General features: G+C 66.7%; 46 protein-coding genes and 4 pseudogenes. 26 read left to right on the top strand and 24 right to left on the bottom strand.

Features of this window, described 5'->3' with window-relative positions:
• Nucleotides 1–915: 915 nt before the first annotated feature.
• The 7 genes from galU (at nucleotide 916) to ACIP1U_RS20555 (ending at nucleotide 7,221) form a co-directional block, all read left to right on the top strand.
• On the top strand, nucleotides 916–1,812 hold the full coding sequence (gene galU, locus ACIP1U_RS20585) for a UTP--glucose-1-phosphate uridylyltransferase GalU (RefSeq protein WP_400318587.1): 897 nt from the start codon (nucleotides 916–918) through the stop codon (nucleotides 1,810–1,812).
• Between the two features lie 72 nt (nucleotides 1,813–1,884).
• Nucleotides 1,885–2,235 (top strand): hypothetical protein, encoded by a 351-nt coding sequence (locus tag ACIP1U_RS20580; protein WP_400318584.1) that lies wholly within the window; start codon nucleotides 1,885–1,887, stop codon nucleotides 2,233–2,235.
• 177 nt (nucleotides 2,236–2,412) lie between these two features.
• Entirely contained in the window at nucleotides 2,413–3,228 is an 816-nt protein-coding gene (locus ACIP1U_RS20575; protein WP_400318583.1) for an undecaprenyl-diphosphate phosphatase, read from the top strand.
• Nucleotides 3,229–3,694: 466 nt separating this feature from the next.
• On the top strand, nucleotides 3,695–4,288 hold the full coding sequence (locus ACIP1U_RS20570) for a tetratricopeptide repeat protein (protein WP_400318581.1): 594 nt from the start codon (nucleotides 3,695–3,697) through the stop codon (nucleotides 4,286–4,288).
• Between the two features lie 59 nt (nucleotides 4,289–4,347).
• Nucleotides 4,348–5,175 carry a hypothetical protein gene (locus ACIP1U_RS20565; protein ID WP_400318579.1) on the top strand — a complete coding sequence of 276 codons (828 nt, stop codon included), beginning with the start codon at nucleotides 4,348–4,350 and terminating at the stop codon, nucleotides 5,173–5,175.
• Between the two features lie 334 nt (nucleotides 5,176–5,509).
• Entirely contained in the window at nucleotides 5,510–5,890 is a 381-nt protein-coding gene (locus ACIP1U_RS20560) for a helix-turn-helix domain-containing protein (RefSeq protein ID WP_400318863.1), read from the top strand.
• Nucleotides 5,891–5,892: 2 nt separating this feature from the next.
• Entirely contained in the window at nucleotides 5,893–7,221 is a 1,329-nt protein-coding gene (locus tag ACIP1U_RS20555) for a type II toxin-antitoxin system HipA family toxin (RefSeq protein ID WP_400318577.1), read from the top strand.
• 26 nt (nucleotides 7,222–7,247) lie between these two features.
• On the opposite strand, the gene ACIP1U_RS20550 is transcribed toward ACIP1U_RS20555, so the two are convergent.
• Nucleotides 7,248–7,661, bottom strand: a complete 414-nt coding sequence (locus tag ACIP1U_RS20550) for a DUF1801 domain-containing protein (RefSeq protein WP_400318575.1) — start codon at nucleotides 7,659–7,661, stop codon at nucleotides 7,248–7,250.
• Nucleotides 7,662–7,866: 205 nt separating this feature from the next.
• Between ACIP1U_RS20550 and ACIP1U_RS20545 the strand changes: the two genes are divergently transcribed.
• A complete protein-coding gene (locus tag ACIP1U_RS20545) occupies nucleotides 7,867–11,382 on the top strand; it encodes an adenylate/guanylate cyclase domain-containing protein (protein ID WP_400318572.1) in 3,516 nt (1,171 codons plus the stop codon).
• Nucleotides 11,379–12,032 (top strand): hypothetical protein, encoded by a 654-nt coding sequence (locus ACIP1U_RS20540; protein WP_400318569.1) that lies wholly within the window; start codon nucleotides 11,379–11,381, stop codon nucleotides 12,030–12,032. Before ACIP1U_RS20545 ends, ACIP1U_RS20540 begins: the two co-directional genes overlap by 4 nt.
• Here ACIP1U_RS20540 and ACIP1U_RS20535 read toward each other — a convergent pair.
• The 3 genes from ACIP1U_RS20535 to ACIP1U_RS20525 all read right to left on the bottom strand — a co-directional run bounded on the left by ACIP1U_RS20535 (nucleotide 12,013) and on the right by ACIP1U_RS20525 (nucleotide 14,413).
• On the bottom strand, nucleotides 12,013–13,044 hold the full coding sequence (locus ACIP1U_RS20535; RefSeq protein WP_400318566.1) for a patatin-like phospholipase family protein: 1,032 nt from the start codon (nucleotides 13,042–13,044) through the stop codon (nucleotides 12,013–12,015). The two genes, ACIP1U_RS20540 and ACIP1U_RS20535, sit on opposite strands and share 20 nt — an antisense overlap.
• A gap of 168 nt (nucleotides 13,045–13,212) precedes the next feature.
• Complete coding sequence (locus ACIP1U_RS20530) at nucleotides 13,213–14,061, bottom strand: class I SAM-dependent methyltransferase (protein WP_400318564.1); 849 nt, start codon at nucleotides 14,059–14,061, stop codon at nucleotides 13,213–13,215.
• A 106-nt stretch (nucleotides 14,062–14,167) separates the two neighbouring features.
• The gene (locus ACIP1U_RS20525; RefSeq protein WP_400318561.1) at nucleotides 14,168–14,413 is read right to left on the bottom strand and encodes a hypothetical protein; all 246 of its coding nucleotides are present in this window, start codon (nucleotides 14,411–14,413) and stop codon (nucleotides 14,168–14,170) included.
• 91 nt (nucleotides 14,414–14,504) lie between these two features.
• Here ACIP1U_RS20525 and ACIP1U_RS20520 point away from each other — a divergent pair, with 91 nt between their 5' ends.
• The gene (locus ACIP1U_RS20520) at nucleotides 14,505–15,374 is read left to right on the top strand and encodes a DUF72 domain-containing protein (protein WP_400318558.1); all 870 of its coding nucleotides are present in this window, start codon (nucleotides 14,505–14,507) and stop codon (nucleotides 15,372–15,374) included.
• 25 nt (nucleotides 15,375–15,399) lie between these two features.
• On the opposite strand, the gene ACIP1U_RS20515 is transcribed toward ACIP1U_RS20520, so the two are convergent.
• Genes ACIP1U_RS20515 through ACIP1U_RS20485 form a run of 7 tightly spaced genes read right to left on the bottom strand, consistent with a single transcriptional unit; the run spans nucleotide 15,400 to nucleotide 21,702 of the window.
• Entirely contained in the window at nucleotides 15,400–15,744 is a 345-nt protein-coding gene (locus tag ACIP1U_RS20515) for a Na+/H+ antiporter subunit G (RefSeq protein ID WP_400318555.1), read from the bottom strand.
• 12 nt (nucleotides 15,745–15,756) lie between these two features.
• Complete coding sequence (locus ACIP1U_RS20510; protein WP_400318553.1) at nucleotides 15,757–16,029, bottom strand: K+/H+ antiporter subunit F; 273 nt, start codon at nucleotides 16,027–16,029, stop codon at nucleotides 15,757–15,759.
• The gene (locus ACIP1U_RS20505) at nucleotides 16,014–16,517 is read right to left on the bottom strand and encodes a Na+/H+ antiporter subunit E (RefSeq protein WP_400318550.1); all 504 of its coding nucleotides are present in this window, start codon (nucleotides 16,515–16,517) and stop codon (nucleotides 16,014–16,016) included. The genes ACIP1U_RS20510 and ACIP1U_RS20505 overlap by 16 nt, the downstream gene beginning before the upstream one ends.
• A gap of 2 nt (nucleotides 16,518–16,519) precedes the next feature.
• Complete coding sequence (locus ACIP1U_RS20500; protein ID WP_400318547.1) at nucleotides 16,520–18,058, bottom strand: monovalent cation/H+ antiporter subunit D; 1,539 nt, start codon at nucleotides 18,056–18,058, stop codon at nucleotides 16,520–16,522.
• Entirely contained in the window at nucleotides 18,055–18,444 is a 390-nt protein-coding gene (locus ACIP1U_RS20495; protein ID WP_400318544.1) for a Na+/H+ antiporter subunit C, read from the bottom strand. The genes ACIP1U_RS20500 and ACIP1U_RS20495 overlap by 4 nt, the downstream gene beginning before the upstream one ends.
• The gene (locus ACIP1U_RS20490) at nucleotides 18,444–21,248 is read right to left on the bottom strand and encodes a monovalent cation/H+ antiporter subunit A (RefSeq protein WP_400318542.1); all 2,805 of its coding nucleotides are present in this window, start codon (nucleotides 21,246–21,248) and stop codon (nucleotides 18,444–18,446) included. The genes ACIP1U_RS20495 and ACIP1U_RS20490 overlap by 1 nt, the downstream gene beginning before the upstream one ends.
• Nucleotides 21,249–21,258: 10 nt before the next feature.
• Nucleotides 21,259–21,702, bottom strand: coding sequence for a universal stress protein (locus tag ACIP1U_RS20485; RefSeq protein WP_400318540.1), 444 nt, complete (start codon nucleotides 21,700–21,702; stop codon nucleotides 21,259–21,261).
• Nucleotides 21,703–21,942: 240 nt separating this feature from the next.
• Between ACIP1U_RS20485 and ACIP1U_RS20480 the strand changes: the two genes are divergently transcribed.
• Nucleotides 21,943–23,517 carry an EAL domain-containing protein gene (locus ACIP1U_RS20480; protein WP_400318537.1) on the top strand — a complete coding sequence of 525 codons (1,575 nt, stop codon included), beginning with the start codon at nucleotides 21,943–21,945 and terminating at the stop codon, nucleotides 23,515–23,517.
• A 220-nt stretch (nucleotides 23,518–23,737) separates the two neighbouring features.
• Nucleotides 23,738–24,535, top strand: a complete 798-nt coding sequence (locus tag ACIP1U_RS20475; protein WP_400318534.1) for a crotonase/enoyl-CoA hydratase family protein — start codon at nucleotides 23,738–23,740, stop codon at nucleotides 24,533–24,535.
• Between the two features lie 34 nt (nucleotides 24,536–24,569).
• Here the strand turns inward: ACIP1U_RS20475 and ACIP1U_RS20470 are convergent, their stop codons facing one another.
• The 3 genes from ACIP1U_RS20470 to ACIP1U_RS20460 all read right to left on the bottom strand — a co-directional run bounded on the left by ACIP1U_RS20470 (nucleotide 24,570) and on the right by ACIP1U_RS20460 (nucleotide 28,260).
• Nucleotides 24,570–26,057 carry an acyl-CoA-binding protein gene (locus ACIP1U_RS20470; RefSeq protein ID WP_400318531.1) on the bottom strand — a complete coding sequence of 496 codons (1,488 nt, stop codon included), beginning with the start codon at nucleotides 26,055–26,057 and terminating at the stop codon, nucleotides 24,570–24,572.
• Entirely contained in the window at nucleotides 26,050–27,324 is a 1,275-nt protein-coding gene (locus ACIP1U_RS20465; protein WP_400318528.1) for an MASE1 domain-containing protein, read from the bottom strand. Before ACIP1U_RS20465 ends, ACIP1U_RS20470 begins: the two co-directional genes overlap by 8 nt.
• A 120-nt stretch (nucleotides 27,325–27,444) precedes the next feature.
• Nucleotides 27,445–28,260: an IclR family transcriptional regulator gene (locus ACIP1U_RS20460; protein ID WP_400318525.1), complete on the bottom strand. Its 816-nt coding sequence runs from the start codon at nucleotides 28,258–28,260 to the stop codon at nucleotides 27,445–27,447.
• Nucleotides 28,261–28,473: 213 nt separating this feature from the next.
• Between ACIP1U_RS20460 and ACIP1U_RS20455 the strand changes: the two genes are divergently transcribed.
• From ACIP1U_RS20455 to ACIP1U_RS20430, 6 genes are all read left to right on the top strand, one after another.
• On the top strand, nucleotides 28,474–29,652 hold the full coding sequence (locus ACIP1U_RS20455) for a thiolase family protein (protein WP_400318522.1): 1,179 nt from the start codon (nucleotides 28,474–28,476) through the stop codon (nucleotides 29,650–29,652).
• Nucleotides 29,653–29,725: 73 nt separating this feature from the next.
• Complete coding sequence (locus ACIP1U_RS20450) at nucleotides 29,726–30,490, top strand: SDR family NAD(P)-dependent oxidoreductase (protein ID WP_400318519.1); 765 nt, start codon at nucleotides 29,726–29,728, stop codon at nucleotides 30,488–30,490.
• Between the two features lie 43 nt (nucleotides 30,491–30,533).
• Nucleotides 30,534–31,298, top strand: coding sequence for a crotonase/enoyl-CoA hydratase family protein (locus ACIP1U_RS20445; protein WP_400318517.1), 765 nt, complete (start codon nucleotides 30,534–30,536; stop codon nucleotides 31,296–31,298).
• Between the two features lie 134 nt (nucleotides 31,299–31,432).
• Nucleotides 31,433–32,449 (top strand): Bug family tripartite tricarboxylate transporter substrate binding protein, encoded by a 1,017-nt coding sequence (locus tag ACIP1U_RS20440; RefSeq protein WP_400318514.1) that lies wholly within the window; start codon nucleotides 31,433–31,435, stop codon nucleotides 32,447–32,449.
• A gap of 180 nt (nucleotides 32,450–32,629) precedes the next feature.
• Nucleotides 32,630–33,874 carry an MFS transporter gene (locus ACIP1U_RS20435; RefSeq protein WP_400318512.1) on the top strand — a complete coding sequence of 415 codons (1,245 nt, stop codon included), beginning with the start codon at nucleotides 32,630–32,632 and terminating at the stop codon, nucleotides 33,872–33,874.
• Between the two features lie 295 nt (nucleotides 33,875–34,169).
• Nucleotides 34,170–34,502: a YnfA family protein gene (locus ACIP1U_RS20430; RefSeq protein WP_400318510.1), complete on the top strand. Its 333-nt coding sequence runs from the start codon at nucleotides 34,170–34,172 to the stop codon at nucleotides 34,500–34,502.
• A 71-nt stretch (nucleotides 34,503–34,573) separates the two neighbouring features.
• Here the strand turns inward: ACIP1U_RS20430 and ACIP1U_RS20425 are convergent, their stop codons facing one another.
• The gene (locus tag ACIP1U_RS20425) at nucleotides 34,574–35,587 is read right to left on the bottom strand and encodes a hypothetical protein (RefSeq protein WP_400318507.1); all 1,014 of its coding nucleotides are present in this window, start codon (nucleotides 35,585–35,587) and stop codon (nucleotides 34,574–34,576) included.
• A 369-nt stretch (nucleotides 35,588–35,956) separates the two neighbouring features.
• Nucleotides 35,957–36,937 carry an SDR family oxidoreductase gene (locus ACIP1U_RS20420; protein ID WP_400318504.1) on the bottom strand — a complete coding sequence of 327 codons (981 nt, stop codon included), beginning with the start codon at nucleotides 36,935–36,937 and terminating at the stop codon, nucleotides 35,957–35,959.
• Nucleotides 36,938–37,143: 206 nt separating this feature from the next.
• Between ACIP1U_RS20420 and ACIP1U_RS20415 the strand changes: the two genes are divergently transcribed.
• A complete protein-coding gene (locus tag ACIP1U_RS20415) occupies nucleotides 37,144–37,623 on the top strand; it encodes a hypothetical protein (protein ID WP_400318501.1) in 480 nt (159 codons plus the stop codon).
• 71 nt (nucleotides 37,624–37,694) lie between these two features.
• A complete protein-coding gene (gene purT, locus ACIP1U_RS20410; RefSeq protein WP_400318498.1) occupies nucleotides 37,695–38,900 on the top strand; it encodes a formate-dependent phosphoribosylglycinamide formyltransferase in 1,206 nt (401 codons plus the stop codon).
• Between the two features lie 12 nt (nucleotides 38,901–38,912).
• Here the strand turns inward: purT and ACIP1U_RS20405 are convergent, their stop codons facing one another.
• Nucleotides 38,913–40,250 (bottom strand): mechanosensitive ion channel family protein, encoded by a 1,338-nt coding sequence (locus ACIP1U_RS20405; protein WP_400318495.1) that lies wholly within the window; start codon nucleotides 40,248–40,250, stop codon nucleotides 38,913–38,915.
• 106 nt (nucleotides 40,251–40,356) lie between these two features.
• Nucleotides 40,357–40,674: a multidrug efflux SMR transporter gene (locus tag ACIP1U_RS20400; protein ID WP_029045934.1), complete on the bottom strand. Its 318-nt coding sequence runs from the start codon at nucleotides 40,672–40,674 to the stop codon at nucleotides 40,357–40,359.
• Nucleotides 40,675–40,790: 116 nt separating this feature from the next.
• Here ACIP1U_RS20400 and ACIP1U_RS20395 point away from each other — a divergent pair, with 116 nt between their 5' ends.
• Nucleotides 40,791–41,699: a LysR family transcriptional regulator gene (locus ACIP1U_RS20395; protein WP_400318493.1), complete on the top strand. Its 909-nt coding sequence runs from the start codon at nucleotides 40,791–40,793 to the stop codon at nucleotides 41,697–41,699.
• A 217-nt stretch (nucleotides 41,700–41,916) separates the two neighbouring features.
• On the opposite strand, the pseudogene ACIP1U_RS20390 reads toward ACIP1U_RS20395, so the two are convergent.
• Nucleotides 41,917–42,003 (bottom strand): annotated as a pseudogene (locus tag ACIP1U_RS20390) (LysR family transcriptional regulator); the annotation flags it as partial.
• Nucleotides 42,004–42,173: 170 nt separating this feature from the next.
• Here ACIP1U_RS20390 and ACIP1U_RS20385 point away from each other — a divergent pair.
• From ACIP1U_RS20385 to ACIP1U_RS20365, 5 genes and pseudogenes are all read left to right on the top strand, one after another.
• Nucleotides 42,174–42,607: pseudogene (locus tag ACIP1U_RS20385) on the top strand (VOC family protein).
• A gap of 109 nt (nucleotides 42,608–42,716) precedes the next feature.
• A pseudogene (locus ACIP1U_RS20380) lies at nucleotides 42,717–43,769 on the top strand (biotin carboxylase N-terminal domain-containing protein); the annotation flags it as partial.
• A gap of 80 nt (nucleotides 43,770–43,849) precedes the next feature.
• Nucleotides 43,850–44,008: a hypothetical protein gene (locus ACIP1U_RS20375; RefSeq protein ID WP_400318490.1), complete on the top strand. Its 159-nt coding sequence runs from the start codon at nucleotides 43,850–43,852 to the stop codon at nucleotides 44,006–44,008.
• Nucleotides 44,009–44,010: 2 nt separating this feature from the next.
• On the top strand, nucleotides 44,011–45,519 hold the full coding sequence (locus ACIP1U_RS20370) for an MFS transporter (RefSeq protein WP_400318487.1): 1,509 nt from the start codon (nucleotides 44,011–44,013) through the stop codon (nucleotides 45,517–45,519).
• Nucleotides 45,411–46,201, top strand: a pseudogene (locus ACIP1U_RS20365) (putative hydro-lyase). Before ACIP1U_RS20370 ends, ACIP1U_RS20365 begins: the two are co-directional and overlap by 109 nt.
• 60 nt (nucleotides 46,202–46,261) lie before the next feature.
• On the opposite strand, the gene ACIP1U_RS20360 reads toward ACIP1U_RS20365, so the two are convergent.
• From ACIP1U_RS20360 to ACIP1U_RS20340, 5 genes are all read right to left on the bottom strand, one after another.
• Complete coding sequence (locus tag ACIP1U_RS20360; RefSeq protein ID WP_400318484.1) at nucleotides 46,262–46,717, bottom strand: toxin-activating lysine-acyltransferase; 456 nt, start codon at nucleotides 46,715–46,717, stop codon at nucleotides 46,262–46,264.
• Complete coding sequence (locus ACIP1U_RS20355) at nucleotides 46,714–48,132, bottom strand: TolC family outer membrane protein (RefSeq protein ID WP_400318482.1); 1,419 nt, start codon at nucleotides 48,130–48,132, stop codon at nucleotides 46,714–46,716. The genes ACIP1U_RS20360 and ACIP1U_RS20355 overlap by 4 nt, the downstream gene beginning before the upstream one ends.
• On the bottom strand, nucleotides 48,132–49,409 hold the full coding sequence (locus tag ACIP1U_RS20350; protein WP_400318861.1) for an HlyD family type I secretion periplasmic adaptor subunit: 1,278 nt from the start codon (nucleotides 49,407–49,409) through the stop codon (nucleotides 48,132–48,134). The genes ACIP1U_RS20355 and ACIP1U_RS20350 overlap by 1 nt, the downstream gene beginning before the upstream one ends.
• A gap of 49 nt (nucleotides 49,410–49,458) precedes the next feature.
• Nucleotides 49,459–51,651 carry a peptidase domain-containing ABC transporter gene (locus ACIP1U_RS20345; protein ID WP_400318479.1) on the bottom strand — a complete coding sequence of 731 codons (2,193 nt, stop codon included), beginning with the start codon at nucleotides 51,649–51,651 and terminating at the stop codon, nucleotides 49,459–49,461.
• Between the two features lie 143 nt (nucleotides 51,652–51,794).
• Entirely contained in the window at nucleotides 51,795–56,102 is a 4,308-nt protein-coding gene (locus ACIP1U_RS20340) for a tandem-95 repeat protein (RefSeq protein ID WP_400318477.1), read from the bottom strand.
• Between the last annotated feature and the right edge of the window lie 27 nt (nucleotides 56,103–56,129).

Here is a 56,129-nt window from a genome sequence, read left to right as displayed (position 1 = left end):
TCCTGCGGACTTGAACCTGGCGGCGTTGGCTTCGTATGCCCGGCGCGAAGGCGCGCTCTTTTCTGCACTGCATCATTTCGCAAATGACCGGCGAAGTTTATGGCTCGTGGGACTAGATCTTCAAGGCGGAACCGGCGTTTTTCCCAAGTTTCCTATCCCCCCATCAGAGTGGAAACGAAAATGGAAGGGACACTACGGACGCTGTATCGGCTTGATACGAGCGCGTCGGCGACCGTGTGAAGGTTCCTCACTCGCGGCCTCGACTCATATACCGGAACAGCCTGCTCAACTGCGCGATCCGGGGCATGCGCCTACCCTGCAAGGGCCGACATATGGCGGGTCTCTGCATTCGTGGCGTGTTTCCCGCAGTTTGCGAAAAAAAATGAGGGTGTAGACGCTGGAAACGTCTACACCCTTACGGGAGCGGCAAGGGGTCGGTGCTTGCCGGCCTTGATTATTGATGGGGAGCAGACCGCGTCTTACCCCGCTTCGGTGGGCCCCAAACTTAGGTGGGGAAACGATTTGAAGCTCAGGCCGGCCGGAGAATCCCTGTCGTCGTAACCACGACTTTGCCTTCATCCAGTCCCAACGCGTGGGGGGTACCGCAGATGCTGCGACGCAGCACAATCCCCGTTGGCACCCCGTTGCCGACTTAAGGGTGTAGGCGATTGATTCCCTGTTGCGCCTACACCCTCTTTCTTTGCTGTCAGACGAACGTCTGCCGCCGCCGGGATGCGACAGACGAAGAATTTGCGTCAGCCAGTATCGAACCAGTTTTAACGCCGTAAATCTGAACGGCTCGAAAGGGGAAATCCCTCGACGTCGAAACCAGGAATGTGCGCCCGCACTGCCGGGGTACTTCATCGTTTCACGGCCGTCTCAGCTTTATCAGACCTTTAGAAGGGAGCAACTGAAATGACGAGTCGCGTTAGCAAAGCCGTCTTCCCGGTAGCGGGCCTGGGAACCCGCTTCCTGCCCGCCACCAAAGCCAGCCCCAAGGAAATGCTGCCGGTGGTGGACAAGCCGCTGATCCAGTACGCCGTGGAAGAAGCCATGGCCGCCGGCATTACCGAGATGATCTTCGTCACCGGCCGCTCCAAGCGCGCCATCGAAGACCATTTCGACAAGGCCTTCGAACTGGAGGTGGAACTCGAAGCCAAGAACAAGCGGGCACTGCTGGACGTGGTGCGCTCGATCAAGCCGTCCAACGTGGAGTGCTACTACGTGCGCCAGCCCGAGGCGCTCGGTCTGGGTCACGCTGTACTGTGCGCGGCCAAGCTGGTCGGTGACGCGCCGTTCGCGATCATGCTGGCCGATGACCTCATCGACGGCACCCCCCCGGTAATGCAGCAGATGGTGGACACCTACAACCACTACAACTGCTCGGTGCTTGGGGTCGAGCAGATCGCGCCGGAGCAAAGCCGCTCCTACGGCGTGATCGATGGCCGCGAGTGGGGCGAAGGCGTAATCCAGGTGTCTGGCATTGTCGAGAAGCCTGCGCCGGAAGAGGCCCCGTCCAACCTGGGCGTGGTCGGCCGCTACATCCTGACGCCGCGTATCTTCGACCACCTGCGCGCACTCAAGCCCGGCGCCGGCGGCGAATTCCAGCTGACCGACGCGATCCAGTCGCTGCTGGGCCAGGAACAGGTACTGGCCTATCGTTACCAGGGCACGCGCTACGACTGCGGCAGCAAGCTCGGCTACCTGAAGGCAACTGTCGAGTATGCGCTCAAGCACCAGGAAACCGGCGCAAACTTCCGCAGCTACCTGGAGCAGCGTGGCCATCATCTGCCTGACAGCGTGATTGCCTGAAACAGCTGCCTGCGAATTTGCATAGCAAAGAGCCACCGGCTCTCTACGGTACGAGGTTGCAGAGCGGATACGATGACCCTCGCGCCGCTCGCGCATACTGGAGACACCTGGATGTCGGCACAATGTGAGATTGCCAAAGCGCTTAGACCATGGCTCATTCATCAATCCTGGTTCAGCGCGCACCCTGTCGACGAGGGCAGGTTCTACCGCGCGATGGCCGAGGTCATTGCCCACGCTGGTACGGTGTGGACCGATTCTGAGTTCAAGGAAGCCATCTACGATGTGATCGGCAGAGACCGAAAGGCGGTGTACGAAGAATGCGTCTATGAATACACCAGCATCGCGATGCGCATTCGGGACTACGAGACGGTTCGGCCTGATCAATTGCTTGGGGGCGTTAATGTCGCATACGCCCGCTCGTAATCTCGATTCTCGTTGAGGACCGCTCTGGCGCCGCGTCGAGGAGCCGCTGTATCAGGTCCGTGCCGCGGGAGATCGGGTGCGTCTCGCTGGCATGAGCCAACCCGGCCTCCGCTCACAAGAACTCCGACCACGCCCCCCCCTTTCCGACCGCAAGGCAACCAAAGAGGTAGCAGCGACATGATTGACTGGATCCACCTGGGCAAGGCCTTCTTTCTCGGCATCCTCGAGGGCCTGACGGAGTTCCTGCCCATATCAAGCACAGGGCACCTGATTCTGATCGGAAGTTGGATCGACTTTACGTCCCATGAGGCACGCGTATTCGACGTGGTGATCCAGCTCGGCGCAATCGTGGCTGTCTGCTGGCTCTATCGTGCCAAGATCACGCACCTGTGTGAGGGAGTCGTCCGGCGGGATCCCGACGCGCTGCGCTTTGCCACTGCGGTAGTGGTCGCCTTTCTGCCCGCGGCAATCATCGGTGCGCTGTTCATCGGGCCCATCAAGCACCGGCTCTTTGATCCCGCCGTCGTCGCAATTGCATTGATCGTGGGCGGCCTGATTATTCTCTGGGTAGAACGGCGCAGGGCCGTGCCGCGCATTCACACCATCGAAGATTTTGGCTGGAAGCAAGCCATTGGTATCGGCTTTGCGCAGTGCGTAGCCATGATTCCCGGCACGTCTCGATCGGGAGCCACCATCATCGGAGGGATGCTGTCTGGCGTATCACGGCAAGCCGCGACCGAATTTTCTTTTTTCCTGGCAATTCCCACCATGCTGGGTGCTGCCACCTACGACGCCATGCGGCACTACCACTTGCTCACCATGGAGGATCTCTGGGCAATTGCCGCCGGCTTCACTGCGGCCTTCATCTCGGCTCTGTTTGTTGTCAACGCGATGATTCGCCTTGTCGCGCGACATTCGCTGCGAGTGTTTGCCTGGTATCGCATCGCACTTGGTCTGCTGATTGGAATCGTGACTGCCGTCCCCTCACTTTGATCGCGCGCTGGACTGCTGCATGCCGCAGCAAGAGTGAAAATCACTTGGCGGCTTTCCCCCCGCCGCCCGCCCTGCCCGGAATGGCTTGCTTCTGGCGTCTCTTTCATACATTGAGACCGCCGCGGACGACATAGCGCACGCCGGCACCGTCGACCAACACCTCGCGCGTGGTGCGGATGACTTGCGCGAAACAAACAGGGCGCGAATGGTAAACCAGGCGGCAGATCCTCGTTGCCTGGCATAGCCAGCAGAACAGCATCGGTTCAAGGACTGGGCGAAGACGTGGCGGGATGCGGGACTGAGAACCGCGGTTGCCGCAGAACAATGGGAAGTTGTCGCCGATTCCGAGGCAATGTCGGCCCAATTGACAATATCTCCCTAGATAGTAAAAATACCGGCTCGGGAAAATGTTACATTCCCGCACAATTTCTTACAAAACGAAAAAATATAGCCGGGGTGGTCGTCTATGCGTCTTCTTGTTCCTTCGCTATTTGTGACAGCTCTTGGCCTGGCAGGATGCGCCGCGCAGACGCCGGAAGATCAATTGGCACCCCGCTCGCAGACCGTACGCCTGTGCAATGGGCACGCCTGTACCGAGCAGGATCGGCGCGTAGCGACATTTCAGGCGGCAAATGATGTCGACCCCCGCATGCAGGCCTTGGCTGAGGTGGCGGAGCGCAATCCGAACGCGGCCTATGACCTGGGCCTGCGCCTGCTGCGTGGCGACGGCGTGGAACGCAACAGCTATCAAGCCCTGGAATGGCTGCGCAAGGCCGGAGACAACGGGCACATGCAAGCCCAGCTGGCGCTTGGCCGAATTTACCTGATGGGCTTTGAGGAAATGGGCTCGGACCCGGCCGAAGCCGAGGCCTGGCTGACACGCGCTGCAGCCAAAGGCAGCAAGGAAGCCAAGGACCTGATCCCGCAAGCCCAGGCGGCCAAGAAGGACGAACAGAGCCTGTACCAGGTGCGCGAAGCCTATCGCAAGTCCTGGATTACGTGGTACAGCAGCTATCCCTACTACTGGGTATGGGGCCCCTCCGGCTGGCATCTGCGTTAAGTCGTCGCTGTCTTCCAACCCTGGTTTTTCCATCACTTCCGTCAACAGGACACGTTCTCATGCCCAAGATGACTTCCTTGCGCGTGGCCGCACTGGCCACCCCTCTGATTTTGGCTGGCTGCGCCGGCGCGGGGGGCGGCCTCATCAGCACCGGCACGGCACCCACGGCCGCCACCGGCGCCGCGGGCGGTGCAACCAGCGTGAATGCCAATGCCACGCTGGAACGCTGCGACACGCCTCTGGGCACGCTGGCTGTGGATGATGGCCGTGGCAAGGAATGGTATGCGAGCTTTGGCGCAGCCACCAAGATCACGACCATCGAGCCCCTGATCCGCCTGGCCGTGCAGCAGTCGAACTGCTTCGTGATCACCTCGGTTGGCAATAATCGCACCGAAAGCAAGATCTCGAACATTACCGACAAACAGCGCAACTCCGGCGAGTTCCGGGCAGGTTCGCGCCAGCAAAAGGGTCAGCGCGTAGCGGCCGACTACTACATGGAGCCCGCTATCATCATCGATAACGACGCCACGGGTCAGCTGGCTGCCGGTGTGGGCAGCCTGTTTGGCAGCGTCGGCGCGCTCGTTGGCGGCGCCATGCAAAGCAAGGCATCGGTCGTGACCCTGACCATGTTCGACATTCGCTCGGGCGTGCAGCTGTCGATCTCCGAGGGCAACTCCACGGCCACCAGCTTTGGTGCCGCCGTGGGCGCCTTTGGCGGCGGCGCGGCTGGCGGGCTCGGCGGCTTCTCCCGCACGCCTGAAGGCAAGGCCACCGTGGCGGCATTTATGGACGCCTACAACAACATGGTGATCTCGCTGCGCAACTACAAGGCGCAGGAAGTCAAGGGCGGCCTGGGGCGCGGCGGCCAGCTCAAGGTCGGCTCGTAAGCGCCTGGGAAGTCCTGGACTTCGCAAGCAAGCGCGCTCCGGCCGCTTGCTTGTCCATGACGCAGCGCTCTCGCCAGCGCTGCGCGCCGCGACGTCGCGGATGGCTGGCTGGCTCGTTATATTCGGCATGCCGGTCAGATCTGATGGTGCTCACCCACTAAGCGCGGCCGGCAAGAATCCGTTTGTTTACAGGGGATTTCCTGTTATTCGGATTTACAGGCTATTACCTGTTTCCTTCCAATACAGGCTACAGCTTGTAAAGCTGTAAAACAGGTAATATCCTGTATATCGTCAGCAAACGATGGCCGCCCATACCGGGCCGGCAGCCGCCGATATGCACTATCCAGTCAAGACACTCAGCCAGCTGCGGCCGATCCTGCAGGGCTTCAGGAAGTCCAGGGGCCTGACGCAGGCAAATATGGCCGCTTACCTCGGCGTCAGGCAGCAGACGTATGCCGAGCTGGAAGCCAACCCTGCCGCGGCCAGCGTAGAGCGGTTGTTCAAGGCGCTGCGCGTGCTTGGCGTGGAGATGATCCTTTCCCCTGCTCCGGATACCGATATGCAGCCGGAACCGGAGTTTCCTCCCGGCAGCGTAGCGCCGCCAGGAAAGGATGCGCGCCGGACTACACAGGGAGAACAACCGCAGACGCCCGCAAAGGGCAAGGCGAGCCGCACCGCCCGCAAGACCGGCCAGCCACAGCGGGAGGACTGGTAGCGATGACGCGCGGCACGCAAGCGAAGCGCCTCGATCTGTGGATGAACGGATTGCCGGTGGGTCACTGGGAAACCACGCCCGCCGGCGACCGGCTGGCCTATCGCGAAGACTGGATTGCCGACCCGCAAGGCCGGCCGTTGTCCTTGTCATTGCCCTTTACGCCGGGCAACCAGCCCCACCGTGGGCCGGCAGTCGCCAACTATTTCGACAACCTGCTGCCCGACAGCGATGCCATCCGGCGGCGCATCGCGGCCCGCTACCAGACCGGCGGGACCAACGCCTTCGCGCTGCTGGCCAAGCTCGGCCGCGACTGCGCCGGCGCCCTCCAGATGCTGCCGCCGCAGGAAGCACCGATGGCGTTGAAGCGCGTCCAGGGCCGCCCGCTGTCGGAGACGGAGATCGCCACCCTGCTGCACGAGGCCACGGCCGAGCCCGTGCTCGGGCTGCGTGAGCCCATTGATGACCTGCGCCTGTCTATCGCCGGCGCGCAGGAGAAGACCGCGCTGCTGCGCCGGGACGGACAATGGCTGTTGCCGCAAGGCAGTACGCCAACCACGCATATCTTCAAGCTGCCGATGGGACTGGTGGGCAATATGCGCCCCGACATGCGGACCTCGGTGGAAAACGAATGGCTATGTGCCAGGATCGTCGCCGCCTTTGGCCTGCCGGTCGCTGCCTGCGAGATCGCCCGCTTCGGGGATGTCAAGGCACTGGTCGTCGAGCGCTTCGACCGCAAGCCCTCGGCAGACGGTTCCTGGCTGCTGCGCCTGCCGCAGGAAGACATGTGCCAGGCCACCGGCACGTCGGCAATCCAGAAGTACGAGTCGGACGGCGGGCCGGGCATCCAGCAGATCGCGGACATCCTGGCGGGCTCGCGCTCGGCGCTGTCCGATCGTCGCAACTTCTTCCTCGCGCAGATCGTCTTCTGGCTGCTCGCGGCCACGGATGGCCATGGCAAGAACTTCAGCATCAGCCATCTGACGGGTGGCCGATATGAAGCGACGCCGCTGTACGACATCCTGTCGGCGCATCCGATCATCGGTAAAGGCAAGAGCCAGGTGGCGCCGCAACGGGCCCGGCTGGCGATGGCGTTGCACGGCAAGAATTCGCACTACGCCATCCAGGAAATCCAGCGGCGGCACTGGCTTGCCCAGGGACAGCGCATCGGCTTCTCGCCCGACGATGTCGAGTCGATGCTGGACGAGGTCGTGTCGCGGACCAGCCTGGCCATCGACGCCGCCGCTTCCGCGCTGCCGCCGGAATTCCCCGTGGACCTGGCCGATGCGATCTTCGATGGCATGCGCCGGCAGCAGCGGCGCCTCTCCGCCTGACCGCCTGACCGCCTGACCGCCTGACGCTAGCGGCGGCGCCGCCCGGACTGGTTCAGCGCCACGGCGGCGCGGATCAGCGCCGTCAGCGCTTTCTCGTCGATCCGGGCGCCTTCGGGGAAATCGATGGCGCGCCGGGTGTTGCCCTCCAGGCTGGCGTTGAACAAGCCGGCCGGATCGTCCAGCGCCGCGCCCTTGGCGAAGGTCATCTTCACGACGTTCTTGTAGGTCTCGCCGGTGCAGACGATGCCGTCGTGCGACCAGACCGGGACGCCGCGCCATTTCCATTCCTCGACGACTTCGGGATCGGCTTCCTTGACCAGCGCGCGCAGGCGGCCGAGCATCTGGCCGCGCCAGTCGTCGAGTTCCCGGATCCTGGCATCGATCAGCTCGGAAGCCGGAATGCTGTCCTGCTTGCTGTCCTGCGCTTCGCTCTTTGTCATGGCGGTTGCTCCTCAAGCGGATGCCGTGCCCGCGGCACATGGCTGGCCCTGCATTGTGCCGAACCCGGTGCTCTACTGCCACCACCCGGCCACCACCCGGCCATCACCGATGCCACCACCGCCCTCACCTTGCCACGCCGCCCAAATCTGCCTCTAATAGTCTGAACAGGCGGGTCGACATGACCCGGTCCGGTCAGGAGGCGAAATGCGCTGCACGCATTGCGGCTTCGCGAACCTTGCGGGCGCCAACTTCTGCGAGGAGTGCGGGGCAAGGCTTGCCCGTATTTGCCCGCAGTGTGGCGCCGAAGCCACGCCTGCCGCCAAGTTCTGCCGGGCCTGCGGCGTCTCCCTGGCCGAAACGCCCGCGCCGGCAACCGTGCCGCGGCTCCAATCCGCGCCTCAACCGCCCAGGCCACCGGCGACCGCCCCGGTCCATTACACCCCGCCCCATCTCGCCGAGCGCATCCTGGCCGAACAGGCCGCGATGGAAGCCCGGGGCGAGGCCGCCGGCGAGCGCAAGACCATCACCGCCCTGTTTGCCGACATGGCGGGCTCGACCGCGCTGACGCAGGACATGGATCCGGAAGACGCGCGCCGCCTGATCGACCCGGTCGTGACGCTGATGATGGAGGCGGTCCACCATTACGAAGGCTATGTCGCCAAGTTCCTCGGCGACGGCATCCTGGCGCTGTTCGGCGCGCCGATCGCGCACGAGGACCATGCCCTGCGCGCGTTGTACGCCGCGCTGCGGATGCAGGGCGCGATGCATCGCCACAGCGACCGGGTCCGGCTCGAGCAAGGCATCCCGCTGCAGATCCGCATCGGTATCCATACCGGCGAGGTGGTAGTGCGATCGATCCGCAAGGACGACCTGCATACCGATTACGATCCGGTCGGCCACACCATCCACATTGCCTCGCGCATGGAAGGGATTGCCACCCCGGCATCGATCCTGGTCAGCGAATCCACGCACAAGCTCGCCGAGGGCTATTTCGAGTTCACGGCGCTGGGCACCACGCACGTCAAGGGCGTGCGCGAACCGCTGGCGGTGTACGAGGTGGTGGGCCTGGGGGCGTTGCGCACGCGCCTGCAGGTGGCGGCGCACCGCGGGCTGGCACGCTTCGTCGGGCGCCAGCAGGAACTGGAGCACCTGCATGAGGCACTGGAGCACGCCAAGGCGGGCAGCGGGCGCATCGTCGCCGTGGTCGGCGAGGCGGGCGTCGGCAAGTCGCGGCTGTTCCATGAGTTCAAGACCCGCTCGCAACAGGGCTGCCTGGCGCTGGAGACGTTCTCGGTCTCGCACGGCAAGGCTTTTGCCTACCTGCCGCTGATCGAACTGCTGAAGAACTACTTCCAGATCACCCCGCAGGACGGCGACCGCGCCTGCCGCGAGAAGGTGACGGGCCGGCTGCTGACGCTCGACCGTTCGCTGGAAGATCACCTGCCCTACCTGCTCTACCTGCTCGGCACCACCGAACCGGGTTCGCCGCTGCCGACCATGGACCCGTCGCTCCGGCGCCAGCGCACCTTTGACGCCATCGCCCGCCTGCTGGTGCGCGAGAGCGCCAACCAGCCGCTGATGCTGATCTTCGAAGACCTGCAATGGCTCGATGGCGAGACCGAGGCCTTCCTCAACATGATGGTCGACCATGTGCCCGCCGCGCGCATGGTGCTGCTGGTCAACTACCGGCCCGAATACACCCATCGCTGGGAAGCCGGGCCGCATTACTCGCAGCTGCAGCTGCAGCCGCTGGGTCCGGCCGAGGCGCAGGGCCTGCTGACCGCGCTGCTGGGCGACGACCGGAGCCTGGTGCCGCTGAAGCGGCTGATCCTCGACAAGACCGAAGGCAACCCGTTCTTCATGGAGGAAGTGGTCCAGACCCTGTCCGAGGAAGGCGCGCTGCTGGGCCAGCCCGGCTGCTACCGCATCGACCAGGCGCCGGCGCTCCTCCATATCCCCACCACGGTCCAGGGCGTGCTGGCCGCGCGTATCGACCGGTTGCCCCTGGCGCAGAAAGAACTGCTGCAGACGCTGGCGGTGATCGGCAAGGAATTCCCGCAAAGCCTGGTGCTGCGGGTGGCCGGGCTGGAGGACGACAAGCTGCATCCGCTGCTGGCCGACCTGCAGGCCGCGGATTTCATCCATGAGCGACCGGCGTTCCCGGAAGTCGAGTACGCCTTCAAGCACGCGCTGACCCAGGAAGTCGCAGGCAATTCGCTGCTGACCGAACGCCGCAGCGCCTTGCATGAAACCACGGCGCGGGCGATCGAAGATTTGTTCCAGGGCCGGCTCAAGGACTATTGCAGCGAGCTGGCGCACCACTACAGCCTCAGCGGCAATGTGCCCAAGGCGGTCGAATACCTGCACTGCGCCGGCCAGCAGGCGCTGCACCGCTCCGCACAGTCCGAGGCGATCCGGCACCTGAGCACCGCCATCGAACTGCTCAAGCGCCAGCCCGATACGGCCGAGCGAGCGCGCCAGGAACTGACGCTGCTGCTGACCCTGGGACCGGCGCTGATGGCGGCGCGGGGGCAGGCGTCGCAGGAAGTCGAGGCCAACTACCGGCGCGCGCTGGCGCTGTGCGAGCAGGGCCGGCAGACGCCCTATGTCTTCTCTGCGCAGCTCGGCCTGTGGGCCTTTTACCAGTTGCGCGCGCAATACCAGGTGGCGTTGCCGCTGGGCAAGCGGCTGCTCGGCCTGGCACTGAAGTCACAGCGGCCCAAGCAGCTGGCCGAAGGCCATCGCGCGCTGGGGGCCACGCTGTTCCGCCTGGGCAAGCTCGACGCCGCGCGCTCGCATATGGAGACGGTGATCGCCCTGCCCCATCCCGACTCGCAGGCCTATGACTTCCTGATGGGCTACGGGCGCGATCCGGCCGTGCACGCAACCAGCACGCTGGGCTGGATCCTGTGGTACCTCGGCTGTCCCGACCATGCCCGCGCGCTGTGCCAGGAAGCGCTGGTGATGGCGCGCGCGCGCCCCGATGCCTACAACCTGGCGCTGTGCCTGGTCTTCGCCGCTGAAATCCACCAGTGCCGGCGCGAGGCGCGGCTGGCACGCGAGTATGCCGAGGCCGCGATCGCGATCTCCGGCGAGCAGGGCTTCCCGATCTACCTGGCGTGGGGCACGGTGGTGCAAGGCTGGGCCATGGCGGAGCTGGGCGATGCCGAGGAAGGGATCGCCCGGATTCGCCATGGCCTGGCCGCCTACGAGGCCACCGGCGCGGTGCTCGGCACGCCCAACCTGCTGTCGCTGCTGGCCGACGCCTGCAACAAGGCCGGACAGGCGGACGCCGCGCACGAAGCGCTGGCGCGCGGGCTGGCGCTGGCCGAAGCGACCGGCGAGCGGCTCGACGAAGCCACGCTGTGGCGGCTGCGCGGCGACATGCTGTGCCGGCAGCTGCCGCCCGGACACGAGGAAGCCGAAGCCTGCTTCCGGCAGGCGCTCGACATCGCCACCGGGCAAGGCGCCAGGCTGCTGGCGCTGCGCGCCGCGCTAAGCCTGGCCAGGCTGTGGCGCGCTCAAGGCAAGGCCGACGCGGCACGCGAGACGCTGGCCCGGCACCTGGCCCCGCTGACCGAAGGCAGCGACACCGCCGACCAGCAGGAGGCCGCAGCCATGCTGGCGGTGCTGGGCGGCGAGCTATCGGGCACAGGGGGCACCGCAGGCGACACCCCAGCCGGCACCCCGCCCAGCACTTCAGCCCCCACGCGCCCATGACCCCGCTCCAGGCCAGCCAGCTCCAGGACAGATTCGCGGCCTTGTGGACACGAGCGGGCGGCGCGCATGCCCGCGACGCCTATGCCGATCTTGCCGGCCGCTATGGCGAACCGGGCCGCCATTACCACACTCTCGACCACATCCGCCGCTGCCTGCGCGACCTGGATTGGGCGCGGGGGGCCATCGCCACGGCCGATGCCGATGCGGTGGAACTGGCGCTGTGGTGCCATGACGTGATCTATGTGCCCGGCGCGGCCGACAACGAAGCGCGCAGCGCCGGCTGGATCCTGCAATGGGGGACCGGCATCGCCAAGGCCGACCGGATCGCCGCGCTGGTGCTGGAAACCGTCCACGACGGGATCCCTGCCAGCACAGCGGGCCGCTTCACCGCAGATATCGACCTGGCGGCGCTCGGCTGCAGCCGGATGCGCTTCCGCCACAACGGCGCCTGCCTGCGCGCCGAGCGCACCGACCTCGACGACCTGGCCTACGACGCAGCCGAGCGGGCCTTCCTGCGCGCGCTGCTGGACAGCCCGCGCATCTACTACACCGAGCCGTTCCACGCGCGCTATGAAGCGCGCGCGCGCGGCAACCTGGCGTGGCGGCTGGCGCAGCCGGGCCCTGTCGGCGTCACAGGAATTCGCCGCTGATGTCGATGCTGGAGCGCTGGCCGATGCTGTCGTAGTGCTGTGCCAGCCAGGCCGTGGCCTGCGCCCGGCCCTGGTCGCGCAGCGTGCACAGGAAGTCCCAGTCGGCGTTGTACTTGGTCGACACGCCAAGCGCCGCCATGGTCTCGTCGGAGCGGATCGAGTGGATCCACATCTCCTTCATGTCGCGCCCGTCCACCTTGCCCTGCTGGATCAGCGCCGTGACAAAGGCAATGGCGCGCATCTCGCGCATCAGCGATGAGTTGAAGCTGAGCTCATTGACGCGGTTGAGGATATCCGCCGCCGAGGTTGGCACGCCGTGGCGCACGATCGGGTTGATATGGACGATGACCACGTCGCGGGTCTGGCAGTGGTAGATCAGCGGAAAGATCGCCGGGTTGCCGACATAGCCGCCGTCCCAGTAATACTGGCCGTCGATGCACACCGCCTGGAACAGTGTGGGAACGCAGGCCGACGCCAGCACGGCATCGATGCTCAGCTCCTCCGGCGGGAAGATGCGTATGCGGCCGGTCTCGATATTGGTCGCGCACAGGTAGAGCTGGATCGGGCAATGCTCGCGCAGCGCGGCGAAGTCGACTTGCGTGCCGAGCACTTCGCGCAGCGGGTTCAGGTTGTTGGGATTGAACTGGTACGGCGACAGCAGGCGCAGCGCAATGTCGGCCATGGCATACAGCGGCGAATGGTTCAGCCCCAGGGTATGGCTGGTCTTGAACCAGGGCATCCAGCGGAACGGGCTGTAGCGCTGCGCCGAACGCGAGATCGCCAGCCAGAACGCGTGCAAGGCGTCGCGCGCGCCGGCGCTGCCGCCTTGCAGCAGCCCGTAGGCCAGCACCGCGCCGTTCATGGCACCGGCGCTGGTGGCGCTGACGCCCTCGATCACCAGCCTGCCGTCCTCAAGCAGACGGTCGAGCACGCCCCAGGTGAATGCGCCATGCATGCCGCCACCCTGCAGGGCAAGCGACACGGGTTTATGGTCTGGCTGGTCCGGCTGCATCCGAGGCTCCCTCCCTGGCGCGCCATGCGGGTGCGCCAGGCTCTGTGCTGCGGGCGGTTATCCGTATCAATCAAGTGTAGGGAATAAGCCGTTTGCCGGCAGCCCGGCGCGTGGCCTGACGGGCGGACCGATAGCGGGCTTGCCGCTTGCGTCATGCCTGGACATCCGTCAGGCGCTGGCGGCGGCCATCACTACATGCGCCTGCATCGGGCCGGAGACGGGGCCATCGCCATATGCCGCCAGGAGCGCCCGAGCGCACGCGTCGGTCGCCCGCGCCAGCGCATCGGGCCCGCGCCGCTCCAGGTCCGCGCGCAGCGGCGTGCCCTGGCAGTACGCCACCGCGGGGATGCGGGCGGCATCGGCGCGACTGGTGGCGGTGACAGTCTCGAACACCGGTGGCGCGGTAAAGCCGCCCTGGCGCAAGTCCTGCTCGATCGCCGCCTGGCTGTGATAGCCGTGCGGCGTGCGCGCCATGAAATCCGGCGGCGACTCGGGGAACAGGCGGGCCAGCGCCGCCGCGACATCGCGGGCAAAGGCGTTGAATTCGATCCGGTCCCACACGTTGAACACCAGCGTCCCGCCGGGCACCAGCACGCGGCGCGCTTCGGCAAAGGCCCTGGCCTTGTCCGGGAAGAACATCACGCCGAACTGGCAGGCCACCAGGTCGAAGCTGGCATCGCCGAACGGCAGCGCCATCGCGTCGGCCTCCCGCCAGGTCACGGGGCGCTCCGTGCCTTCGGCCTGGGCCTGCGCCAGCATCGGCGCATTGAGGTCGGTGGCGACGATGACGGCGTCGGGCGCGAGCCGGCGCGCCAGTTCGCGCGTGAGCACGCCGGTGCCGGCAGCCAACTCCAGCACCCGGCGCGGTTGCAACGCGGCGATGCGTCCGGCCAGGTCGGCGGCATAGGGCGCAAAAATCATGGGCACCATCAGCGACGCGTACACCTCGGGGATCGCACCCGCGAAAAGGTGGTCGGGGCGGTCGGCATTCGGCTCGTCGGCATTCGGCAAAACCATGAAAGTCCCCCTGCCCGGCGCGCGGGAAGCCGGGATCGCCTCAGTGGGTGTAGGACACCTGGCCGCGAAAGTAAACCAGCCGGCGCTGCCTGCCGGCGCAATGGCGTCAGGGCCGCCCCAGTGCCCGCGCCTCCCTCATCTGTGCGTTGGCGAATTCGAGCATGCGCAGCACTTCGTCAAATACCGCCAGCGCGTGTTCCCGGTCCGGCACCTCCGGCATGCCGGCGCGGTCGGCGGCAACGCCGCGGATCAGGTCGTCCAGGAAGCCGGGCTGGTTTACTTCGACGCGCTGCAGCAGCAGGTGCACCAGGTAGGCGCAGGCGTCAAGGCGCGAAACTTGCGTGGCGGTCATGGAGCTTTCCCCCTGTAACGTTGGGCACGGCGCGCGCACCGCGCGTGGTGCGCGTCATTGCAAAAAGTACAGGGCACACGCGAACAAGGCAATGATCCGGATCGGCATTTCGGGCTGGCGCTACGACGGGTGGCGGGGCGTGTTCTACCCCAAGGGGTTGGCGCAGCGGCGCGAGCTGGAGTTCGCCTCGCGCGCGGTCGACTCCATCGAGATCAATGGCTCCTACTATGCGCTGCAGACGCTGCGCAGCTATCGCGCGTGGTACGAGGCCACGCCCGAGGATTTTGTCTTCAGCGTCAAGGGATCGCGCTACCTGACGCACATGCTGCGCGTGCGTGGCGACAAGACCCGCACGGCCATGGCCAACTTCCTGGCGTCCGGCGTGCTGGCGCTGGAGGAGAAGCTGGGCCCGATGCTGTGGCAGTTTCCGCCCAACTTCGCCTTCGATCCCGAGCGGATGGAACGCTTCCTCGCCCTGCTGCCGCACGACACCCACAGCGCGCGCGAACTGGCGCGCGACCATGACAGCCGGGTCAGACAGCCCTGGTGCGAGACGCGGCGCCGGCGCCGGATCCGGCATGCCGTCGAAATCCGGCATGGCAGCTTCTGCACGCCAGATTTCCCCGCGCTGCTGCGGCGCCATCGCGTCGCGCTGGTAATCTCCGATGCCGTGGCGGACTGGCCTTACGCCGAAGACGTCACCAGCGATTTCCTCTACCTGCGGCTGCACGGCAGCCAGACGCTGTACGGTGGCAGCTACTCCGACAAGGCGCTGCACCGCTGGGCGGCGCGGCTGGGCAAATGGGCGAGCGGCCACGAACCGGCCGATGCGCAGAAGATCTCGCCCAGGCGCCCGCGCAAGGCGGCGCACCGCGACGTCTACTGCTATTTCGATAATGACAAGAAGGTCAAGGCGCCGTTCGATGCGCAGCGCCTGAAGCGCATGCTGCAGGAAGAATGAGGGACCGAGGGGCCTTAGTCACGGATTAGTCACGGATGCGAGGCATCCAGCCGCTGCCACGCGTGCGCGGGTCCACCGGCAGCTGGCGCTGCAACGCGGCCTTGGACAGCATGTGGGCACTGATCGGCGCGGTCAGGAACAGGAACGCGGTCACCAGCAGCTCATGCAGGCTGGCCTCGCCGCGGAAGCTGAAGTACGCGACCGAGGCCAGCACCACCCCGCCCACGCCCAGCGTGGTCGACTTGGTGGGCCCGTGCAGCCGCATGAAGAAGTCCGGCAGGCGGAACAGCCCGATCGCGCCCACCAGCATGAATACGCTGCCGATCACAAGCAACGTGCAAACGACGATTTCCGCGACGGGATGCAGCATGGCCGTGGCTCCTTAGTATTCGATGATGTCGCCGCGCTGCAGGTACTTGGACAGCGCGACCGTGCCGACGAATCCCATCACCGCGATCAGGAGCGCAGCCTCGAAGAACATCGCCGAATCCAGGCCGATCCCCAGCAGCACGATCAGCGCGATGGCGTTGATATTCAGCGTATCGAGCGCCACGATGCGGTCCGGCAGGCTGGGCCCGCGCAGCAGCCGCGCAAGGGTCAGCAGGAAGGCCAGCCCGAGGATGACCAGGCACACCGGTATCACGATGGCAAGCATTGGAAAATCTCCTTCAGCGGGATTTCATAGCGCGATTTGATGCGCTCGACCAGGGCCGCCTCTTCCTCCAGGTCGAGCACATGGACCAGCAGCGCGCGCCGGTCGTCGCTCAGTTCGGCGCACAGCGTGCCGGGGCTCAGCGAGACGATGCTGATCAGCGCGGTGGTGGCCAGTTCGTGCTCCACGTCCAGCGGCACCACGATAAAGGCCGGCCGCAGCCGCGCGGTGCGGCCCAGCACCAGGATCGCCACTTCGATATTGGCCATGACGATATCGATCAGCACATGGATGCTCAGGCGCAGGATCAGGTCGGGACGCGACAGCCGGAATGCGCTAAGCACCAGCCAGCGGTCGGCCAGGCGGCCGATGGCCCAGCCGAGCAATGCGCCCAGCAGCCAGTGCCCAAGGGCGATACTGTCAGACAGCATCAGCCACATCAGCAACAGGATCAGGCTGAGCCAGGGATGGGGCAGCAGGCGGCGCAGCATGGCTACTCCCCTTGCGCGGGCAAAACGGCCCGCAGGTAGGCCGCGCGGTCCAGCAATTGCGCGGCGGCGTCCGCCGTATATTCGGTGGCCGGTCGCGCATAGACGGTCAGTGCGACGTTGCCTGCCAGCAGCAGCGCACAGCAGGCCAGCTTGCGCGGATCCGGCCGCACGCGGGCGCGCGTCACGGAGGGATGGTCCTCGTCGAGATATTCCGCGCCTTCCGGCACCTGCGCCGCTTCATGCGGCAGGCGCCACAGCAGCCGCGTGCCAGTGCGCGACACCGCGATCAGCAGCAGCAGGCTCGACACCAGCACCACCGGCCACAGCGCCGGCATCCACGGCGCGGGGGTTGCGCGCAGGATCATGGCTTTGCCGAGGAAGCCCGACAGCGGCGGCAGGCCCACCGCCGCGAGCACGCCAACCAGGTATAGCACCCCGGCTAGCCGCGAGGCCACGGGCGCGGCGCCGTCACGCGCAGGATCCGGCTCCAGCGCATCGGCCAGCAGGAACAGGCCCGCCGTGCACAGCGTGGTGCTGGGCAGGTAGTACAGCGCGGCGGCCCAGCCGGCTTGCGTCTGCATCGCCACGCATGCCGACAACAAGCCCACCGACGCCACCACCAGATAGCTTGTCATCGCCCGCAGCGTGCGGCTTGCCACCGCGCCGATGCCACCGATCGCCAGCGTCACCAGCGCCAGCGGAAACACCCAGTCATTCAGGAACGGCTCCAGCAAGCCCTGCGCGCCGCCGAACAGCAGTGCGGCACAGCGCAACATGGCGTAGATGCCCACCTTGGTCATGATGGCGAACAGCGCGGCGACCGGGCCGGTGGCGCTGGCATAGGCGCGCGGCAGCCAGAAATACAGCGGAAACAGCGCCGCCTTGAGCCCGAAAACCAGCATCAGCATGACGCCCGCCGCCACCGCGAGCGGCAGGTCCTGCGCCGGCAGGCCGGCCAGCCGCAGGCCCAGGTGCGCCATGTTGAGGGTGCCGCTGAGCCCGTACAGCACGCCGATCGCCACCAGGAAGAACGAAGACGCCACCAGGTTCAGGATCACGTAATGAAGCCCGGCGCCGATGCGCGCGCGCCCTGCGCCGTGCACCAGCAGCGCGTAGGACGCGATCAGCAGGATCTCGAAGAAGACGAACAGGTTGAACAGGTCGCCGGCCAGGAACGCGCCGTTCAGGCCCATCAGCTGGAACTGGAACAGCGCATGGAAATGCCGGCCCTGGCGCGCGGTGCCGTCGCCTGCCGCGGCCAGCGCCGCAACGGCCAGCACGGACGTCAGCGCCAGCATCATGGCGCCGGTGCGGTCCAGCTGCAGCACGATGCCGAACGGGGCGGCCCAGTTGCCCATCGCGTAGACGTCGATGACGCCGGTGGCCGCGTGCTGCATCAGCACGACGGCCGTCGGCAACAGCAACAGCGTCGCTATCGCGCACACGGTACGCTGCGCGCGCAGGGCCTGCGCGGGCATCGCTGTCAGCAGCGCGCCGGCAATCATCGGCAGCAAGATGGGAAGCAGTACGGCGTGGTTCATGGCCGCGGCTCCCGCTTGCCCGGCTCATCGTCGCCACCGGGGTCTGGCGTCTCGGCGCTTTCCGGCTCGCCGGCCGCGTCGACATGGTCGCTGCCGGTCAGTCCCAGCGAACGCAGCGCCAGCACCACGGCAAACGCCGTCATGCCGAAAGCGATCACGATGGCGGTCAGCACCAGCGCCTGCGGCAGCGGATCGGCATAGCTGGCGCCGGGAACGATCACCGGCGGCTGTCCGATCGACAACCGGCCCATGCCTAGCAGGAACAGGCTGACCGCATACGACAGCAGCGTCAGGCCCAGCACCACGGTGAAGACGCGCTCGCGCAGCAGCAGGTAGATGCCGCAGGCAGTCACGATACCGATGCTCACGGCGTAGAGGGCGGCCATCAGTCGTCCTCCGTGGCGCGCGCGGGCGGCAGGTTTCGCACCCCGAGGTGCGAAACGATGACCAGCGTGGTCCCGGTCACGGTGCAGAACACCCCAAGGTCAAAGATCATGGCGGTGGCCAGTTCGATTTCGCCGATGCCCGGCAGGTGGAAATGCCCGAACGCCGTCGTCAGGAAGGGATAGCCGAAGGCCAGGCTGCCAAGGCCGGTCAGCCCCGCCAGCAGGATGCCGGCGCCGGCGATGGCACGGTAGTCCGGGGCGATGCGCGCTTCGGTCCAGCGCACGCCGCTGGCCACGTACTGCAGCAGCAGCGCCACCGAAGTGATCAATGCCGCGATAAAGCCGCCGCCGGGCAGGTTGTGCCCGCGCAGCAGGATAAACACCGCCACCAGCAGCGTCAGCGGCAGCATCAGCCGCGCCAGGATGGCCAGTAGCAGCGGATGCGCCTGGGTGGTCCACGGCAGTCCGTCCGGCGCGGCCGATGGCGTTGGCAGGCGCATGCCCTTGAGCAGCGCCTGCACCGCCAGGCCCGCGATCAGCAGCACGCAGATCTCGCCCAGGGTATCGAAGCCGCGGAAGTCCACCAGCAGCACGTTGACCACGTTGTGGCCGCCGCCGCCCGGCACCGACTGCTCGATATAGAAGGCGGACACCGGGTCGTACGGGCGCGTCATCACCGCGTAGGCCGCCACCGCCAGCAATGTGCCGCCGCCCAGCGCCAGCACCACGTCGCGGGTGCGGCGCGCAGTGCCGCCCTGCTCGGCCGTCTCGCGCGGCAGGTAGAACAGCGCCAGCACCAGCAGCACCACCGTCACCACTTCCACCGACAGCTGCGTCAGCGCCAGGTCCGGTGCCGAGAAGCGCAGGAACACCAGCGACACCATCAGCCCGCAGCCGCCGAGCAGCACCAGCGCCGCCAGCCGCTGGCGGCGCGCAACCACCACGGCAAGCGCCAGCACCGCCAGTATCGCCAGCGCCGCGGCACCCATCGGGTCAAGCGCGCCGGCCGGGACGGTGCCGGCGAGTGTGTCGAGATCGGCCAGGAACCAGGCCGGAATCGCCAGCAGCGCCAGCAGCATCCAGGCGATATAGCCCGGCAGCGAGCCGCGCTCCAGCGCGCGCGTGATCGCGGTGGCCATGCGCTCCAGCGCGCGCATGCCGCTCTCGAACGAACGGCGCGCGTTCAGGTGCTCGAGCGACTGCTGCCAGCGCCGCAGCGCATCGCGGCGCAGGAAGAACAGCGCCGTGCCGCCCGTCAGGGACAGCAGGCTCATCACCAGCGGCAGGTTGACGCCATGCCACAGGTTCAGGCTGTATGGCGGCAGCGGCGCGCGCAGCGTGGCCAGCGACGCCGCCGCCAGCAGGGTTCCCACCGTGTAGGCCGGCACCAGCCCCACCACCAGGCAGATCACGACCAGGAATTCCACCGGCACCTTCATGAAGCGCGGCGGCTCGTGCGGCGGGTAGTTGGGCACGTCGGGCTGGCTGCCGCCGAAGAACACGCCGTAGATGAAGCGCAGCGAATACGCCATCGTCAGCGCGCCGGCCATGGTCGCCGCCGCCGGAATGACCCAGTTGAACTCGCCCAGCAGGCCCTGCGCCAGCGTCTCGCCAAAGAACATTTCCTTGCTGAGGAAGCCGTTGAACAGCGGCACGCCCGCCATCGACAGCGACGCCACGATTGCCAGCACCGCCGTATGCGGCATGTAGCGCGCCAGCCCGTGCAGGCGGTCCAGGTCGCGCGTGCCGGTCTCGTGGTCGATGATGCCGGCGGCCATGAACAGCGACGCCTTGAACACGGCGTGGTTGATGATGTGGAAGATCGCCGCCACCGTGCTGAGCTGGGTATCGAGTCCGAACAGCAGCGTGATCAGCCCCAGGTGGCTGATGGTGGAATACGCCAGCAGCCCCTTGAGGTCCCGCTGCAGCAGCGCCATCGCGGCGCCGAAGATCAGCGTGGCCAGTCCGGTCATGCTGACCAGGTAGAACCAGCCGTTGGTGCCGTCCAGCACCGGGTACAGCCGCGCCAGCAGGAACACGCCGGCCTTGACCATGGTGGCCGAATGCAGGTACGCGGACACCGGCGTTGGTGCGGCCATCGCCTGCGGCAGCCAGAAGCTGAACGGGAACTGCGCCGACTTGGTAAACACCGCCAGCAGGATCAGCACCAGCATCGGCATGTACAGCGGGTGGCGCTGCACGCTGCCGGCCTGTGCCAGCACCGCCGACAGCTCGAAGCTGCCGCAGATATGGCCCAGCAGCAGCACCCCGGCCAGCAGCGCCAGCCCGCCGCCGCCGGTGACGGTCAACGCCATGCGCGCGCCCTGGCGGGCATCGCCGCGCCACGACCAGAAGCCGATCAGCAGGAACGACAGGATGCTGGTCAGCTCCCAGAACACCGCCAGCAAGAGCAGGTTGCCGGCCAGCACCACGCCCATCATGGCCGCCATGAACAGCAGCAGCAGGCAGAAGAAACGCACGGCCGATTCATTGCGGGCGAGGTAGTAGCGCGCGTACAGGATCACCAGAAGTCCCACGCCGACTACCAGCAGCGCAAACAGGTAGGCCAGCCCGTCCAGGCGCAGCGACAGGTCAAGCCCCAGCGCAGGCAGCCAGCTCACGCGCCAGGCCAGGCCATCCCCGGGCTGGTCGAAGACCGCGCCACGCAGCTGCAGCAGCAGCACCAGCGCGACCAGCGGCAGGCCGACGATGACGGGCGCCACCAGCCGCGGCGCGCGCATGCCGATCACCCAGGTCAGTCCCGCGGCCAGCAGCGGCAGCGCGAGCAGCAGCGGCAGCTCCATGGGCGCCGCCTCAGGCCTGGGCAGGCGCGCGCGCCTGCGCGGCGCGCGGATTGATGACGATCACGGGCACCGTGGCCTGCGCCAGTACCGCGGACACCACTGACCCCAGCAGCGCCGACACGATGGCGCCGCGCCCCTTGGCGCCCAGCACGATCGCATCCGCAGCCAGCGTCTCGGCCAGCCGCACCAGCTCGGCCGCGGGATCTCCATGCAGCCAGTGCCGCACCAGCGGCAAGCCGGGCAGCACGGCCTCGGCGGCGGCAAAGGCGCTGTCGGCCTGGCTGCGGTTCTCGGCATCGAGCGCGGCGCGGGACAGGCCGGTACTGGGCAGCCCCGGCGAGACATGGGCAACATGCACGGACAAGGGCCCGGCCAGCAGCGGGCGGCTGGCCAGGCGGCGGGCGGCGGCAACGCTGTCGGGCGATCCGTCCATCGCGAGTACGACGACTGTCATGGGCAAATGGGCAATGGGCAAAGGTCAGGCGTGACAATGCAGCGGGCAGGCGTGCCCCCTACTTTCCGGATTCTGAGGGTATTGCGCAAGTCATGCGTGGCCTGTTAGTCGCTGCGCGAAAAAATTCATCGCCCTGCATAACATACTGAATGCGCGCGCGCCACCGCGTACTACGCGGCGATGACGCCGCGTAGTACGCTTCGGGGACCTATCGCTATCCGGACCGAGATGAAGCGGGCGTTGTTCCTCGGAATCGCAATATCGCTCGCGTGTGTTGCCGCGGTGGTGCCGATCGCGTTGAGCCTGCGCGCGGCCGAGCAGGAAGTCGCCCGCCGCGAGCAGGAGCAGCTGGAGTTGTTCGCCACTGCCGCCGTTGCCCGCATGGAGATGGTGATGGCGGAGGTCACCGCCGCGCTGCATGAGATGGAAGACTTGCCGGATGCGCCCTGCTCCGACGGCAATCTTGCCAGCCTGCGGCGCATTGCCTTCAGCTACCGCTACCTGCGCGACACCGGGCGCTATGCCGGCACCTATCGCCTGTGCTCGGCGCTGCTGGGCGACGTGTTTCGCCGCCATATGACCTTGCCCGAACCGGACTGGCGCGACGGCAAGGGCTTCGAATACTGGTTCGATGTCGACAACCCCTTCGGCGCCTCGCGCCCCGCCATGCTGGTGGGCCTCAACGGCCAATACGTGTCGATCGATCCAATGTCGTTCGTCGATATCGTCGAGCTGGCGGCCCGGCATATCGGCGCGGTCAACCAGGCCACCGGCGTGATCTTCGCCAGTACGCCGGGGGCCAGCCTGGCGCAGATGGAAAGCATCTTCCACCGCAGCAGCCAGGGCGAGTCGGACGAGTTCGGCATCGTGCGCCGCTCCGAACGGATCCCGTTCGCGGCGATCGTGCAGGCACCCCACGCGCAGCTGCTGGAAAGCTGGCCGATGCTGGTGGCGTCGATCGTACTGGGCGGGCTGGTGATCGGCGTGCTGCTGGCCGCGGTGGTGCTGCGCATCGTGTCGCGCCGCCTGACACTGGAGGCCGCGCTGCGCAATGCGGTGCGGCGGCACCAGTTGGAGGTCCATTTCCAGCCGATCGTCGCACTGGCCGACGGCCGCTGCACAGGCGTGGAGGCGCTGCTGCGCTGGCGCCGCGATGGCCAGATGGTGCCGCCAGACGTGCTGGTCACGCTGGCCGAACAGAGCGGGCAGATGGCGGCCATCACCGACCATGTGCTGGAGCGCGCCGTGGCCGAGCTGGGGCCGCTGCTGCGGGCCAGGCCGGACTTCTATGTCTCGATCAACGTCAGCGCCGAAGACCTGCGCACACCGCGCTTCCTCGAAGTGCTGACGGCGCGACTGCCCGGCACCGGCATCGCGCCGCGCCAGGTGCGCATCGAGATCACCGAGCGCAGCTTCCTCCATGCCGACGTGGTGCGCGGCGTGATCCAGGCCTTCCGCGATGCCGGCCACCCGGTCTATATCGACGACTTCGGCACCGGCTATTCCAGCCTGTCGTACCTGCAGGTGTTCAAGGTCGACGCGCTCAAGATCGACAAGTCGTTCATCGACACCATCGGGCGCGAAGCCGCGTCGAGCACGGTCGCCCCGCACATCATCGCCATGGCCGAGGCGCTGGGCTTCGAGGTCGTGGCCGAGGGCATCGAGCACGAGGCGCAGGTGCGCTTCCTGCGGGAGCGCGGCGCGCAGTACGGCCAGGGCTGGCTGTTCTCGCGCGCGCTGCCGGCCGACGCGCTGCTGCGCTACCTGGCGCAGGAAGCACCGGCGGCCGCGCTGCCGCCGGTCCACGCCGACTAGCCGGGCGGCCGCCCTTGCCGCTTGGCTTTTCGGCGGGACCGCATGCGGTCTCGACGCTGTGCCATTGTCATGGGCATACCGGGATTACCCTGAGAACCGGCCCGGCAATCGATACATGCCTGCTATCACCCGCCAACAAATGAATATTGGACGCGGCCGGCCCGGCTGCCTTAGCCTTGGCGCCAGCAACTGAACCCGATGTCCCCCGGAGACACCCACCATGAGCGACTTCCTCCTCTACGAACAGGACGGCCACATCGTCACGCTGACGATGAACGAGCCCGAGCGCCGCAACCCCCTGACCGGCAACACCGCGGTGGCGGAGTTCCTGGCCGCGATCGAGCGCATCCATGCCGACCGCAGCGTGCGCGCCGTGGTCATCACCGGCGCCGGCACGGCGTTCTCGTCGGGCGGCAACATCAAGGACATGGAACGCCAGGCCTCCGGCCAGGTGCCGGGCATGGAGATCCGGCAGGACTACCGCTGCGGCATCCAGCGCCTGCCGCTGGCGCTGTTCAACCTGGAAGTGCCAGTGATCGCCGCGGTCAACGGCGCCGCCATGGGCGCGGGGCTGGACCTGACCTGCATGTGCGATATCCGCATCGCGTCGGAGCGCGCGCAGTTTGCCGAGTCGTTCGTCAAGCTGGGCATCATTCCCGGCGATGGCGGCGCCTGGCTGCTGCCGCGCGTGATCGGGCTGTCGCGCGCCGCCGAGATGACCTTTACCGGCCAGGCGATCGACGCGAAGACCGCGCTGGAATGGAACCTGGTGTCGCGCGTGGTGGCGCCCGAGGCGCTGCTGCCGACCGCATACGAATTGGCCGGGCGCATCGCCGCCAACCCGCCGCATGCGGTGCGGCTGGCCAAGCGGCTGATGCGCGAGGCCATGCACACCCGCCTCGACACACTGCTGGAATTGTCGGCCGGCTTCCAGGCGCTGTCGCACCAGACGGCGGACCACCGCGAGGCGGTGCAGGCCTTCCTGGACAAGCGCACGCCGGTGTTCAGCGGCAACTGACCGGATACTGGCCAGGCGGATCGGCCGGCCAGCTTCAGGCGGATTGGGTTTCCGCCGCCTTGAGCTGGTTGACCAGCGCCACGTAGTCGCGCATGGCCTGCTCGCGCGGCAGGCCGCGCCGGGCAGCCCAGGCGTCGTACTTGGCACGCCCGATCATGTCCATCATGCCCGGGCGGTCACCGCTGACGTCGCCGACGCTGCCTTGCTTGTAGAGCGCATAGAGCGACAGCAAGGTGTCGTTGTCGGGCGCCTGGCGCAGCGTCTTCGACAACGCCGCGGCGGCCTCGAAGGCTTTTTCGGCCGGGCCTGGCCCCGGCACCGCCGGCGTGCCGCCGAAGTGCGCATCTTCCAGCGCGACTTCGTCCGGGAACCACCGTCCCTCCAGCAACTTGCCGTCGCGCAGCGCAAACGCCAGCACGCCCTGCGAGGCCAGCGTGCCGCTGCGCAAGGTGGCAGGCACCACGGCCATGCCGGTGTTGAGCACCGGCGCGCCGAAAGCGGTGAACGCCAGCCCGGCATCCGCCCACTCGCGCAGCCGCGCCAGGCCACGATCGCCACGGTAGACCCCGCTGGTCCGGTTGGCGCCCGGCTGGAACCACGCAAAATCGCCCTTGCCGCGCGCATACAGGGCAGCCAGGTCACCCTGTTCCAGGTCCGCGCGCGCCATCGCCAGCAGCTCGGCCATCTGGTCCGGCGTCATGCGCGCATCATCGCGCTCCGCACCCGCCATGCCAAGCGACGTGCCCACGCTGGCCTCGAAGAATTCCAGCACGTTGCGCGCCACCAGTTCGCGGTCATTGTCGACGCAGACCATGTGGTAGCTGTCTTCCAGCACCAGCATGCGCGCCTGCCCGGCACGCTTGCCCTGCCCGATCTGCTCGACCAGGAAGTTGGCCGAGCGCAGGCTGGTCAGCTCGTCCAGCCGCGCGTGGACCACCAGCGTGGGGCAGGCAATGCGCTGCAGCCCCTTGCGTACGTAGCCGCGCAACCGGTCCACTTCGCGGATGCACGCCAGCGGCACCCACTGGTAGTGGAAGTTCTCGCCGCGTGCGAACTTGGCCTTGACGATCTCGCGCAGCTGCTCGTTCTTGATGCCGAACGGCTCCTCCTCTTCCACCTTCATCCGGTTGGGGACGCCTGGAATCTGGTACAGCAGCGGGCGCAAGCCGCGATACCACGGCGTCGCCCAGCCGTCGATATAGACCGGCGGCGCCAGCGCCACCAGCCGGCCCTTGGTGTGCTGCTCGCGCTTGACCGTTTCCACCGCCAGCAGCGCGCCCATGCACATGCCCATCACGTGCAGCGTTTCATGCTGGTCAATGATCTCGCGGTATTTGACGCGCACTGCTTCGAGCCAGTCCTCGGCGCGCACGCCGCACAGGTCCTCGGGCTGCGTGCCGTGCCCCGGCAGCGTCAGCGAGTGCGTGACAAAGCCGGCACGCTTGAGGCGCTTGTGCATCGAGCCCAGGTCATACTGCGTGCCGCCCAGGCCGTGAATCAGGAACACGCCGGGGTCAGACATGCGCGGGCTCCGCGCCGGCGCGGCGCATCAGTGCCGCCACCTGCTCTACCTTGCCGTCTGCGCCGCGGATGCCGGCCAGCCGCTCGTGCACGCGCAAGCGGCCGCTGCCCGGCAGCGTCACGGCGTACTCCTGCACGCTGTCGGGCGCATCGCCGCGCGCCACGGCGGACCAGGTAGCCTGCACCAGCCCGCGGTCGGTGGCGTCGATGCGGTCCAGCCATTCGTCGACACTGTTGACGTTGCGGATCGTGTCGCCGAGCAACTCCGCCGCGCCCTCGCTCCACGTGGCGCGGCCGGTGACCGCGTCATACTCCACGCTGGCCACGCCCACCGCCTGCAGCGTGCGCGCATAGCGCAGGCGCCAGGCACGCGCTTCCTCCAGCGCGGTGCGTCGGCCCTCGGACAGGGCGCGTCCAAGCAGCATCACCAGCGCCCAGACAATGACAAAGCCCTGCACCTCGACCACGGCCTCGCCCGCAAAGCCTTCGATGACGTTGAACGGGCCGGCGCCTGCCGCGGTGCGGTGGATGATCAGCAGGCAGCCCAGCAGCGTGGCAATGGCACCGCCGCGCGGCCCCCATAGCAGCGCGGTGGCCAGCAGCAGCGGCATCGGCACGTAGGCCAGCGTGGGGGCGAGACCGCCGAAGCGCTGCGCGGCGTTGTCCGAGAACACCGCCAGCACCGCCACGATAAAGACCACGAAGGCCAGCCCGCCGGCGGCGAACTGCTGCATCGGCATGCCGCCCGAGCGCCGCACGCGGAAGCCGCGGAATGCCACCGCCAGCGGCCCCACCAGCAGCAGCCCGGCGGCGGTGGAAAAGGCCCAGGCGCGCCATTCGACCGGCAGGTCCAGGCCCGGCCGCTGCCAGCGCCACAACTCGACCGCCAGCGAAGCGCCCAGCGCCGAGCCGACCAGCGCGCCCACGATCAGCAGCGTGGCACCCGGCGGGCTTTGCGGGTCGCGGCGGCCAAAGGTGGCGATCCAGCCGGCGGTGCCCAGGCTGATGACCTCGATCAGGCCGAAGGCAACGGCACCGCGCAGCGGCAGGCCGTGCGTGGCCATGCCCCACCCTGCCAGCGCCAGCCCGGCGCCGGCCAGCACCGCCGGCCATGACCAGCGCGCACAGACCAGCAGCGCGGCAAACGTGACGCCGCTGCCGAGCCAGACCGGCACGGCCTCGGTAGACGCATGGGCCAGCGAGCGCGACACCACGCCGGCGACAAGTACCAGCACGGCAACGATTGCCGCCAGGCGTATCTGCTGCATTGGCATACCCCCAGGAAGCTGCTTCTGACCGGTTTCCGACGTTCTGTTTGTGAGTCAGGATAGTTGCCAGCCTGCTGGTGGGCAAGGTAAGTCACTCGGCCAGGCCGTGGCTCCTGCGAGTCAGCCGGACACTCCGAGCGCCCCTTCCACGTTGCGCACCAGGCTGACCAGCCGCGGGCCGATGTCTTCCTCGATCTGCTTGCTCTGCGGGCTGAACACCGGCACCGACGCGGCAAAGATCCACGCTTCCCCGTCGCGCCGCGCGCGCATCGGCACGGCAACGGATTCCACTTCGCGATGCAGGTCGCGATGGCCGCGGCAGAAGCCGTGTTCCCGCAGGTCGCGCGTGGCGTCGGCCAGGCGCTGCTCCAGCCAGTCGGCGCGCGCGGGGTCGGCCACGCGCAACTGGGCAAGATACGCCTCGCGCTCGGACTCGGGCATCAGCAACAGGTAGCCGCGGCCCGAACCCGTGCGCGAGATCGATACCCGGGTGCCGACCTCGGGGCGGAACACATGGCTGCCCACGCCCTGCGCGATCTCGACATAGGTCATTGCGTTGCCGTTGCCGACGATCAGCTCGACCTGCCCGGCGATATGGTCGGCCAGCTCCTGCATGGCCGGCCGCGCCAGCTGGCGCACCGTCATCCGCGCCAGCGCGGGCGCGGCCAGGTTGACCAGCCCGATTCCCGGCACGTAGCGCGACAGGCGCTCCGAATAATGCAGCAGGCCCAGTTCGCACAGGGTGTCGAGCAGGCGGAACAGCGTCGGCTTGGCCAGCCCGGTGCGCTCCATCAGTTCGCGGCTGCTCAGCTCCTGCACCGTTGGCGAAAAGCAGTTGAGGATCGAAACGCCCCGCGCCAGCGCGCTGACAAGGCGCGACTCGCCGTCGGCATCGGCGGGCGGCGGGGTCAGAGGGACATGTGCTTCGTTCGTCATAAACGGGCCTTGGTCTGGTTTTTTTGATACCAGCGTCTCAAAACGCGGATGTTGCCCTTCGTTGATTCCGAAGTCAAACGAAGGATTTTGAGTTTACTTGGCGGATTTCCGACGCGAGAATTCCAATTCATCGTATTGGACGATCACTTTTTGAAACCGACGTCTCAATATCCCGAATCCACGACTCGCAACCGCTCTGCATCAGGAGACACCATGCAACAAGCCGTCATCGTCGACGCCATCCGCAGCCCGATGGGCCGCTCCAAGCCGGGATCGGCCTTTACCGAGCTGCATGCCACCGAACTGCTGGCGCAGGTGCTCAAGGGCCTGGTCGAACGCAACAAGCTCGACCCCGGCCTGGTCGACGACGTCATCACCGGTTGCGTGACGCAGGCCGGCGAGCAGTCCGCCGGTCCGGGCCGTGTGGCCTGGCTGGCGGCGGGCTTCCCCGACCACGTGCCCGCCACCACCATCGACCGCAAGTGCGGCTCGAGCCAGCAGGCGGTGCACTTTGCCGCGCAGGGCATCATGGCCGGCGCCTATGACATCGTCATCGCCTGCGGCATCGAATCGATGAGCCGCGTGCCGATGGGCTCGGCCCGCATCGGCCAGAACCCGTACGGCCCGTCGATGGAAGCGCGCTACGCGCCGGGGCTGGTGTCGCAGGGTGTTGCGGCCGAGCTGGTTGCCGCCAAGTACGAGCTGTCGCGCCACGACATGGACAGCTACTCCGCCCGCTCGCACGGGCTGGCCGCCGCGGCGCGCGAAAGCGGCGCCTTCCGCCGCGAGATCCTGCCGATCAGCACGCCCAATGGCGTGGTGGAGCATGACGAAACGATCCGCCCCGGCACCTCGGTGGAAAAGCTGGGCACGCTGCAGGCCTCGTTCCGCAACGACGAACTGAGCGAGCGCTTCCCGCAGATCGGGTGGAATGTCACCGCCGGCAATGCATCGCAGATCAGTGACGGCGCTTCGGCCATGCTGCTGATGAGCGAATCCATGGCCCAACGCCTGGGCCTGAAGCCGCGCGCGCGCTTTGTCGCCTTCGACGTCTGCGGCGACGATCCGGTGATGATGCTGACCGCCCCGATCGCCGCCAGCCAGCGCGCCATCAAGAAGAGCGGCCTGGCGCTGGACCAGATCGACCACTACGAAATCAACGAAGCCTTTGCCTGCGTGCCGCTGGCGTGGCAGAAGGCACTGGGCGCAGACCCGGCGCGCCTGAACCCGCGCGGCGGCGCGATCGCGCTGGGCCACCCGCTGGGTGCGTCGGGTGTGCGCCTGATGACCACCATGCTGCATGCGCTGGAAGACAGCGGCCAGCGCTACGGCCTGCAGTCGATGTGCGAGGCGGGCGGCATGGCCAACGCCACCATCATCGAGCGCCTGTAATCAACCCCTCTCATCCCCTCTGCCGTTCCCGCCGGCGCGGGAACCCAGCGGTTCCTTTTCCTAGGAGACATCCATGAAACTCGAAAACATGTCCGCCGTCGTCACCGGCGGTGCTTCCGGCCTGGGCCTGGCCTGCACGCGTCGCCTGGTGGAGCGCGGCGTCGGCGTGGTCATCGCCGACCTGAACGAAGAGCGCGGCAACGCGGTGGTGGACGAGTTCGGCGGCAAGGTTCGCTTCGTCAAGGCCGACGTCACCGACACCGACCAGATGAACGCGGTCTACGACGCCGCCGAGGCCATCGCCCCGCTGCGCGCGCTGATCCACTGCGCCGGCCTGGGCGCGCCGGTGCGCGTGGTCGAGAAGGACGGCTCGCCGGGCTCGCTGGAAAAGTACGAGTCGGTGGTGCGCATCAACCTGATCGGCACCTTCAATGCGCTGCGCCTGGGCGCCGCGCGCATGGCCAGGAACGAAATGGTGGACGGCGAACGCGGCGCGTGCGTACTGACCGCCTCGGTGGCCGCCTACGAAGGCCAGATCGGCCAGATCCCCTACAGCTCGGCCAAGGCCGGCATCGTCGGCATGACGCTGGTGGCCGCGCGCGACCTGGCGCAGCGCGCCATCCGCGTATGCACCATCGCCCCGGGCCTGTTCGACACGCCGCTGCTGGCGAAGCTGCCGGAGAACGTGCGCACCTCGCTGGGCGCGATGGTGCCGCACCCGGCCCGCCTGGGTGCGCCGGACGAGTACGCCTCGACCGCGCTGCACATCCTGGAGAACCCCATGCTCAACGGCGAGACCATCCGCCTGGACGGCGCCATCCGCATGGCCCCGCGCTGAGCCGCCATCGACCAGCATCCAGCACGCCAACAAGGACATCCGCATGAGCGACACGCTGCAACTAGAGACCCGCGGCAATACGCTGCTGATCACCATGAACCGGCCCCAGGCGCGCAACGCCATGGATTTCGAGACCGCGACCGCGCTGGCCGCCGCGATCGACCAGCTGGAAAGCCGTGACGACCTCGCCGTCGCCATCCTGACCGGCGCCGGCGGCACCTTTTGCTCCGGCATGGACCTGAAGGGCTTCCTGGAAGGCAAGCGCCCCAGCCTGCCCGGCCGTGGCTTCGGCGGGCTGACCGAGAAGCCGCCGCGCAAGGTGCTGATCGCCGCGGTGGAAGGCTATGCGCTGGCGGGCGGTTTCGAACTGGCGCTGGCCTGCGACCTGATCGTCTCGTCGAAGGCGGCCAGGTTTGGCCTGCCGGAAGTCAAGCGCGGCCTGGTTGCCGGTGCCGGCGGGCTGATGCGCCTGCCGCGCCGCATGCCGTACCACATCGCCATGGAATATGCGCTGACCGGCAATATGCTCGGTGCCGAGCAGGCGCATGCCTACGGCCTGATCAATCGCCTGACCGAACCGGGCGAAGCGCTTCAGGGCGCGCTGGCGCTGGCCGACGAGATCGGCGCCAACGGCCCGCTGGCGGTGGCGGTCAGCAAGCAGATCGTGGCCGAGTCGGCCGACTGGAGCAACGAGGAGATGTTCGAGCGCCAGCGCCCGCTGCTGGCGCCGGTGTTCACCTCGGCCGATGCGCGCGAAGGCGCCGCGGCCTTTGCGGAAAAGCGCAAGCCGGTGTGGACCGGCAAGTAAGGCGGGGGCAAGCCATACCGTAGTCGCGCTTATTGCCGGGACTTCCGGTCTGGACTTTCCGCCTGGACGGCCGGCCGCGAGCCGGCCGTTTGCACATGGAACCGCAGCACAGACATACAACGTGGAGGAGACCCATGAACACCAAGCTGCCGCAATCGCTGTGCCCTTTGCCTTCCCTTTCGCTTTCACTTTGCACCGGCCTGCTGGCCATCACCGGCACCGCCACGCTGGCGACGGTCGCGCATGCCGCCCCCGCCTGGCCCGACAAGCCAATCACCATCATCGTCCCCGGCGCGCCAGGCGGCACCACCGACATCCCGACGCGACTGGTCGCGCAGAAGCTGTCGGCCATCCTCGGCCAGCCCGTGGTGGTCGACAACAAGCCCGGCAGCGGCGGCATCATCGGCACGCAGGCACTGCTGCGCGCCGCCCCTGACGGCTACACGCTGCTGGTCGGCAACACCGGCTCGCATGCCATCAACTACAGCGCCTACAAGCAGCTGGCCTACCGTCCGCAGGACTTCATGCCGCTGACCGACATGATTTCCTTCCCAAACGTGCTGGTAGTCAATGCACAGGCGCCGGTGCGCAGCGTGGCCGAGCTGGTGGCGCAGCTGAAGCAGTCGCCGGGCAAGTATTCCTATGCCTCGGCGGGCATCGGCCAGACCACGCACCTGACCGCCGAGCTGTTCCGGCTGCGCACCGCCACCGAGGTGCTGCACGTGCCTTACAAGGGCTCGACGCCGGCCACCACCTCCGTGATTGCCGGCGAAACCACCTTCATGTTCGACAACCTGACGCAGGCGCTGCCGCATATCCGCGCCGGCAAGCTGCGCGCGCTGGCGGTGACCAGCGCCGAACGGCTGCCGTCGCTCCCGGACGTGCCGACCATGGAGCAGGCCGGCGTGAAGGATTTCGTGGTGATGGGCTGGCTCGGTGTGTTCGCGCCTGCGAAGACGCCGCCTGCCGTCGCCGCCGTGCTGCAGGACGCGCTGTCCCGGGCCATGCGCGATCCCGACGTGGTGGCGAAATTCCGCGACATGGGCGGTATCCCGGGCGGCGAACCGCAACCCCGCTTCACCGCACTGGTCAACGGCGACATCAAGCGCTGGGGCGACACCATCCGCGCTTCCAGGGTCAGCCTGGACTAGCGCGTGCGGCGGCGCCCGCCTTCGGCAAAGCGGAAGGCGGGCCGGCCCAAAGCCAAATTGACACGATGCCGGCCACCGCTTAGGCTCGCCCTACCCTGCGGTATATTCAGCGCATGCTTAACATGCCAGGCGCCGCCGCGGGCACATAACGACAACAAACAATCCCGCGAGACGACCACCGTGCCTACCCCCACCGCGCCTTCCCGCCTGGACAGCCTGCGCCCCGCCCTGCCGATCCTTCTTGGCGCCTCCCTGATGCTCAGCCTCGCCATGGGCCTGCGCCAGAGCCTGGGCATCTTCATGCCGCCATTGACGCGTGACATCGGCATCTCGGTCTCCGACTTCACGGTGGCCATTGCCGTGCAGAACCTTGCCTGGGGGCTGCTGCAGCCGCTGGCGGGCGCGTGGGCGACACGGATCGGCTTCCGGCCGCTGATGGTGGCCGGCTCGCTGTCGTATGTGGCCGGGCTGGTGCTGCTGGCGACCGCGCAAGGCATGGTCGGCGTCACGCTGGGGGCTGGCGTGGCGATCGGCGCTTCGATGGCCTGCACCGGCAGCGCGCTGGCGATGGCGGTGGCGGCACGGCCGGTGCCGGCGGCGCTGCGCAGCACGGTGCTGGGGCTGGTGTCGGGGGCCGGCTCGCTCGGGGCGCTGCTGGCGGCGCCGATCGGGCAGATGGTGACACAGACTTACGGCTGGCGCGCCGGGCTGGCCGCGTTCGTGTTGCTGGCGCTGGTGATGCTGCCGGCAGCGTGGATGGCCGGGCGCGTGGACAAGCTGCCGCTGCCCGCGTTCTCCGGCGCCGACCAGAACAATGCGCGGCAGGCGCTGGGCACCGCGCTGCGGCACGCGCCGTTCATCGTCATGGCGCTGGCGTATTTCGTCTGCGGCATGCAGCTGGTCTTCCTGACCACGCACCTGCCGTCGTACCTGGACATCTGCGGCATGGACCCGATGCTGAGCGCGCAGGCGCTGGGCGTGATCGGCGGCTTCAACGTGCTCGGCAGCATCTTCTTCGGCTGGGCCGGCGGGCGCTTCAACAAGCTGATGCTGCTGGGCGGCATCTATACCGTGCGCTCGCTGGCACTGACCTGGTATTTCTCGTCGGCGCCCACGCCGGGCAGCACGCTGGTGTTTGCCGCGGTGATGGGCTTCCTGTGGCTGGGCGTGGCGCCGCTGGTGTCGGGCTGGATCGCCGAGACCTTCGGCCTGCGCTGGCAGGCCATGCTGGGCGGCGTGGCCTTCTTCAGCCACCAGATCGGCAGCTTTAGCGGTGCCTTCGGCGGCGGAGTGGTCTATGACGCGCTGGGGTCATACACCGTAGCCTGGCAAGCGGGCGTGGCGATGGGGCTGGCGGCGGGGCTCGCGCAGATCGCATTTGCGGTGGCGACGCAGCGCCGGCCGCCGTTGATGGCGGCGTCCTGAGGTTGGCGCGCTGTGTAAGAATCGGGGGTTCCTGCAAGGAACCCCTCAGATTGCTGACAAAGGGAGAATTCCAGGTTGTTGCTCCCCTCTCCCGCTTGCGGGAGAGGGGCCGGGGGAGAGGGCAGGCGCATGCCAAGCACCGTGGCGCATCACTTCGTGGCAACTCCTGCCCTCTCCCCCCGCCCCTCTCCCATAAATGGGAGAGGGGAGACAACATTCGCAGCCTTTGACTTTGTCAGCAGCCTGGGGGATTCCTGCAAGGAACCCCTTTCTTCCTTTCCGCTTCTGCCAGACCTTGGACCTGCTTCGCATCGCCCTGCTCTTCGCCGTGACTGCCCTTGCCGAAATCCTCGGCTGCTACCTTCCCTGGCTGGTCTTGCGCCAGGGCAAGAGCGCGCTGTTGCTGCTGCCCGCCGCTGTCTCGCTGGGATTGTTCGCCTGGCTGCTGACGCTGCATCCCGCCGCCGCGGGACGCACCTACGCCGCTTATGGCGGCATGTATATCGCCGTGGCACTGCTCTGGCTGCGTTTCGTCGATGGCCTGGCGCTGACACGCTGGGACGTGGCCGGCGCCGCCATTGCGCTGGCCGGCATGGCCGTGATCGCGCTGCAGCCCGCGGCGCGCTGATTGCAGTTCGCGGCGCTGATGCCGCGGCGCCCACAATACTGCAGGCCACCAAGTCATCTTTGCCAACAGGCTCAACGCAAGGGCTCAAAGGGGCCCTCAAAGGCATCAAAGCGTATATCGGGCGCGTCGATATTATGCCGCGACGGTACCACCCTGCCGAAACGCACGGAACGCGCCTGAATCACGGCGGTGTCGGCCACAGAGGTGTGATGCGCGCGGCCGGCGGCATCACGCCACTCGACGCGGCTCATATCGGCGTTGTCTTCGGCGACATACATCGAGCGCAACATCGCGAAGCCTGACATGCCGTCTGCCATGGACACGTCGGGGGGGCGATAGCTCGGCTCGAATTTCACCTCGAGCGCGGTGCGCTCGCGGCTCACTTCGATCAGTCGCACGCTGGCCTCGCCGCCTGCGACGAAGCGCAGCCGAATGGATCGCTCTTTGGGGTCGATATCGATACCTGCGATCTCGACGACGGGCCTGCCAGCCTCCGTGATCGGGCCAATCAGGAACGATGAGCCGTATGAATTGCTGCTGGTGTGTCTTGCCGGCAATGGCTTGGCCCGCCAGTACCCGTCGGGCGGGTACAACACCAGCACCTGCGTCTCGCGCAATTTTCCGGCATGCGGTTGCTTCACATAGAACTGCAGCAGATGGAATTCGTCATACACGCTGCCCCACACCGCGACTGGCACAGACCGTGGCCGCCAGAATGTTTCATAGGTATTGCCTTCGATGGCGAAATCGCGCCCGTCGTAGATTCGCACCTTGCGGGGCTCGAAGCGACGACCCGGATCCGTGCGGGGCGTATTTTCGTCGAAGTCGCAGTTGGAGAAGTCCGCCGGCGGAAAACGGGGCTCGCCAACCTTGCCGAGGTATGGCGGATGTAGCGCCTCTACGCGGAAGCGCTGGATTGCCGGCGAACTCATGACGAACGAGACATTGTCCTCCTCGGCGCATTGAGTCAGTGTGGTGAAGTTGCGCACCTCGACGATCACCGGCGCGGCCCGGACTGCGTCAAGAGCAAGCGCACAGACTGTCACGATTACGGCGGCAAGCGCCGAGAAGCGTAGGGTTGCCATGATAGGTTGCCATCTCCTGCTTTCGCGGATCGCGCCAGCATGGCGCTCAAAGTTACTTTCTTGCCTCGCGGTGTCAAGGTACCGGTCGCGTCCGCCGCAATGCTGCTTTGCGGTACGGCGTAGGCTCCAACTCACCGGACTCAGGTTGGCTATCGCAGCGTCACAAGAAGAGAATGCGGTCTGCACCCCGAACGGGGGATGTGCCGACGATGCCAGGCAATTAGGATAAATACCGAGCGGTCCTTTAGCGGATCCTCAGGCCTTTGGGGCCCGCGTTCGCGCGGGCCTTTTTTCTATCGGCCGCCAGCCGCATGCAATGCCGGTAAGAATCGCCACCTGTTGTAAATCTGCCCCGTCGCTGGCTGGCAATCAGCGGGCGTGGCGGCGCCAATGCCACAGCGCGAGGCCGGCCAGCCCGGCCGCGACCGCCGCGCCGGCAATCCGAAACTGGCGCATCCGCTCCGGCGAGGTCCAGCCGCCCTGGACCTCCATATGCCCCAGCGAGGCATGGAACAGGTTGCCGTCGGTGACCGGTATCTCGTGCGCACCGCTGAAATGCCGATGCAGGATACGGCCGTACGTCCGCTGCAGCAGGCCTGGAGCCAGCAGGCTGGCAACGCGCGCCAGCCGTGCCACGACGCCTACCGTCACCGCCTGCGACGTTGGCGCCGCCACCGCGCGCAGTACGGCACGCGCGACCGCGCCGGCGTCGACCAGCGGCTGCGGCGGACGCAGTGCCTTGCCAGTGTAGTTGGCACTGTGGCGCATGCCCGGCGTGTCGGCGGTGGCCGGGAAGATGTCGCAGATGCGGATCTGCGGATAGTCGACCAGCTCTGCGCGCAACGCCTCCGAGAAGCCGCGCAGCCCGAATTTGCTTGCGGTATACGACACACCATATGGTGACGGCGCCCACGCGCCCAGCGACACGATATTGACCAGCACGCCCCTGCGCGCCGCCTTGAAGAACGGCAGCACCGCGTGTGCGCCGTGCAGGTAGCCCAGCAGGTTGATGCGGACAACCTGCTCGTGCGCGGCCACCGGTGTTTCGTCAAACAGGCCCACGGCGCCGACACCGGCATTGTTGACCCACACATCGATACCGCCATCGCCGAACTCCGCCGCACGCTCGGCCAGCCGGTGCATAGCCGCCGGCTGCGTGACATCGCCCGGAACGGCCAGCGCCCGCCCGCCCAGCTCGCGGCAGGCCGCGGCGGCGCGCGCCAGCGGCGCCTCGCCGCGCGCGCACAGCACCACGCGCGCCTGGGCGCGTGCAAAGGCCAGCGCGGTGGCCAGCCCGATACCGCTCGAAGCGCCGGTGATGACAACGGTAAGCGGTCGGGTCGGGGGCATGGTGGACCTCTTGCAGTGTTAATGGCGCAGTGTTAGTGGCGCAGTGCCAACGAACGGCGCAGAGTTACGGCGCATCCCCGGCGGAGCAGCAGGTTCCGTTCCAGCGCAGTGTCACTGGAATGCAACTTGCCTGTCTGACACCCAAACGGACCGCGCGGCCGGTATGCCGCGCTGACCCGCCTGGAATCTGCACAAGGAGCCCAGCCATGACCTCGACCGAACAGGAAATCCTGGTGTGCGGCCCGGAAAACGGCCGCTGGCATCTCGAAATGCGTACCGGCAACGGCGCGCCGGAGCGGCTCGCCGGCGAGTTTGATTCGCCCGACATGGCCATTGCCGGCGCCCAACAGGTCTATCCGTCGATTCCGGTACGCGTGACCGATATTTCCGGCGCGCCGGCACCGTCGGCCCCCGCGCATCAAGGATCGCTGACCGACTACCACTACGGCGGCCACAGCGTGACCCAGGACGAGAAGCTGACCGGCCGCGCGCATCCGCCGAGCGACATTTCGCAGCCCGCGCCGGGTCCACATCCCTACCAGGCCACCGATCTTGGCAACCTGCCGGCGGGCACGCCACGCCACGGCATGTATGGGGTCGCCTCCACCCCGGCAGAGGCCGAAGCGGCCGACCGCAAGGACGAGGCGGCGCGGCGCCACACCGGCTCGCGCGACGCCGAAGACTAGGCGCGACGGCGCCACGGCGGGCGGCAGCACGTACAATCTCTGTTTTCCCTTCGCCCCGCCGCCTTGCCGCCATGACCACCCTCGGAACGCCACTTTCCCCTTCTGCCACCAAAGTGATGCTGCTCGGCTCCGGCGAGCTGGGCAAGGAAGTGCTGATCGCACTGCAGCGCCTGGGCGTGGAGACCATCGCCGTCGACCGCTATGACAACGCGCCGGGCCAGCAGGTGGCCCACCACGCCCGCACCATCGCCATGAGCGACCCGGACCAGCTCAAGGCGCTGATCGAGGCCGAGAAGCCTCACCTGGTGGTGCCCGAGATCGAAGCCATCGCCACCCCCATGCTGGAAACGCTGGAAGCCGCCGGCACCGTGCGCGTGATCCCCACCGCCCGCGCCGCGCGCCTGACCATGGACCGCGAAGGCATCCGCCGCCTCGCCGCCGAGTCGCTCGGCCTGCCCACCAGCCCGTACAAATTCTGCGATTCGCTCGAAGAACTGCAGGCTGCCATCGACGGCGGCATCGGCTATCCATGCGTGGTCAAGCCGGTGATGAGCAGCTCGGGCAAGGGCCAGAGCAAGATCGACGGCCCGGAAGGCGTGCAGGCCGCCTGGGACTACGCCATGGCCGGCGGGCGCGTCAGCCACGGCCGCGTGATCGTGGAGGGCTTTATCGACTTCGACTACGAGATCACGCTGCTGACCGTGCGCGCCATCGGCGCCAGCGGCCAGGTCGAGACACAGTTCTGCGCGCCGATCGGCCACGTTCAGGTCAGCGGCGACTACGTCGAGAGCTGGCAGCCGCAGCCCATGCACCCGGCCGCGCTGCAGAAGGCCCAGCAGATTGCGCAGGCCGTCACCGCCGACCTGGGCGGCATGGGGCTTTTCGGGGTGGAACTGTTCGTCAAGGGCGAGCAGGTCTGGTTCAGCGAAGTCAGTCCGCGCCCGCACGATACCGGCATGGTGACCATGGCCACGCAGCACCAGAACGAGTTCGAGCTGCATGCGCGCGCCATCCTCGGCCTGCCGGTCGACACCTCGCTGCGCAGCCCTGGCGCCAGCGCGGTGATCTACGGCGGCGTTGACGCGCAGGGCGTGGTGTTCGACGGCGTGGACCAGGCGCTGAGCGTGCCGCAGACCGAGGTGCGACTGTTCGGCAAGCCCGAGAGCTTCAGCAAGCGCCGCATGGGCGTAGCGCTGGCCTATGCGGAGGACGTCGACACCGCCCGCACCCGCGCCAAGGAAGCCGCAAGCCGCGTGCGTCCGCGCGCGGTGGGCTGATACCGGAAAGTCTCAGAGCACGTGGCTGCCCGCCGCGGCGTGGCCGGGCGGGTGCGGTGCTGCAACCTGCGTGGCAACCTGTGCGGCAGCCTGCGCCGCGGCCAGCACCGGCGCCATGCGCACGCCGCTCAGGTCGGCGCCGGACGGGGCCTGGTACAAGCGCAGACCCAGTTCCGGCAGGATCGCCAGCAGGTGGTCGAACACATCGCCCTGGATGCGCTCGTAATCCATCCACGCCGTCAGCGCGGTAAAGCAATAGATCTCCACCGGGATACCCTGCGAATCGGGCTCCATCATGCGCACGTTCAGCAGCAGGTCGTGGTGGATTTCGGGATGCGCCTTCAGGTAGGCGATGCCATACGCGCGGAAGGTGCCGACATTGGTCAGCCGGCGGCGGTTTACCGGGTCATTGCCCGCGGCGATCAGCATGCGGTTGGCCTCGTCGACCTTGGCCTGCTTGTCCGCCAGGTAGTCGTGCAGCAGCTGGAAGCGCATCAGCGCATGCACTTCGTCGTCTTCCAGGAAGCGCACGCTGCTCGCATCGATGCGCAACGTCCGCTTGATGCGGCGCGCGCCTGATTCGAACATCTGCCGGTAGTTGCGGTAGCTCTCCGAGAACAGCTTGTAGGTCGGCACCGTGGTCACGGTGTTGTCCCAGTTCTGCACCTTGACCGTATGCAGCGCGATGTCCTTGACGTAGCCATCGGCATTGCATTGCGGCATCTCGATCCAGTCGCCGATGCGCAGCATGTCGTTCGAGGTCAGCTGCGTGCTGGCCACCAGCGACAGCAGCGTGTCCTTGAACACCAGCAGCAGCACCGCCGACAACGCGCCCAGGCCGGACAGCATCCATAGCGGCGAGCGGTTGATCAGGATCGACAGCACCAGCACCGCGCACACCAGTCCCAGCCCGAGCCGCCCCACCTGGATATAACCCTTGATCGAGCGCGTCTGCGCGCGCCGGCTGCTGGCATAAACATCCTGCCACGCACCCAGCACGCCGCCCAGCATCAGGAAAAAGGAGACCCACAGGCTGGAATGGGCCAGGCGCTCCACCAGCAGCGCGTAGCGGCCCATGTGCGGCACCTCGCCGATGCCGACGGTGATCACCGCGAAGCCCACCGCGTAGCCGAAACGCCGATAGGCGCGATGGCGCGTGAGTGCCTTGCTCCAGGGCGCCTTGCCCCAGACCGTCAGCACGCGATGGGCGATGCGCGACATCACACGGCCGAACAGCCATTGCGCGAGCACCGCGATCAGCACCAGCACCACCAGGTACAGCGTGATCTGCGCCCACGGATGGGCCGGAATACGTTGCTGGAACAGCTCCAGCAGGGCATCGAAACTCATAGGGGGGCGACGTCAAGCCAGTGGTTCAGCCGGATAGTGTACAAAACGCGCACGCCCTCTCGTAAAACTGCGATCCCCGGCTCGTGTGTCCTGGCCCTGCCCTCGCTCAGGCAGGCAGCAGCTTCAGCCCCCCGATCCCGACAAAAATCAGCGCAATCAACGCCAGCCGCATCGGCGCCGCGCTCTCCCCAAGGAACAGGATACCGATCACGGTGACCCCGATCGCCCCGATCCCGGTCCATACCGCGTAGGCCGTCCCGACCGGCAGGTGCCGCAAGGCCGCGCTGAGCAAGAAGATGCTGGCCAGTGCGGCCCCGATCCCCAGCACCGTCGGCCCCGGCCGCGTCCATCCGTCCGTGTATTTCAGCGCAAGCGCCATCACGATCTCGATCAGCCCCGCCAGCACCAGCAGCATCCAAGCCATCGCTTCTTCCTTTTCCTGGTTTGCCGCCCGGCCACCATTGCCGGGCCCGCCAGGCCAATGTAGGCTGTGCGAATCAGCACGGATACTGGCAATTTTCGCAAAAGGGCTATGCAAACATGCAGGAAGCAGATTGGGATGACCTGAAGCACTTCCTTGCCGTCAGCCAGTCCGGCTCGCTGGCAGGCGCCGCGCGGACGCTGCACGTCAACCACTCCACCGTGCTGCGCCGGCTCGCCCGGCTGGAAGAGGTGCTGGGCACCCTGCTCTTCGAGCGCCATCCGACGGGCTACGCTCTCACGGCAGCGGGCGAAGCGCTGGCCCAACGGCTCGCCGGCGTCGGCGAACAGATCGATGCCGCGCAGCGGCAGTTGTCCGGCCTGGACAGCCAGCTAAGCGGGCCGCTGCGGGTCACCACCACCGACACGCTGCTGACAGGGCTGCTGATGCCGCTATTCGCCGAATTTCGCGCGATGCATCCGCGCATCCAGTTGCAGATTGTGGTCAACAACGGCTTCCTGAGCCTGAGCCGGCGTGAGGCGGATGTGGCGATACGGCCGGCCAACGCGCCGCCGGAGTACCTGGTCGGACGGCGCATCGGGCGGCTGCAGACGGCGGCGTATGCGTCGAGGCGTTATCTGCAGCGGCTTGGGTTGCCGACGGAGGCGGATAGTCCGCTGCTGTCTGACTGGACGGCCTATGACTGGGTGGTGCCTGACGAGGCGCTGTCCCACCTGGCGCAGGCGCGGTGGGTGCGGGACCAGGTGCCGGAGCATCGGCGGGCTGTCAGTGCGGACAGCCTCGTGGCGATGGCGGATGCCGTGCGGCATGGCATGGGTGCCGGAATGTTGTTGTGCTTTCTGGCTGGTTGGGACGCGGAGCTGGTGCGGCTGGCGCCGGCCGAACGGGACCTGGATACGGATTTGTGGCTTCTGACCCATCCAGATCTTCGGCACAGCGCGAGGGTGCGTGTGTTGACGGATTTTTTGTATGAGCGGGTGCGGGCGGCGGAATCGGTAATGGTGTAGGGACAAGCCCGGCGAATACCATTCCGGACGCCATTCCGTACCGGACACCCTGACGAGTGAATGGGCCTCGCCGCGTTTGCCGCCGCAGTACTTGCCAGCATGCCGCCCATGTGCGGGGCGACAGGCTAACAGCGATGCGTCGCTGTACCTGAATGGCTAAAACGTTAGGGGATCACTGGCGTATTTCTGTCGTTGGCGCGGGGCAGATGCCGTAATGCGAGTGCGTCAGGTCAATGTGTGCGCCGGCGTTGGCGAAGGTGCCGTGGCGCGCGACGGCGATAAAGGTGCGCAGTTCTCGCAACATGGCGATTCATCAATTTTCGTGGAGCTAATGTCAAAAATATATCGCCTTTATTAGTTTGTGGCCATGCATGGACTCTGGTTCCAGGGCGGCGCGCTGCGTGAAGCATTACCGCGGCATTACCGCGCGCCGCACGACCTGACCACAAATCCATTGCCCAGAGTCTCCACATCATGAGCGAAACCACCGCTGTCCTGCCCCCGTTCCACCTGGCCTTCCGGGTCCACAGCATCGCCAGCGCGCGCGAATTCTACGGCGAGTTGCTGGGCTGCCCGGAAGGCCGCAGCTCGGAAGACTGGGTCGACCTCAACTTCTACGGCCACCAGATCGTGGCCCACTTGGCACCGGAAGAATGCGGCCACCGCAAGACCAGCGCGGTAGACGGCGACGCCGTGCCGGTGCGTCATTTCGGCGTGGTACTGCCGATGAGCGACTGGCAAGCGGCTGCCGACAAGCTGGAGGCCGCCGGCCTTGATTTCATCATCGAGCCGCATATCCGCTTCAAGGGCGAAGTCGGCGAGCAGGCCACCATGTTCTTCCTGGATCCGTCGGCAATGCGCTGGAGCTGAAGGCGTTCGCCAATACCGCCTCGCTGTTCGCCAAGTAGCGCTCCAAGAGCGCGGCCACGCCGCGACACGACCGGCCCGCAGGCCGGCATTCCACGCGGCGCCTGTGCCAGCGCCGCGTGTCCGCCCCCAAAGCAGCAAGAGCCTGACATGCAAAGAATCCTGGTAGCCAATCGCGGCGAGATTGCCTGTCGCATCATCCGCGCCGCAAAGGCGCTTGGCATCGAGACCGTGGCCGTGCATTCCGAGGCCGACGCCGGTGCAATGCATTGCCAGATGGCCGACGTGGCCGTGCCCATCGGTCCCGCCCCCGCAGCACAGAGCTATCTGAGTACCGAAGCCGTCCTGGCTGCCGGTCTGGCGCATGGTGCCGACGGCGTGCATCCGGGTTATGGCTTCCTCTCCGAGAACACGGCCTTCGCGCAGGCCGCCGAGGCCGCCGGCATGCGCTGGATCGGGCCGTCGGTCGAATCGATCGAGAACATGGGCGACAAGAATCGCGCACGCGAGATCGCGGCCGCCTGTGGGGTGCCGGTCCTGCCGGGCAGCATCCGCTTCCTGCCTGGAGAGCTGTCCGGCCTGGAAAGCGCTGCCGCGCAAGTGGGCTATCCGCTGCTGGTCAAGGCCGCGGGCGGTGGCGGCGGCATCGGCATGAAATGCGTCGAGGGCCCCGACTCACTGGCCGCGACCGCGGCCTCCACGCAGGCGCTTGCGCTCAAGGCCTTCGGCGACGGCAGCATCTACCTGGAGCGCTACGTCGCGCGCGCGCGCCATATCGAAGTGCAGGTATTCGGCTATGGCGACGGCACGGCGGTGCATCTGTTCGAACGGGAATGCTCCGTGCAGCGCCGCTTCCAGAAGATCATCGAAGAAAGCCCGGCACCGCCTGCCGCCCGAAGTGCTGGCACGCATGACCGCCGCATCCAGGTCGAGCACGGTGTCACCGAAGCAGTCACCGGCTGGGACCTGGTGCAGGCGCAGATCCGGCTGGCCGCCGGCACCCTTGATCGTGTCGCGCAGTCTGACATCCGCCGGCAGGGCGCCGCCATCGAATGCCGCCTCTATGCCGAGAACCCGGCCCGCCACTTCATGCCCTCGCCGGTCAAGCTGTCGGCCTTCGCGCTGCCGGCGATGCCGGCGTTGCGCGTCGACACCGGCGTGCGCGCCGGCGACACCATCACGCCCTACTACGACCCGATGATCGCCAAGCTCATCACGCACGGCGCGGGGCGCGAGGCAGCGCGGCAGCGCGGCAGCGCGGCAGCGCGGCAGCGCGGCAGGCGATGCTGGCCGCGCTGGCGGACACGCATATTGAAGGGATTCGCCATAACGTCAAGTTCCTGGGCAACGTACTGGCGCATCGCGACTTCCGCGCGGGCCAGGTCGATACCGGCTTCGTCACGCGCGGCGCGGCTTCTTTCACCCTGCTTCTGGAAACGTGACCATGTCCAACGCCCCCACTTCCACGCTGCCGCTGGCGGATGCCCCCACCTCGGCCACCACTTCGGCCCCCACATCTGCCCCAGCAACCGGCGATGTCGCCGTGGCCCGCAAGGCCGCGGTGGCCGCCGCCGCCGGCACAGCCATCGCGTACTACGAGTTCGGCATCTATGGCTATCTGGCCGCCACCATCGGGCCACTGTTCTTTCCGAGCGACAACGCCACCGCGTCGCTGCTGGCGATCCTGGCGGTGTTCGGCAGCGCCTTCCTGATGCGCCCGATCGGCGGCATCGTGCTGGGACGGCTCGGCGACCGCATCGGCCGCCGCGCTGTGCTGCTGGTCACCGTGATCGGCATGGGCGTTGCCACCGCCGCCATCGGCGTGCTGCCCGTTGCCGCGAGCGCGGGCCTTGCCGCGCCTCTGTTGCTGCTGATCCGGCTGGTGCAAGGGTTCTTCGCCGGTGGCGAAGTCACTGGCGCGGCGGCGCACGTGGCCGAATCGGCGCCACACGGCAGGCGCGGCTTCTTTGGCGCGTTCACGCCGGTGGGGCGTCGCCATCGGCGGCGCCCTGGCGGCAACCGTGTGCGGCCTGACCACCTCCATCCTGGGCAGCGGAGCCATGAATGCATGGGGCTGGGCATCCCATTCCTGAGCGCCATCCCGATGGTGACGATCTCGTTCCTGGTGCGCAAGCGCGTGGAAGAGTCGGTGGCGTTCCAGCAATTCCAGCAGCACAATGAACCGCCCAAGGCGCCGCTAAAGGAAGTGTTCAGCCAGCATATGCCCGCGGTACTCAAGGTGCTGGTGTTGTCCTTCGGACAGAACGTGGGCTATTGGGTGGGCCTGGTGTTCATGAACATCTACATGACCACCTACCTCAAGTACGACAAGGCCACGGTCTACTGGATCATGGCGTTCGTCAGCCTCGCCATGGCGGTGCTGATGCCGTTCTGGGGCGGCCTGTCCGACCGCCTGGGCCGGCGCAAGGTACTCGCCATCGGTTTTGTCGGCTACACCGCGCTGGTGGTGCCGATGATGACGCTAATGGACCAGCAGAACATCGGCCTGGCCTTCCTCGCCATGCTGATCGTGGCGCTGCCGATGCCGATCGTGCAGTCCGTCGGCTATCCCACCTACGCCGAGCAGTTCCCCACCCGCGTGCGCTATTCCGGCATGGCCTTCAGCTTCAACCTTGGCGCCATCCTTGGCGGCGGCGTGACGCCATACGTGGCAACCGCGCTGATCGGCGCTACTGGCAACCTGCTCTCGCCCGCGTACCTGCTGATGGGGAGGCGGCCATCGCGTTGCTTGGGCTGCTGCGCGTCAGGGAGACTGCGCGCGAGGCGCTGCGGTAAAGCGACGCGGGCGTGGAGCGAATCGACATGCATCACACTATCGTTGCGCTGCCCGGCTGGGCAGCCAGCCCCGCCGCCGCGCGCGCCGCCATCCGCAGCGGCGCCTGGGGCGGGCACACCGCCGGCATGGCGCCCGGCCGGGTGCAGGGGAACCTGATGATCCTGCCACGCCAGTGGGCAGATGATTTCCTCGGTTACTGCCGTGCCAACCCCGTGCCCTGCCCGCTGATCGGCATGACCGAGCCCGGCTCGCCGCTGGTGCCGGCGCTTGGCGAGGATATCGACCTGCGCACCGACCTGCCACGCACCGTGTCTGGCGCGATGGCAAGCTGGCCGGAGAGTGCAGCGACATCGGCGCGTTGTGGCGCGACGACTTTGTCGGCTTCGTGCTGGGCTGCTCGCTGTCCTTCGAAGATGCGCTCCAGCGCGCCGGCCTGCCCGTACAGCATGTCGATGAAGGCAAGGTGGTGGTGCCGATGTACGGCACCAGTATCGAAACCACACCGGTGGGGCCATTCCGCGGCCCGATGGTGGTGTAGATGCGACCCTATACGCCGGCACAGGCCGCGCGCGCCAGTGAGATCTGCGCCGCGTTGCCGGCAGCGCATGGCAAACCGGTGCACGCTGGCGATCCGTCAGCGATCGGCATTGCAGACGTCTACCGTCCCGACGAAGGCGAGCCCACCGCCATCCTGCCCGGTGAGATCCCGGTATTCTGGGGCTGCGGCGTGACGCCTCAGGCCGCGGTCGTGCAGGCGCCGCTGCCGCTGTGCATCACGCATGCGCCCGGTTATATGTTGGTGGGCGATGTGGCGGTTGAAGACGTCAAGCTGATCTGAGTTTCTGTTGGCTTTTTCCCGCATGCCGCTCGCTCCAGCTCCGCGCCAGAGGATACTCGCTCACAGGGTAACGATGGTCATCGACTCGGAAGAGCCTGGCACCAGCTGGTGGATCGTCTTTCCGGACAATACCGTCTTCCTGAGGTCGTCAAGCACGTCCTTCGTGCCGCCATAAGGCGCAAACACATCCACAAGGAATACCCTGTCACCCGACTTCCAGTCTCCTGGCGCCAGGTGAGCCGGCGGTTTGCTATAACGCTCGACCACGGCATCGGACAGGTACGCCCAGGTCACGAACGCTGTTGGCATCTCGCCCTTCATGTAGAGCTTGGCCTGCTCCAGCACCAGTGGCGGCATTACCCGCCATTCCAGGTCGGCAAGGAACGCATGTCGTGTCGATGGGTTGTTCATCATCAGCCACGACACCGGGCCGAGCAGCGGAATCTTCTTGATGACGCGCTGCGCCTGTTCCGCGGCGAACTGCATCAGTTTTTCGGTTTCGGTCGGAAGGGTCATTGCATTCTCGTCTTTGTGATATTCGGATTGGAGGCGGCCGGCATCGCGGGTACCGCTGGCGTTTCTGGCTGGCTACGCCCGGCAAGGAGCGCGTTGACGGCCACCACATCGCCCTCGGCAAGGCTGCCTGCCGCGGCCTTCAGGCGCAACCCCTGCAGTATGGTGTCGTAGCGGGCCTTGGCCAGATCGCGCTGCGCGGCAAAGAGCTGCTGCTCGGCATTGAGCACGTCGATATTGACCCGCGTGCCGATCCGGTAGCCGATCTTGTTGGCGTTGACGGCATCCAGGCTAGAAGTGACGGCCGAGGTCAGCGCATCCACTTGCGACAGGCCGCTGGTGACGCCACCGAACGCCTGCCGTGCCTGCGTGGCGGCCTGGCGCCGCGCCGCTTCGAGTTCCGCCCGGGACTTGTACCGGTTGGCAATGGCTTCGGTCACTCGCGAGTTGACGGCGCCCCCCTGGTAGAGCGGGATCGTCAGTTGCAGGCCGATCGTGCCGGATCTGACGCGGTTCTCGATGTCCGCCGGCGAGGTCATGGAGCCGGAGGTGTAGTTCCTGCCATAGCCAGCGGTGAAGTCCAGCGTCGGCAGGTGGGCCGCGCGGTTCTTCGACACTTCCTTCTCGGCCACCTCGACGGCCGCCATTTGGGTCCGCACCGCCGGATTGTTCTCTCGCGCGTTGCCCATCCAGGCATTGACATCCATCGGCTCCGGGCTCGGGAGGACCACCTCGGCCTTGAGACCGGCGAGCGGCTCCGGCAACGCCCCCACCAGTCGCTCCAGCTCGGCCTGCCTGGCCTCCTGGTCATTGAGCGCCTGCACCAGTTGCGAGCGTCCGAGGTCGTGCCGGGACTGGGCCTCGTAAACGTCCGTGATGGTGGCCTCGCCCACGTCGTAACGGCGCTTGGCCAGCACGCGCTGCTGTTCCACCGCCTTGAGCTGTGCCTTGGCCACCGTCACGCTGTCACGCGCGGTCAGCAGGTCAAAGTAGGCCTGTGCGGTGCGCAAAATCAGGTCGCTCTCGGCCTGGGCAAACTGCGCCTCGGCCTGCTCGACCTGGGCACCCGCCTGCGCCACGCCAATCCAGCTGGCGACACGCACCACCGGCTGCGACAGTTGCAGGTTCCACGCCCAACTATTGACGTTGCGATCCTGGTACGGGCTGCCGGCGAAGTTCGCCTGCCCGTTCTGGCGGCTGCCGTTGCCGCTGAGGTTGATGCTCGGCAGTACGCCGGCGCGCGCCTGCGGCAACTTCTCCCGCCCGGCTTCGAGCGCGTAGCGCGACGCCTCGAAGGTGGGATCGCCCCCCTGCGCCAGTCGGTAAACGGACAGCAGGTCGATCGCGCTGGCATGCGAGGCGCACAGCGCCACTGCCGCGGCCATGGCGCTGCGGCGTGTATGGTTCCACTTCGCCATCACCGCTCCCTCAGCGCCTCGTCCTTGTAGCGCATCAGCGGCGACAGGAAGTAGGAGATCATGCGGCGCTCGTCCACGCGAATGTCGGCGGTCACGCTCATGCCGGGGGTCAGCGTGCCCTTGCGACCGTTGACCGAGTTTGGCGTGGCCATCTCGTTCAGGCGGATGCGTACCGGGTAAATCGGCCCCAGTTTCTGGTCGTTGATAGCATCGGTGCCCACCCATTGCACCTCGCCCTCGATGTAGCCAAAGCGCGTGAAGTCAAAGGTTTCCACCTTGGTGATGACGCGCTGTCCCGGCTTTACATAACCAACGTCCTTGTTCTGCACCTGGGCATCCACCTCCAGCGCCGTGTGCGCCGGCACGACGGTAGCCACGGGCTGCGCCTGGGTCACCACGCCGCCAACCGTGGTGACTGCCAACTGTTGCACCACGCCATCAATCGGCGCGCGCAGTATCTGCAGATCGCGCCGCTGCGTGGCCTTGACCAGTTCCAGCTCGGCGGTGGCCGCCTTGCGACTGGCATTAGCCAGCTCGGCCGAATGGCGAGCCGTGAACTCCGCCACCGCCTGTGCGCGCTGCTGCTGCGCGGCGTTCAGGCCAGCATTGGCCTCGGCCAGCCGGCTCTTCTGCAGGGCCAGTTCCTTCCTGAGGTTAAGCAGTTCCAGCCGAGTCTCGATCAGGCCGGTCTCGGCGATGTGCCCGGTCTTGACCAGCTCCTCGCGCATGTCGTTCTTCCTGGTCACCAGCGGCAGGCTCGCGCGGACCTGGTCCAGGCTGGCGGCAGCACCTTCCCGGTCGGCCCGCTTGCGGGCGATCTCGGCATCGAGCGCGGCCATGCGGGCACGATGTTCAGCCAGCGCGCTCATCAGCAGCGCCCGCTGGGTCCTGGCGATATCGTCGGGAAAGCCATCCATCGGCGGCATGGTGGCCGGGCCGTCGAGCAGCGCCCTGAGTCGCTGCACCTCTACTTTGGCTTCCCAGGATTCGCGTTGCAGGCGGTCCCGATCGGCCGCGGTGGTGGTGGGATCTAGCTCGATCAGGACGTCGCCCGCCCTGACAGACTGGCCATCTCGCACGTAGATCTGGCGCACGACACCGGCTTCCAGCGGCTGCACCACCTTGGACTTGCCTGACGGAATAACCTTGCCTTGGGCGGACACCACAACGTCCATCCTGGCAAACATGGCATAGATGAGGGCAAGCGCAGCCATGCCGCAGATGCTGCCAGCGACGACCCTGGCCATTCGCGCCGGGCGGCGGTTGGCAATACCCATAGCCGCCGTCGCAAAGGCGTCTGCCGCTCGCTGGTCTGGTTTCATCGGTTCAGACATTGGTGCCTCCAGGCAGCGGCTGTACCGGCGCCTTGTGCTTGACGGTCAGGGTTTCCAGCACGCGCGATGCCTCGAACAGGGCGCGATACTTGCCTTCCCTGGCAATCAGGTCGGTGTGGTGACCGGATTCAACCAGTTTCCCGTTGTCGAGCACCAGGATGGTGTCGGCCAGGCGCAACGTCGAGAGGCGGTGCGCCACGATGAATACGGTGCGCCCGGCGCAGATTTGCTCCAGGTTGTCGTGAATCACCCGCTCGGACTCGTAGTCCAGGCTCGCGGTCGCTTCATCCAGCAACAGAAGGCGCGGGTTGGTGGCAAGCGCCCGGGCGATGGCGATGCGGGCACGCTGGCCGCCCGACAGGAGGCTGCCGCGCTCACCGATTACGGTGTCATAGCCTTGCGGCAACACATTGATGAAGTCATGCGCACCGGCCAGTTTCGCCGCCGCCATCACGGCCTCCAGCGACAGGTCAGGATTGGCAATGGCGATGTTGTCAAATACCGACATGTTCAGCAGCGTCGCATCCTGTGACACCACGCCGATCTGGCGGCGCAGCCAGGTAGTGTCCACCGTCGCGAGGTCGATGCCATCGATAAAGACCCGACCACTGGTCGGCGTGTACAGGCGCTGCAGCAACCGAATGAGTGTGGTTTTTCCTGCCCCCGAGATGCCGACGACCCCGACCACCTTGCCCGAGGGGATCGTGAACGAAACATCCGACAGCACCTGCGCGCCATTCGTCTGATAGGCAAAGCTCGCCCGGTCAAAGTTCACGCTGCCGCGCAAGGCGGGGCGCCGAGCCCGTTCGGACAACTGAGCGGGCTCGGCAGGCGCGTCCATGATGCTGCCGAGGCGATTGACCGCCACACGCATCTGCTGGGACTCCTGCCACAACGAAGACAGCTTGATGATTGGGGCGTTGACACGGCCCGAGAGCATGTTGAACGCGATCAGGCCGCCCACGGTCAGGTTGCCATCGATCACCTGCATGGCGCCCACGCCCAACAGCACCACAGTGAGCACCTTGCTTGTCAGGTTGACGAGCTGGTTGGTCCAGTTGCCGGTGTGGCCCGATTCGAACGCGCTTACGGCATAGCGCACCAGCCGGTCCTCCCAGCGGCGCTGCCAGCTCGCTTCGACGGCATGGCCCTTGAGGGTTTCCATCGCGCCGATGGTCTCCACCAGGAACGCCTGGTTTTCGGCATTCAGGGCAAACTTGTCTTCGAGTTTCTTGCGCAGCATGGGGCTCACCACATACGACGCGCCAAGGAAGATCGGCAGGAAGCAGATCACGATGATGGTCAACAGCGGGCTGTAGTAGAACATCACCGCCAGGAACACCACTGCAAAGAACAGGTCCAGCCAGGCGGTCAGCGCCTGCCCGGTGAGGAAGGTACGTGCCGTCTCCAGTTCGCGCATGGCGGCGATCACGTCGCCCGCCCGGCGCGAATTGAAGTACGACATGGGCAGGCGCATGAGGTGCCGGAACAGCCGCGCACCCAATTCGACATCGACCCGGTTGGTGGTATGCGAGAGCAGGTAGTGGCGCAGGCCGGAGAGCATCGCGTCAAACAGCCCCACACCGGCCAGCGCGACCAGCATCACCACCAGCGTTGCCTGCGAACGATGCGTGAGCACCTTGTCGATCACCACCTGGAACGCCAACGGCGTGACCAGCGCAAAGATCTGAACGAAGAACGATGCCAGCAGCACCTGGGCGAGTTCGGCCTTGTATTTCTTGATGGCCTGCCAGAACCAGCCGAAGCCGAACTTCGACGCCGAGGCATCGGCGGCACCTTCGGTCAGCGAGGCCACCGTGCGCTCGGCCTCGATCCAGGCATTGGCAAATTCGCCGGCAAAGGTATCGGCAGGCACCGCTTCAGGTTGCTGGCCCGGCTGACGCTGCACCAGCACCACGTCACCGATCTTGCCCACCAGCACGGCATGTCCGCTGCACGTGAGCGCGAGCACGGGCAGCCTGGCATTGGCCAGCGCCTTCAGGCTACCCTCAACGCGTCGAGCCTGAAAGCCGAGGTCATCCAGGCCCCATAGCATTCGACTGGCGTCGAAGTCCTCGCGCACGTTCCAGCGGCGGATCAGTGCTTCGGCGTCCACGGAAATCTCGTGCATGCCTGCAAACGCGGCCAGCATGCGCAGATTCGGAAATGTCCGGGCCTGGCTCATGGCCGCCCCCAATCCGGACCGGATACGGCCCGCAACCATACACGCATCATCTTTCCCATCAAACAAGGTCAAACGTTCCCAACGGGTGGCCGCATGGCCCCCGCGGGATGGTTATTGCCCCGATCAGTGTGCTAGGGGATCGGTCACAGATTGCCCATGCCCAGGTCCACCACGCTTGCCTGCGCCGCGCGGTCGATCATGTCGGCGAGCGTGTCCTCGTGGGGCGGCACGAAGCCACCGGAGGGTGACGGGCCATCGGCTGTCGCCAGCAATTGGGCCCACAGATTCCTGCTCCACTGCGCTTCCTCAAGGCTGCCCGGCGGGTACGGACAGCCGGTCGGCTCCGTCGCGGCACTGGTCAGTTGCGCCACCGCATTTGCGGCAAATGCCGCGTCATCGGTCGGCGCGGCCGGCTCGATGCCTGTATGGACTTCCTCCAGGTATGCGGCGAAGCTCGGCAGCGGCACGTCCTTGCCCGCGAACATCACATCGGCGGCCTCGCTCTTCGTGCCATCGGTGTGCGTCACCTCGACGGTGCCGAACACCACGTTGCCGTGATCGACGTGAGCCTCGCCCTGGCGCTGCAGGCTGATCGAGGCGATGCCCAGTTCGTCCAGGCTCTTGTGCTCGGCGTAGGTGAAGTCACCGTCGCCATCCGCGTCCTGCACCACCTTGAACCGGCTCCAGGCAGCGTCTTCGTTGGAAATCTTGCCGTCTCCATTGGAGTCGAAGGCGGCCAGCGCTTCCAGGTCGGTCTTCGTTCCGGGAACGAAGCCTGTCAACCGGGTTTCCTCGGCCGAGATACGGCCATCGCCGTCGGCGTCGAAGCCGAGCACCCCGTCGGTGTTGGCTGCCCAGCCGATCTGCTCGGTATGGCCGTCGTCGTTCACGTCCGCCCTGACGGCCGACTGGTCGGCTGCCAGCAGTTCCGTGCCATTACCGTTCAGGTCCAGCACGATGGGCGTAAAGCCGCCGCTGGCGTTGGTGCCCTTGTGGATGGTACTGATTTCCACGTCGGTGACCGCACCCTGGGCATCCGTGATGCGGATCGTGAAGCTGTCCGCGCCGTTGTACGGGTCGCCCCGGTGGCTGAGGTATTGCCAATAACTGGGAGTGTTGATCAGGTGCTGAGCAAGCCAAGTGTGACCTTCATATTCGGGCGTAAAGGTGTCAGCATATGCATTGGCATAGGCGTGCCCATGCTGCGGTCCGTGGAGGATCGAAATGACGACAGCGGCAGAGTTTCCGTCGGGGTCATACACGACGATGCGGCCCATCTGCCGCGCAGGATCATCGGCCGGTCCAACGTACACGTCCATGTCGACCCCGCCGGAATTCAGTTGCATGTAGCTGTCGACCGGGCTCAGTTCGAGCGGCTTGAGCATGCCGTTCTGATACAGGGCAGGCGTGTAGCGCGCTCCGCCGGCGTCGTACAACTTGCCTTGCGCGGACAGGGACCTGGCCAGCCCCTCATCGTAGAGCGGCTGGAAGTAGTTGGTGGCCCGCTCATGGTTCTCATCGTAGGCTGCCCAGAGCGGACCGCCACCGTCGACAGGTGCTGCTGTGCCAACCTGAGGCGCCGGGCCGTAGTAATAGCCAAAGACCGGACGGCCGAACTCAATGGCTTCGATAACCGGCGCCTTGTTGACGTGGACGACGTCCAGATAAGCAGTCGCCCAAGTCTGGCCTCCATAGGAGTCGGACACCAGGTACTGGAACGAAGCCTGACCGTAGAAGTCATGGTCCGGTGTGAACCGAACCTGCCCGTCGGCCTGAATCCCGACAGTGCCGTGCTGCGCGTTGACCACCTGCGTGACGGTCAGGGCATCGCCATCCGGATCGCTGTCATTGGCCAGGAACTGCGCCGTGTTGATGATGAACGGTGTGTTCTCGTAGCCCGAGAACCCGTCATCGACCGCGACCGGGGTGGTATTGATCTTCTCCAGGTTGACCGTTGTTGTAGCCGTGGCGAAACCGCCTGCGCCATCGGAAATGGTGTAGGTGAACTGGCCGTGCGCGCCGGGGTAACCACCATAGCCGGGGTCGGGCAGGAAGGTCACCGACCCATCTGCGTTCAGCCGCACGGTGCCGTGCTCGGCGCCCGACACGCCGACGATGCGCAGGTCGTTGTGCGGGCTGTCGATGTCGAAATCGTCGGCCAGCAGCGCGGCTGCCGTCAGCGTGATGGCAACCCCCTTGCGGCCAGCGACAAGGTTGTCGTTAGCGATCGGCGCATCGTTGACCGGTGCCACGTGAATCGTCGCCGTGGCAGTCGAGACGCCGCCCGCGCCGTCGCTCACTTCATACTGGAAGCTCGCGTCGCCAAAGAAGTCCTGGCTCGGGACGAAGCGAATCGTGCCGTCGGGGTTCAGCGAAACGGTACCGTGCGTGGCATTGCCGACACGGGTGATCGTCAACTCGTCGTGGTCATTGTCCACGTCGGCGTCGTTGGCCAACAACGCGGCCGCATCGATGGTGAGCGCCGTGTCCTCGGTGCCGTCGATCACGTCACCGCGCAGGCGCGGCGCGTCGTTCACGGGCGCCAGGTCGATGTCCACCCGGCCGGTCGTGGTGGCGCCATGCGGGTCGGCCACCGTGTAATCGAAACTGGCGGCCCCGAAGTAATCGGTCTCCGGAATGAAGCTGACCGATCCGTCCGCATTCAGCCGGACCTCGCCGTGCACCGCATTGCCGACGGCCACCAGCGTGAGCGAGGATTGCGCATCATCCACGTCCCGGTCGTTGGCCAGCAGGCTGGCCGCCGTAAAGGTGGCGGTTTCATCTTCGGTGCCGCTGAAGTCCTCGCCGGTGACAATGGGCGCGTCGTTGACCGGCGCCAGATCAACCGTCGCCATGGCCTCGGTATATCCGCCCGCGCCGTCGTAGACCGTGTAGAAGAAAGTGGCGGTGCCGTAGAAATCCTGCTCGGGTACGAAGCGGATCTGCCCCTCGGGGGTCAGCTCGACCGTGCCGTGCTGGCCGTTGCGCACGGAGAACACCGTCAGGTCGGAGTGCGGGTTGTCCACATCCGTTTCGTTCGCCAGCAGCGTGGCCTGCTCGATCAGCAGGACCGTATCCTCGTCGGTGGCTATAGTCTCGCCCGTGGCCACGGGGGCGTCGTTGACCGGACGCACCTCAATATTGACCGTGGCAGGCGTGAGGCCGCCGTTGCCGTCCGATACCCAGTAGACGAAGCTGGCCGGGCCGAAGTAGTCGTGATCGGGCAGGAACCGCACATTGCCGTCCGCATCTAGCTTGACCAAGCCGTGCTGCGCATCGGAGACACGCTGGATAATCAATACATCGCCGACAGTCGGCGTGTCCACGTCGAAATCATTGGCGAGCAATTGGGCCGACGTGAACAGAATGCCGGTGTCCTCATCCATCGCGGCGGTCTCGCCCGCCGTGACGGGGACATCATTGACCGGGGCGATGTCAAACCGCACATTGCCGACAGCCGCCATGCCGTATTCGTCGGAGACCGCGTAGCGGAAGATGGCTGGACCCCAGTAGTCCGGGTCGGGCGTGAAGACGATGCGCTGGCTACCGTCGGGCTGGGTCACCATCGACACCGTGCCGTGCTCGGCGCCAAAGACCTCGGTCAACTGCAACGGCCGCCGGATGGCGTTCTTGGTGGTGTCGTTGGCGAGCAGCACCGCCGCATCGAAGGCATAGCGCGTGTCCTCCACCGCGGCCACGGACTCATCCTGCACATCGGGAAAGGCCAAGCGCACGTCCTCGCCATTGGGGCCGGTGATGGTGCTTTCGGACACGGGACTAGTGGTACTCGTGCCGGATGTAACACCATCCAGGGCGCCATCATGTGCCACGGTCTGAATCTGGCCCTGCGTGACATCCACTGTCAGGACTTCGTCGAGGTTCGTGCCGCTGTGGCGCTGCACGGGCGGTAAAGCAATCACCGGGCTCGGAACGAACGGGGGCTGCGTCGTCGTGGTGGACGGGGCGTCCGTGCCCTTGGTCGGGCCTGATACGCGGCTGACGGTGTTGTTACCGGTGGTCTCGAAGATGCCGGTGTCGCTTGTCAGGGTATCGGTGCCCGTCTGGGCACTCGCAACCCCGGCCACGGCACCAACCGCGACGCCCGCCAACGCGCCAGCGCCAGCGAACGGGCTGTCCGCACTCTTGATCCATTCATCCCGGATCGCGGCGTAGGCGTCCGCCGGGTTCGTGGGCGCAGCGCTGGTGACGCGGCCATCGTTCGGGCGGACCGTGTCGGTACGCGACGCGCCCTTGCCGCCATTGGTGTCGCCCTTGGAGGTCAGGCGGCCGTCGCCAGCCTCGACGGTGGTGACGGTCGTCGCGCCGTCCGTCATCGCTTCGCCGTCACCGACGCGGATGTCGCCAGCGGCGATGACATCCTCGGCCAGGACTTGCTCATGCTGCCGGTCGCTGGCGGTATGGACCCGCTCATCGCCGGCGTCAAGGCGCATCTCGCCGCTGGCGTCTCCGTCGGCCAG

Origin of the sequence: Cupriavidus sp. NPDC089707 (assembly GCF_044748965.1) — a bacterium.
In the GTDB taxonomy this organism is placed as follows: Bacteria; Pseudomonadota; Gammaproteobacteria; order Burkholderiales; family Burkholderiaceae; genus Cupriavidus.
This window is presented reverse-complemented; position numbering and strand designations above follow the sequence as displayed.

Excerpts from the sequence above, each read along its gene's own strand:
- ACIP1U_RS20355 (WP_400318482.1), bottom strand. The coding sequence starts at position 48,132 with ATGGCGAAGTGGAACCATACACGCCGCAGCGCCATGGCCGCGGCAGTG.
- ACIP1U_RS20575 (WP_400318583.1), top strand. The coding sequence starts at position 2,413 with ATGATTGACTGGATCCACCTGGGCAAGGCCTTCTTTCTCGGCATCCTC.
- ACIP1U_RS20370 (WP_400318487.1), top strand. The coding sequence starts at position 44,011 with ATGTCCAACGCCCCCACTTCCACGCTGCCGCTGGCGGATGCCCCCACC.
- ACIP1U_RS20560 (WP_400318863.1), top strand. The coding sequence starts at position 5,510 with ATGCACTATCCAGTCAAGACACTCAGCCAGCTGCGGCCGATCCTGCAG.
- ACIP1U_RS20540 (WP_400318569.1), top strand. The coding sequence starts at position 11,379 with ATGACCCCGCTCCAGGCCAGCCAGCTCCAGGACAGATTCGCGGCCTTG.
- ACIP1U_RS20420 (WP_400318504.1), bottom strand. The coding sequence starts at position 36,937 with ATGCCCCCGACCCGACCGCTTACCGTTGTCATCACCGGCGCTTCGAGC.
- ACIP1U_RS20360 (WP_400318484.1), bottom strand. The coding sequence starts at position 46,717 with ATGACCCTTCCGACCGAAACCGAAAAACTGATGCAGTTCGCCGCGGAA.
- ACIP1U_RS20405 (WP_400318495.1), bottom strand. The coding sequence starts at position 40,250 with ATGAGTTTCGATGCCCTGCTGGAGCTGTTCCAGCAACGTATTCCGGCC.
- ACIP1U_RS20340 (WP_400318477.1), bottom strand. The coding sequence starts at position 56,102 with ATGCGCCTTGACGCCGGCGATGAGCGGGTCCATACCGCCAGCGACCGG.
- ACIP1U_RS20465 (WP_400318528.1), bottom strand. The coding sequence starts at position 27,324 with ATGCAGCAGATACGCCTGGCGGCAATCGTTGCCGTGCTGGTACTTGTC.
- ACIP1U_RS20460 (WP_400318525.1), bottom strand. The coding sequence starts at position 28,260 with ATGACGAACGAAGCACATGTCCCTCTGACCCCGCCGCCCGCCGATGCC.
- ACIP1U_RS20520 (WP_400318558.1), top strand. The coding sequence starts at position 14,505 with ATGATCCGGATCGGCATTTCGGGCTGGCGCTACGACGGGTGGCGGGGC.
- ACIP1U_RS20505 (WP_400318550.1), bottom strand. The coding sequence starts at position 16,517 with ATGCTGCGCCGCCTGCTGCCCCATCCCTGGCTCAGCCTGATCCTGTTG.
- ACIP1U_RS20515 (WP_400318555.1), bottom strand. The coding sequence starts at position 15,744 with ATGCTGCATCCCGTCGCGGAAATCGTCGTTTGCACGTTGCTTGTGATC.
- ACIP1U_RS20545 (WP_400318572.1), top strand. The coding sequence starts at position 7,867 with ATGCGCTGCACGCATTGCGGCTTCGCGAACCTTGCGGGCGCCAACTTC.
- ACIP1U_RS20495 (WP_400318544.1), bottom strand. The coding sequence starts at position 18,444 with ATGGCCGCCCTCTACGCCGTGAGCATCGGTATCGTGACTGCCTGCGGC.
- ACIP1U_RS20570 (WP_400318581.1), top strand. The coding sequence starts at position 3,695 with ATGCGTCTTCTTGTTCCTTCGCTATTTGTGACAGCTCTTGGCCTGGCA.
- purT (WP_400318498.1), top strand. The coding sequence starts at position 37,695 with ATGACCACCCTCGGAACGCCACTTTCCCCTTCTGCCACCAAAGTGATG.
- ACIP1U_RS20550 (WP_400318575.1), bottom strand. The coding sequence starts at position 7,661 with ATGACAAAGAGCGAAGCGCAGGACAGCAAGCAGGACAGCATTCCGGCT.
- ACIP1U_RS20445 (WP_400318517.1), top strand. The coding sequence starts at position 30,534 with ATGAGCGACACGCTGCAACTAGAGACCCGCGGCAATACGCTGCTGATC.
- ACIP1U_RS20500 (WP_400318547.1), bottom strand. The coding sequence starts at position 18,058 with ATGAACCACGCCGTACTGCTTCCCATCTTGCTGCCGATGATTGCCGGC.
- ACIP1U_RS20555 (WP_400318577.1), top strand. The coding sequence starts at position 5,893 with ATGACGCGCGGCACGCAAGCGAAGCGCCTCGATCTGTGGATGAACGGA.
- ACIP1U_RS20455 (WP_400318522.1), top strand. The coding sequence starts at position 28,474 with ATGCAACAAGCCGTCATCGTCGACGCCATCCGCAGCCCGATGGGCCGC.
- ACIP1U_RS20345 (WP_400318479.1), bottom strand. The coding sequence starts at position 51,651 with ATGAGCCAGGCCCGGACATTTCCGAATCTGCGCATGCTGGCCGCGTTT.
- ACIP1U_RS20525 (WP_400318561.1), bottom strand. The coding sequence starts at position 14,413 with ATGACCGCCACGCAAGTTTCGCGCCTTGACGCCTGCGCCTACCTGGTG.
- ACIP1U_RS20395 (WP_400318493.1), top strand. The coding sequence starts at position 40,791 with ATGCAGGAAGCAGATTGGGATGACCTGAAGCACTTCCTTGCCGTCAGC.
- ACIP1U_RS20580 (WP_400318584.1), top strand. The coding sequence starts at position 1,885 with ATGACCCTCGCGCCGCTCGCGCATACTGGAGACACCTGGATGTCGGCA.
- ACIP1U_RS20470 (WP_400318531.1), bottom strand. The coding sequence starts at position 26,057 with ATGTCTGACCCCGGCGTGTTCCTGATTCACGGCCTGGGCGGCACGCAG.
- ACIP1U_RS20510 (WP_400318553.1), bottom strand. The coding sequence starts at position 16,029 with ATGCTTGCCATCGTGATACCGGTGTGCCTGGTCATCCTCGGGCTGGCC.
- ACIP1U_RS20490 (WP_400318542.1), bottom strand. The coding sequence starts at position 21,248 with ATGGAGCTGCCGCTGCTGCTCGCGCTGCCGCTGCTGGCCGCGGGACTG.
- ACIP1U_RS20475 (WP_400318534.1), top strand. The coding sequence starts at position 23,738 with ATGAGCGACTTCCTCCTCTACGAACAGGACGGCCACATCGTCACGCTG.
- ACIP1U_RS20565 (WP_400318579.1), top strand. The coding sequence starts at position 4,348 with ATGCCCAAGATGACTTCCTTGCGCGTGGCCGCACTGGCCACCCCTCTG.
- ACIP1U_RS20350 (WP_400318861.1), bottom strand. The coding sequence starts at position 49,409 with ATGGGTATTGCCAACCGCCGCCCGGCGCGAATGGCCAGGGTCGTCGCT.
- ACIP1U_RS20400 (WP_029045934.1), bottom strand. The coding sequence starts at position 40,674 with ATGGCTTGGATGCTGCTGGTGCTGGCGGGGCTGATCGAGATCGTGATG.
- ACIP1U_RS20450 (WP_400318519.1), top strand. The coding sequence starts at position 29,726 with ATGAAACTCGAAAACATGTCCGCCGTCGTCACCGGCGGTGCTTCCGGC.
- ACIP1U_RS20375 (WP_400318490.1), top strand. The coding sequence starts at position 43,850 with ATGCTGGCCGCGCTGGCGGACACGCATATTGAAGGGATTCGCCATAAC.
- ACIP1U_RS20485 (WP_400318540.1), bottom strand. The coding sequence starts at position 21,702 with ATGACAGTCGTCGTACTCGCGATGGACGGATCGCCCGACAGCGTTGCC.
- galU (WP_400318587.1), top strand. The coding sequence starts at position 916 with ATGACGAGTCGCGTTAGCAAAGCCGTCTTCCCGGTAGCGGGCCTGGGA.
- ACIP1U_RS20535 (WP_400318566.1), bottom strand. The coding sequence starts at position 13,044 with ATGCAGCCGGACCAGCCAGACCATAAACCCGTGTCGCTTGCCCTGCAG.
- ACIP1U_RS20530 (WP_400318564.1), bottom strand. The coding sequence starts at position 14,061 with ATGGTTTTGCCGAATGCCGACGAGCCGAATGCCGACCGCCCCGACCAC.
- ACIP1U_RS20415 (WP_400318501.1), top strand. The coding sequence starts at position 37,144 with ATGACCTCGACCGAACAGGAAATCCTGGTGTGCGGCCCGGAAAACGGC.
- ACIP1U_RS20440 (WP_400318514.1), top strand. The coding sequence starts at position 31,433 with ATGAACACCAAGCTGCCGCAATCGCTGTGCCCTTTGCCTTCCCTTTCG.
- ACIP1U_RS20425 (WP_400318507.1), bottom strand. The coding sequence starts at position 35,587 with ATGGCAACCCTACGCTTCTCGGCGCTTGCCGCCGTAATCGTGACAGTC.